Origin of the sequence: Streptomyces sp. NPDC059718 (assembly GCF_042733315.1) — a bacterium.
GTDB lineage: Bacteria > Actinomycetota > Actinomycetes > Streptomycetales > Streptomycetaceae > Actinacidiphila.
The window spans coordinates 25,430-80,743 of sequence record NZ_JBHWGA010000009.1 but is presented as its reverse complement, the minus strand read 5'-3'; the positions used below and the strand labels follow the sequence as shown (position 1 = coordinate 80,743).

Annotated in this window: 49 protein-coding genes and 1 pseudogene (1 of these 50 running past the window's edge); 21 read left to right on the top strand and 29 right to left on the bottom strand. The window is 74.0% G+C overall.

Going from position 1 to position 55,314, the window contains the following annotated elements; translation table 11 throughout:
• The 4 genes in view from ACFV3E_RS12935 to ACFV3E_RS12920 are tightly spaced (at most 11 nt apart) and all read left to right on the top strand, a layout consistent with a single transcriptional unit that may run on beyond the window.
• Positions 1–52: the 3' end of a Na(+)/H(+) antiporter subunit B gene (locus ACFV3E_RS12935; RefSeq protein ID WP_500534734.1), read on the top strand. Its footprint begins 224 nt before the window's first position; only the last 52 of its 276 coding nucleotides appear in the window; the start codon falls outside the window, past its left edge; its stop codon occupies positions 50–52.
• Entirely contained in the window at positions 49–777 is a 729-nt protein-coding gene (locus ACFV3E_RS12930) for an MnhB domain-containing protein (RefSeq protein WP_500534733.1), read from the top strand. Before ACFV3E_RS12935 ends, ACFV3E_RS12930 begins: the two co-directional genes overlap by 4 nt.
• Positions 774–1,118: a sodium:proton antiporter gene (locus ACFV3E_RS12925; protein WP_500534732.1), complete on the top strand. Its 345-nt coding sequence runs from the start codon at positions 774–776 to the stop codon at positions 1,116–1,118. Before ACFV3E_RS12930 ends, ACFV3E_RS12925 begins: the two co-directional genes overlap by 4 nt.
• A gap of 11 nt (positions 1,119–1,129) precedes the next feature.
• The gene (locus ACFV3E_RS12920) at positions 1,130–3,007 is read left to right on the top strand and encodes a complex I subunit 5 family protein (RefSeq protein ID WP_500534731.1); all 1,878 of its coding nucleotides are present in this window, start codon (positions 1,130–1,132) and stop codon (positions 3,005–3,007) included.
• Between the two features lie 1,213 nt (positions 3,008–4,220).
• Here ACFV3E_RS12920 and ACFV3E_RS12915 read toward each other — a convergent pair.
• Positions 4,221–6,542 (bottom strand): annotated as a pseudogene (locus tag ACFV3E_RS12915) (phosphoketolase family protein); the annotation flags it as partial.
• A gap of 294 nt (positions 6,543–6,836) precedes the next feature.
• Between ACFV3E_RS12915 and ACFV3E_RS12910 the strand changes: the two are divergent.
• Complete coding sequence (locus tag ACFV3E_RS12910; RefSeq protein WP_500534730.1) at positions 6,837–8,750, top strand: PAS domain S-box protein; 1,914 nt, start codon at positions 6,837–6,839, stop codon at positions 8,748–8,750.
• Here ACFV3E_RS12910 and ACFV3E_RS12905 read toward each other — a convergent pair.
• Positions 8,725–9,147 (bottom strand): VOC family protein, encoded by a 423-nt coding sequence (locus ACFV3E_RS12905; RefSeq protein WP_500534729.1) that lies wholly within the window; start codon positions 9,145–9,147, stop codon positions 8,725–8,727. The genes ACFV3E_RS12910 and ACFV3E_RS12905 overlap by 26 nt on opposite strands.
• Positions 9,148–9,280: 133 nt before the next feature.
• Between ACFV3E_RS12905 and ACFV3E_RS12900 the strand changes: the two genes are divergently transcribed.
• Complete coding sequence (locus ACFV3E_RS12900; protein WP_500534728.1) at positions 9,281–9,991, top strand: class I SAM-dependent methyltransferase; 711 nt, start codon at positions 9,281–9,283, stop codon at positions 9,989–9,991.
• Between the two features lie 260 nt (positions 9,992–10,251).
• Here ACFV3E_RS12900 and ACFV3E_RS12895 read toward each other — a convergent pair whose 3' ends face one another.
• The 6 genes from ACFV3E_RS12895 to ACFV3E_RS12870 all read right to left on the bottom strand — a co-directional run bounded on the left by ACFV3E_RS12895 (position 10,252) and on the right by ACFV3E_RS12870 (position 16,300).
• Positions 10,252–12,048 (bottom strand): hydroxysqualene dehydroxylase, encoded by a 1,797-nt coding sequence (locus ACFV3E_RS12895; protein WP_500534727.1) that lies wholly within the window; start codon positions 12,046–12,048, stop codon positions 10,252–10,254.
• 131 nt (positions 12,049–12,179) lie between these two features.
• The gene (locus ACFV3E_RS12890) at positions 12,180–13,346 is read right to left on the bottom strand and encodes a lactate 2-monooxygenase (RefSeq protein WP_500534726.1); all 1,167 of its coding nucleotides are present in this window, start codon (positions 13,344–13,346) and stop codon (positions 12,180–12,182) included.
• A 68-nt stretch (positions 13,347–13,414) separates the two neighbouring features.
• Complete coding sequence (locus tag ACFV3E_RS12885) at positions 13,415–13,951, bottom strand: DoxX family protein (RefSeq protein ID WP_500534725.1); 537 nt, start codon at positions 13,949–13,951, stop codon at positions 13,415–13,417.
• Positions 13,952–14,041: 90 nt separating this feature from the next.
• Positions 14,042–14,653 carry an NAD(P)-dependent oxidoreductase gene (locus tag ACFV3E_RS12880; RefSeq protein ID WP_500534724.1) on the bottom strand — a complete coding sequence of 204 codons (612 nt, stop codon included), beginning with the start codon at positions 14,651–14,653 and terminating at the stop codon, positions 14,042–14,044.
• 1 nt (position 14,654) lies between these two features.
• Complete coding sequence (locus ACFV3E_RS12875) at positions 14,655–15,374, bottom strand: flavodoxin family protein (protein WP_500534723.1); 720 nt, start codon at positions 15,372–15,374, stop codon at positions 14,655–14,657.
• A 50-nt stretch (positions 15,375–15,424) separates the two neighbouring features.
• The gene (locus tag ACFV3E_RS12870) at positions 15,425–16,300 is read right to left on the bottom strand and encodes an Fpg/Nei family DNA glycosylase (RefSeq protein ID WP_500534722.1); all 876 of its coding nucleotides are present in this window, start codon (positions 16,298–16,300) and stop codon (positions 15,425–15,427) included.
• A 147-nt stretch (positions 16,301–16,447) separates the two neighbouring features.
• On the opposite strand from ACFV3E_RS12870, the gene ACFV3E_RS12865 reads away from it, so the two are divergent.
• Complete coding sequence (locus tag ACFV3E_RS12865; protein ID WP_500534721.1) at positions 16,448–17,131, top strand: hypothetical protein; 684 nt, start codon at positions 16,448–16,450, stop codon at positions 17,129–17,131.
• A gap of 49 nt (positions 17,132–17,180) precedes the next feature.
• Here ACFV3E_RS12865 and ACFV3E_RS12860 read toward each other — a convergent pair whose 3' ends face one another.
• The gene (locus ACFV3E_RS12860) at positions 17,181–19,598 is read right to left on the bottom strand and encodes a SpoIIE family protein phosphatase (protein ID WP_500534720.1); all 2,418 of its coding nucleotides are present in this window, start codon (positions 19,596–19,598) and stop codon (positions 17,181–17,183) included.
• A 188-nt stretch (positions 19,599–19,786) separates the two neighbouring features.
• On the opposite strand from ACFV3E_RS12860, the gene lnt reads away from it, so the two are divergent.
• A complete protein-coding gene (gene lnt, locus ACFV3E_RS12855) occupies positions 19,787–21,313 on the top strand; it encodes an apolipoprotein N-acyltransferase (protein WP_500534719.1) in 1,527 nt (508 codons plus the stop codon).
• Here the strand turns inward: lnt and ACFV3E_RS12850 are convergent.
• Both ACFV3E_RS12850 and ACFV3E_RS12845 read right to left on the bottom strand, forming a co-directional pair.
• Positions 21,285–22,199 (bottom strand): Gfo/Idh/MocA family protein, encoded by a 915-nt coding sequence (locus ACFV3E_RS12850; protein ID WP_500534718.1) that lies wholly within the window; start codon positions 22,197–22,199, stop codon positions 21,285–21,287. The two genes, lnt and ACFV3E_RS12850, sit on opposite strands and share 29 nt — an antisense overlap.
• Before the next feature lie 13 nt (positions 22,200–22,212).
• Positions 22,213–23,418, bottom strand: a complete 1,206-nt coding sequence (locus tag ACFV3E_RS12845) for an FAD-dependent monooxygenase (RefSeq protein ID WP_500534717.1) — start codon at positions 23,416–23,418, stop codon at positions 22,213–22,215.
• Between the two features lie 589 nt (positions 23,419–24,007).
• On the opposite strand from ACFV3E_RS12845, the gene ACFV3E_RS12840 reads away from it, so the two are divergent.
• A complete protein-coding gene (locus tag ACFV3E_RS12840; protein ID WP_500534716.1) occupies positions 24,008–24,604 on the top strand; it encodes a TetR/AcrR family transcriptional regulator in 597 nt (198 codons plus the stop codon).
• Positions 24,605–24,644: 40 nt separating this feature from the next.
• Positions 24,645–25,154 carry a DinB family protein gene (locus ACFV3E_RS12835; protein ID WP_500534715.1) on the top strand — a complete coding sequence of 170 codons (510 nt, stop codon included), beginning with the start codon at positions 24,645–24,647 and terminating at the stop codon, positions 25,152–25,154.
• Between the two features lie 4 nt (positions 25,155–25,158).
• Here the strand turns inward: ACFV3E_RS12835 and ACFV3E_RS12830 are convergent, their stop codons facing one another.
• The 6 genes from ACFV3E_RS12830 to ACFV3E_RS12805 form a co-directional block, all read right to left on the bottom strand.
• Entirely contained in the window at positions 25,159–25,614 is a 456-nt protein-coding gene (locus tag ACFV3E_RS12830; protein WP_500534714.1) for a hypothetical protein, read from the bottom strand.
• 66 nt (positions 25,615–25,680) lie between these two features.
• Positions 25,681–26,361 carry a uracil-DNA glycosylase gene (locus tag ACFV3E_RS12825; RefSeq protein WP_500534713.1) on the bottom strand — a complete coding sequence of 227 codons (681 nt, stop codon included), beginning with the start codon at positions 26,359–26,361 and terminating at the stop codon, positions 25,681–25,683.
• A gap of 360 nt (positions 26,362–26,721) precedes the next feature.
• Positions 26,722–27,483: an SDR family oxidoreductase gene (locus ACFV3E_RS12820; RefSeq protein ID WP_500534712.1), complete on the bottom strand. Its 762-nt coding sequence runs from the start codon at positions 27,481–27,483 to the stop codon at positions 26,722–26,724.
• Positions 27,484–27,505: 22 nt separating this feature from the next.
• Entirely contained in the window at positions 27,506–28,267 is a 762-nt protein-coding gene (fabG, locus tag ACFV3E_RS12815) for a 3-oxoacyl-ACP reductase FabG (protein ID WP_500370856.1), read from the bottom strand.
• Between the two features lie 119 nt (positions 28,268–28,386).
• Positions 28,387–28,728: a DUF3037 domain-containing protein gene (locus ACFV3E_RS12810; RefSeq protein WP_499516753.1), complete on the bottom strand. Its 342-nt coding sequence runs from the start codon at positions 28,726–28,728 to the stop codon at positions 28,387–28,389.
• Positions 28,729–28,826: 98 nt separating this feature from the next.
• Positions 28,827–29,594 carry a HipA family kinase gene (locus ACFV3E_RS12805; RefSeq protein ID WP_500534711.1) on the bottom strand — a complete coding sequence of 256 codons (768 nt, stop codon included), beginning with the start codon at positions 29,592–29,594 and terminating at the stop codon, positions 28,827–28,829.
• Positions 29,595–29,906: 312 nt separating this feature from the next.
• Here ACFV3E_RS12805 and ACFV3E_RS12800 point away from each other — a divergent pair, with 312 nt between their 5' ends.
• Complete coding sequence (locus tag ACFV3E_RS12800) at positions 29,907–30,389, top strand: Rieske (2Fe-2S) protein (RefSeq protein WP_499510498.1); 483 nt, start codon at positions 29,907–29,909, stop codon at positions 30,387–30,389.
• Here the strand turns inward: ACFV3E_RS12800 and ACFV3E_RS12795 are convergent.
• Positions 30,372–31,046, bottom strand: a complete 675-nt coding sequence (locus ACFV3E_RS12795; protein ID WP_500534710.1) for an isochorismatase family protein — start codon at positions 31,044–31,046, stop codon at positions 30,372–30,374. The two genes, ACFV3E_RS12800 and ACFV3E_RS12795, sit on opposite strands and share 18 nt — an antisense overlap.
• An 85-nt stretch (positions 31,047–31,131) precedes the next feature.
• Between ACFV3E_RS12795 and ACFV3E_RS12790 the strand changes: the two genes are divergently transcribed.
• Positions 31,132–31,602, top strand: a complete 471-nt coding sequence (locus ACFV3E_RS12790) for a pyridoxamine 5'-phosphate oxidase family protein (protein WP_500370847.1) — start codon at positions 31,132–31,134, stop codon at positions 31,600–31,602.
• A gap of 26 nt (positions 31,603–31,628) precedes the next feature.
• Here ACFV3E_RS12790 and ACFV3E_RS12785 read toward each other — a convergent pair whose 3' ends face one another.
• The gene (locus tag ACFV3E_RS12785) at positions 31,629–32,543 is read right to left on the bottom strand and encodes a LysR family transcriptional regulator (protein ID WP_500534709.1); all 915 of its coding nucleotides are present in this window, start codon (positions 32,541–32,543) and stop codon (positions 31,629–31,631) included.
• 68 nt (positions 32,544–32,611) lie between these two features.
• Here ACFV3E_RS12785 and ACFV3E_RS12780 point away from each other — a divergent pair, with 68 nt between their 5' ends.
• Positions 32,612–33,595 carry a DMT family transporter gene (locus ACFV3E_RS12780; RefSeq protein ID WP_500534856.1) on the top strand — a complete coding sequence of 328 codons (984 nt, stop codon included), beginning with the start codon at positions 32,612–32,614 and terminating at the stop codon, positions 33,593–33,595.
• Positions 33,596–33,609: 14 nt separating this feature from the next.
• Here ACFV3E_RS12780 and ACFV3E_RS12775 read toward each other — a convergent pair whose 3' ends face one another.
• Positions 33,610–34,941, bottom strand: a complete 1,332-nt coding sequence (locus ACFV3E_RS12775; RefSeq protein ID WP_500534708.1) for an aminotransferase class I/II-fold pyridoxal phosphate-dependent enzyme — start codon at positions 34,939–34,941, stop codon at positions 33,610–33,612.
• Between the two features lie 35 nt (positions 34,942–34,976).
• Between ACFV3E_RS12775 and ACFV3E_RS12770 the strand changes: the two genes are divergently transcribed.
• Entirely contained in the window at positions 34,977–35,648 is a 672-nt protein-coding gene (locus ACFV3E_RS12770; protein ID WP_500534707.1) for a pyridoxamine 5'-phosphate oxidase family protein, read from the top strand.
• A 14-nt stretch (positions 35,649–35,662) separates the two neighbouring features.
• A complete protein-coding gene (locus tag ACFV3E_RS12765; RefSeq protein ID WP_500534706.1) occupies positions 35,663–36,301 on the top strand; it encodes an FMN-binding negative transcriptional regulator in 639 nt (212 codons plus the stop codon).
• Here the strand turns inward: ACFV3E_RS12765 and ACFV3E_RS12760 are convergent.
• The 4 genes from ACFV3E_RS12760 to ACFV3E_RS12745 all read right to left on the bottom strand — a co-directional run bounded on the left by ACFV3E_RS12760 (position 36,298) and on the right by ACFV3E_RS12745 (position 41,197).
• Positions 36,298–37,818 (bottom strand): FG-GAP repeat protein, encoded by a 1,521-nt coding sequence (locus ACFV3E_RS12760; protein ID WP_500534705.1) that lies wholly within the window; start codon positions 37,816–37,818, stop codon positions 36,298–36,300. The two genes, ACFV3E_RS12765 and ACFV3E_RS12760, sit on opposite strands and share 4 nt — an antisense overlap.
• 582 nt (positions 37,819–38,400) lie before the next feature.
• Positions 38,401–39,381: an EamA family transporter gene (locus tag ACFV3E_RS12755; protein WP_500534704.1), complete on the bottom strand. Its 981-nt coding sequence runs from the start codon at positions 39,379–39,381 to the stop codon at positions 38,401–38,403.
• A 12-nt stretch (positions 39,382–39,393) separates the two neighbouring features.
• Positions 39,394–39,951, bottom strand: coding sequence for a peptidase (locus tag ACFV3E_RS12750; protein WP_500534703.1), 558 nt, complete (start codon positions 39,949–39,951; stop codon positions 39,394–39,396).
• Between the two features lie 163 nt (positions 39,952–40,114).
• Positions 40,115–41,197 (bottom strand): aldo/keto reductase, encoded by a 1,083-nt coding sequence (locus ACFV3E_RS12745; RefSeq protein WP_500534702.1) that lies wholly within the window; start codon positions 41,195–41,197, stop codon positions 40,115–40,117.
• A 153-nt stretch (positions 41,198–41,350) separates the two neighbouring features.
• Between ACFV3E_RS12745 and ACFV3E_RS12740 the strand changes: the two genes are divergently transcribed.
• The gene (locus tag ACFV3E_RS12740; RefSeq protein ID WP_500534701.1) at positions 41,351–42,268 is read left to right on the top strand and encodes an AraC family transcriptional regulator; all 918 of its coding nucleotides are present in this window, start codon (positions 41,351–41,353) and stop codon (positions 42,266–42,268) included.
• Positions 42,269–42,272: 4 nt separating this feature from the next.
• On the opposite strand, the gene ACFV3E_RS12735 is transcribed toward ACFV3E_RS12740, so the two are convergent.
• The 3 genes from ACFV3E_RS12735 to ACFV3E_RS12725 form a co-directional block, all read right to left on the bottom strand.
• Positions 42,273–42,968 carry a pyridoxine/pyridoxamine 5'-phosphate oxidase gene (locus ACFV3E_RS12735; protein WP_500534700.1) on the bottom strand — a complete coding sequence of 232 codons (696 nt, stop codon included), beginning with the start codon at positions 42,966–42,968 and terminating at the stop codon, positions 42,273–42,275.
• Positions 42,969–43,040: 72 nt separating this feature from the next.
• Entirely contained in the window at positions 43,041–44,468 is a 1,428-nt protein-coding gene (locus ACFV3E_RS12730; protein WP_500534699.1) for an RICIN domain-containing protein, read from the bottom strand.
• 302 nt (positions 44,469–44,770) lie between these two features.
• Entirely contained in the window at positions 44,771–46,999 is a 2,229-nt protein-coding gene (locus tag ACFV3E_RS12725; RefSeq protein WP_500534698.1) for a pectate lyase-like domain-containing protein, read from the bottom strand.
• A 597-nt stretch (positions 47,000–47,596) separates the two neighbouring features.
• Here ACFV3E_RS12725 and ACFV3E_RS12720 point away from each other — a divergent pair.
• Positions 47,597–48,892, top strand: coding sequence for a ThuA domain-containing protein (locus ACFV3E_RS12720; protein WP_500357791.1), 1,296 nt, complete (start codon positions 47,597–47,599; stop codon positions 48,890–48,892).
• Positions 48,893–48,953: 61 nt separating this feature from the next.
• Here the strand turns inward: ACFV3E_RS12720 and ACFV3E_RS12715 are convergent, their stop codons facing one another.
• A complete protein-coding gene (locus ACFV3E_RS12715; protein WP_500534697.1) occupies positions 48,954–49,802 on the bottom strand; it encodes an NAD(P)H-binding protein in 849 nt (282 codons plus the stop codon).
• A 119-nt stretch (positions 49,803–49,921) separates the two neighbouring features.
• Between ACFV3E_RS12715 and ACFV3E_RS12710 the strand changes: the two genes are divergently transcribed.
• Positions 49,922–50,344: a winged helix-turn-helix transcriptional regulator gene (locus ACFV3E_RS12710; protein WP_500534696.1), complete on the top strand. Its 423-nt coding sequence runs from the start codon at positions 49,922–49,924 to the stop codon at positions 50,342–50,344.
• Between the two features lie 106 nt (positions 50,345–50,450).
• A complete protein-coding gene (locus ACFV3E_RS12705; protein ID WP_499510516.1) occupies positions 50,451–50,879 on the top strand; it encodes a type II toxin-antitoxin system Rv0910 family toxin in 429 nt (142 codons plus the stop codon).
• A 66-nt stretch (positions 50,880–50,945) separates the two neighbouring features.
• Here ACFV3E_RS12705 and ACFV3E_RS12700 read toward each other — a convergent pair whose 3' ends face one another.
• Positions 50,946–53,237, bottom strand: coding sequence for a glycoside hydrolase family 3 N-terminal domain-containing protein (locus ACFV3E_RS12700; RefSeq protein ID WP_500534695.1), 2,292 nt, complete (start codon positions 53,235–53,237; stop codon positions 50,946–50,948).
• A gap of 107 nt (positions 53,238–53,344) precedes the next feature.
• Between ACFV3E_RS12700 and ACFV3E_RS12695 the strand changes: the two genes are divergently transcribed.
• Together ACFV3E_RS12695 and ACFV3E_RS12690 are read left to right on the top strand one after the other, a co-directional pair.
• Entirely contained in the window at positions 53,345–54,445 is a 1,101-nt protein-coding gene (locus ACFV3E_RS12695) for a LacI family DNA-binding transcriptional regulator (protein ID WP_500534694.1), read from the top strand.
• A gap of 114 nt (positions 54,446–54,559) precedes the next feature.
• The gene (locus ACFV3E_RS12690; protein ID WP_500534693.1) at positions 54,560–55,171 is read left to right on the top strand and encodes a hypothetical protein; all 612 of its coding nucleotides are present in this window, start codon (positions 54,560–54,562) and stop codon (positions 55,169–55,171) included.
• Positions 55,172–55,314 lie beyond the last annotated feature (143 nt).

The window sequence follows — 55,314 nt, the reverse complement described above, 5'->3', positions numbered from 1 at the left end:
CCGGGTCCGGCGCGGGCCCGCGGCCAAGCGGACCGGGCGGGACGGCCGGTGAGGCGCGGCACGCGGATCCGGCTGTTCGCCGTCGCCGCCGCGGTGCTGTTCGCGGGCTGGACGCTCGCCTGCGCCGGCCTGCCGCCGTTCGGCGGTGACGTCCATCCCTACGGCGAGCGGGCGGTCGCCGCGGCGCTGACCCGGCACACGGCGAACGCGGTCTCCTCGGTCAACTTCGACCAGCGGGCCTTCGACACCCTCGGCGAGGAGTCCGTGCTGTTCGCGGCGGTCCTGGGGGCCACCGTGCTGCTGCGGCTGGCCCGTGACGAGCGCAAGGTCGGCCCGGCGCCGCTGTCGGTGCTGCCGGCCACCCGGCTGTTCGGCGCGCTGCTGCTGCCGGTGACGCTGCTGACCGGCTGGTACGTCGTCGCGCACGGCCAGCTGAGCCCCGGCGGCGGCTTCCAGGGCGGCGTGGTGCTGGCCGCGGGCCTGCACCTGGCGTACGTGGCCGCCGACTACCGGGTGCTGGGCCGGGTGCGCCCGCTGGCCGTCCTGGACGTGACGGACGCCCTCGCGGCGGCCGCGTTCACGGCGCTGGGCCTGGTGGGGCTCGCGGTGGCCGGCGCGTACCTGGCCAACACGCTGCCGCTGGGGACTTTCCGCGACCTGGCCTCCGGCGGGCTCGTGCCGCTGATCAACGCCGCCGTCGGGGTGGAGGTGGGCTCGGGCGTCGTCGTCCTGCTCGCGGCCTTCCTCGACCAGGCCGTGGAGGTGACCGACAGGTGAGCGTGCTGCCCTACCTCGTGGCCGGCTGGGTCTTCCTGGCCGGGATGTACGGGCTGGTGACCAGCCGTGACCTGATCCAGGCCGTGGGCTGCCTGAGCGTCACCCAGTCGGGGACGTACGTGCTGCTGCTGGCCGTCGGCTACCGGCACGGCGGCACCGCCCCCGTCTTCTCCGACACCTCCGTGCGCACCCCGGTCGTCGACCCGGTCGTACAGGCGATGACCCTGACCGACGTCGTGGTGGGGGCGGTGGTCACCGCGCTGCTGCTCAGCCTGGTCATCCAGTTGCGCAAGCGGCACGGCACCCTGGACCCGGAGTCGCTGACCGGGCTGAAGGGCTGAGGGCGCCGACCGTGGGGCCGGACGCCCTGCTGCCGCTGGCCGTCGCCGTTCCGCTGCTCGGCGCGGTGCTGCTCGCCGTGTGCGGCAGACGGCTGCCGCGGCTGGGATGCGATGTGCTGGCCACGGTCTGCGCGGCGGCGGAGGTCGTGGTCGTGGCGGCGCTGTGGGCGGGCACGGGCGACGGGCTGTCCGTGGTGTGGCTCGGCGGCTGGCGGCCGGAGGCCCTGAGCGGCCACGGCGTCGGCGTCGTCCTGGCCGCGGACCGGGTCGGCGGCGGGATGGCGCTGCTCGCCGCGGTGCTGGTGCTGGCGGTGGTGGTCTACTCGTGGCGCTACTACGCCGAGCCGGGCGGCGACCACGCGGGGAACTTCCCCGCGCTGCTGCTGCTCTTCGAGGCGGGCATGTGCGGCTTCGCCCTGACCGGTGACCTCTTCGACGCCTTCGTCTTCTTCGAGCTGATGGGCGTGGTCGCGTACGCCCTCACCGGGTACCGCATCGAGGACCCCCGCCCGCTGCAGGGCGCGCTGACCTTCGGCTTCGTCAACTCGCTCGGCGCGTACGCCTCCTTGATGGGCATCGGCCTGCTGTACGCGCGCACCGGCGAGCTGGGCTACGCCGCGATCGGACGTGAACTGGCGCGGCACGGCGGGCCGGACGCCCTCGTGGTGTGCGGCTTCGTGCTGGTCGTGACGGGGCTGCTGGTGAAGGCCGCGATGGTCCCCTTCCACCTGTGGCTGCCCGACGCGCACGCTGTCGCGCCGACCCCGGTGTGCATGCTGCTGTCGGGGGTGATGGTCGAGCTGGGCGTCTACGGGGTCACGCGCGTCTACTGGGCGGTCTTCTCCGGTCCCGGCGGCATCCCGCCGCACGCGCTGCGGGACACCCTGACGGCGTTCGGGGTGCTGACCGCACTGGTGGGGGCGGTGATGTGCTGGCAACAGCGGCACCTGAAACGTCTGCTGGCCTTCTCCACCATCTCGCACGTGGGCCTGTTCCTGGTGGGCGTGGCCACGCTCACGCCGCTGGGCACCGCGGGCACCGCCGTGTACGTCGCGGGGCACGCCGGGGCCAAGGCCGCCCTGTTCGGACTGACCGGCGTGCTGCTGGACCGGTACGGCTCGGTCGACGAGCACGGGCTGCACGGCAGGGCCCGGGAACTGGTGCTGCCCGGCGCGCTGTTCCTGCTGGCCGGGCTGGTGCTCGCCGGGCTGCCGCCGTTCGGCACCGGGCTGGGGAAGGCGCTGGCGGAGGACGCGGCGGCACACTGGCTGGGATGGCTGCCCGCCGCGTACTTCGTGGCCTCGGCGGTGACCGGTGGCGCCGTACTGCGCGCCGCGCTGCGGGTCTTCCACGGTGCAGGTCCCCGTCCTGCCTCCCACCCCTGGGAGCCGGAGACCAGCGGGGAGGGCGAGGAACCCGAGATCCGCGGGCCGCGCCGTGTGCTGCCGGTGATGATGGTCACCGTCCCGGCGCTGCTGCTGCTCGGCTGTCTGGCGGTCGGCACGGTCCCCACCGTGGGCGCCTCCCTCGCCCGTTCCGCCACGGTGTTCACCGACCAAGCGGGCTACGCCGCCGCGACGCTCGGCTCGTCGCGCCCGGCCGGTCCTGCCGACGTGCCGCCCGCGGCCGGGTGGACGTCGGAGGGCGTGCTGCTGGGCCTGCTCTCCACGGCCGCCGCCGCGGCCCTGGCCGCGGCCGCCGTATGGGGCCCGGGTGCCTCCGGCGCCCTCGCGCGGCGTACCCGTACCGCCGCCGGTGCGGTGACCCGGACGGCTGTGGTGCCGCTGCGCCGGCTGCACTCGGGGCTGCCCGGGGACTCCGTCGCCTGGCTGACGGTCGGCGTCGCCGTGCTGCTCGTCGCCTTCGGCGCGCAGGCGGGCGGGGGATGACACGTGGCGGTCGTACCACCGCATGCACCAGCCCCCGCCCCGCCCGCGACCACCAGCCCGCCCGGGTCTCAGGCCCCCGACCGTGCGCGGTGCCGCTCCACGCCTTCGGCGCGGAGCCGGACAGCCGGACAACCCACCCCCATCCGCACCACCGCGAACCCCGGCAGCCCGCACCCGCGACCACCGGGCGACCGCGCGGGCTCCGGCACGCCGGGCGGGGGATGACGCGTGGCGGTCGCACCGGCCGCCCGCCTCCGGCCGTTACGGTCCGTGCATGGAACCGGGTATCGCCTTCGCTCTGTGTGCCGCCGTCCTGATGGGGACGGCGACGGTGATACAGGCCATGGGCGCGCGCCGGGCCGCCGCGGGCTCGCCCGGGGCGCCGTGCTCGGGCGCGCGGACGCTGCTGGCGGCACTGCGGTGCTGGCCGTTCGTCGCGGGCGTCGGGATGGACGCGCTGGGCTTCGCGGCGGAGCTGGTCGCGCTGCGGTCCCTGGCGCTGTTCGTGGTCGAGGCGGCGCTGGCGTCCTCGCTCGCGGTCACCGCGGTCGTGGCGGCGGTGCTGCTGAAGGTGCGGTTGCGTGCGGCGGAGTGGACGGCGGTCGGCGCGGTGTGCGTCGGGCTCGCGGTGCTGGCGGTCTCCGCGGGCCGGGACGGCGGGGGCGAGGGGGACCTGCGGCTGCGGCTGGCGATCCTCGTCACGGCGGTCGTGCTGGCGGTCGCCGGCCGGATCGTGGACCGCCGTGTGACGCGGAGCAGGGCGGCGGTGCTCGGCGCCGTGGCGGGGCTCGGCTTCGGCGTCGTGGCGGTCGCGGTACGGATGCTGATCGGGTTCGAGGTGGGCGAACTGCTCGCGGACCCGGCGACGTACGCCGTCGTCATCTCGGGGATCACCGGCTTCGTCTTCCTCGTCGACGCCCTCCAGGCGGGCTCGGTGACCGCCGCGACGGCGGCGATGGTCATCACCGAGTCCCTGTGGCCCGCGCTGTTCGGGGTGGTGTGGCTGGGGGACTCCACTCGGCACGACCGGGCCCCGCTCGCCGTGCTCGGCTTCGTGCTGTCGATCGCGGGGGCACTGGTCCTGGCGCGGTTCGGAGAGGCGGAGCAGGGCGCGCCGCCCCCGTCGGCCGCGGGGGGCCGCCCCGGAACGACGGCTGAACGTAGCCCCCCCGGCAGCCCGGCACCCGGCCCGGCACGGCCCAACAGTGAACCCGGGCACGGGCCACCCGTGCGGGCGGGTCCACGCGTGGTGCCGCAGCCGGGCGTCCTCCATCAGCTGGCGTACCGGCGCGGCCCGCACCGCGAGTCCCGGCACGCGGTCGATGACGTCCATGACCAGCCGGAAGCGGTCGAGGTCGTTGCGGACGACCATGTCGAAGGGCGTGGTCGTGGTGCCGATCTCCTTGTAGCCGCGCACGTGCAGGTGGGCGTGGCCGGTGCGGCGGTAGGCGAGCCGGTGGATGAGCCACGGGTAGCCGTGGTAGGCGAAGATCACCGGCTTGTCGCGGGTGAAGAGCGCATCGTACTCCGGGTCCGCCATGCCGTGCGGATGCTCGTCCTTGGGCACCAGCCGCGCGAGGTCGACCACGTTGACCACCCGTACGGCCAGCTCGGGCAGATGACGGCGGATCAGTGAGGCGGCGGCCAGCACCTCCTGGGTGGGCACGTCCCCCGCGCAGGCGAGGACGACGTCCGGTTCGCGGGTGCCGTCCTCGGTGCCCGCCCACTGCCAGACTCCGGCGCCGCGGGCGCAGTGGGCGCGGGCGGCGTCGAGGTCGAGCCAGTCGAAGCAGGGCTGCTTGCCGGCGACGACCACGTTGACGTAGTCGCGGCTGTGCAGCACGTGCTCGGCGGTCGACAGCAGGGTGTTGGCGTCCGGCGGCAGGTAGACCCGCACGACCTCGGGCGCCTTGTTGAGGATGTGGTCGATGAAGCCGGGGTCCTGGTGGGAGAAGCCGTTGTGGTCCTGCCGCCACACGTGCGAGGTCAGCAGGTAGTTCAGGGAGGCGATGGGGCGGCGCCAGGGCAGCGCCCGCGTGGTGCGCAGCCACTTGACGTGCTGGTTCACCATGGAGTCGACGATGTGGACGAAGGCCTCGTAGCAGGAGAACAGCCCGTGCCTGCCGGTGAGGAGGTAGCCCTCCAGCCAGCCCTGGCAGGTGTGCTCGGACAGGATCTCCATGACGCGGCCGTGCCGGTCGAGGTTCTCGTCGACCGGGAGCACCTCGGCCTGCCAGGCCTTGCCGCTGGCCTCGTAGACCGCCTGGAGCCGGTTGGAGGCGGTCTCGTCGGGGCCGACGAGCCGGAAGTCGCGGCGCTCGGCGGTGTCGGCCATGACGCGTTCCAGCAGGTCGCCGAGGATCCGGGTGGGCTCGTGCAGGGTCACTCCCGGCTTGTCGACCTCGACGGCGAACCGCTCCAGGGGCGGCACGGGCAGGTCGCGCAGCAGCAGCCCGCCGTTGGCGTACGGGGTGGCGCCGAGCCGCAGGTCGCCCTCGGGGACGCAGGCCAGCACCGCGGCGGTGGGCGCGCCGTGCTCGTCGAACAGCTCCTGCGGCCGGTACGAGCGCATCCACTGCTCGAGCTGCCGCAGGTGCTGGGGGTTGTCGCGGACCGCGGCCAACGGCACCTGATGGGCGCGCCACGTGCCCTCCACGGGCAGGCCGTCGACCTCGGCCGGACCGGTCCACCCCTTGGGCGTGCGCAGCACGATCACGGGCCAGCGCGGGCGCCCGCTCTCCCCGCCCTCGCGGGCGGCGGCCTGGATCTGCGCGATGCGGTCCAGGGCGGTGTCCATCGCCTCGGCCATCGCGGCGTGCACGGCCATCGGGTCGTCCCCGCTGACGTGCAGCGGCTCGTGTCCGTAGCCGCGCAGCAGTTCGTCGAGCTCGCCCTCGGGGATGCGGGCCAGTACGGTCGGGTTGGCGATCTTGTAGCCGTTCAGGTGCAGCACGGGCAGGACGGCCCCGTCGTGGACGGGGTCGAGGAACTTGTTGGAGTGCCAGGACGCGGCGAGCGGCCCGGTCTCGGCCTCGCCGTCGCCGATGACGCAGGTGACGACGAGTTCGGGGTGGTCGAAGGCGGCACCGTAGGCGTGCGAGAGCGAGTAGCCCAGCTCACCGCCCTCGTGGATCGAGCCGGGGGTCTCCGGCGCGACGTGGCTCGGCACGCCCCCGGGGAAGGAGAACTGCCGGAACAGCCGGTCCATGCCCGCGGCGTCACGGGGGACGTCCGGGTAGGTCTGCGAGTACGTGCCCTCCAGCCACGCGTTCGCCAGGACGGCCGGGCCGCCGTGCCCCGGGCCCCAGACGGCGAGCTCCCGCTGCCCGCGGGCCTTGATCACCCGGTTGAGGTGGGTGTACACGAGGTTCAGGCCGGGCGAGGTGCCCCAGTGGCCGAGCAGCCGTGGTTTCACGTGTTCGGGGCGGAGCGGTTCGGCCAGGAGCGGATTGCCCATCAGGTAGATCTGGCCGACGGCCAGGTAGTTCGCGGCGCGCCAATGGGCGTCGAGGGCACGAAGCTCCTCGTCGTGCATGGCTTCCTCCGAAACGTCGGGTACGGGAGACCTCTCCTTCCCAGACTCGGCACTCCCGATGACGGTCCGCTAGGGCCGGATGGGGCCTCTTCCGGTGGTCCGGACGCCGACGGGATGTCCGACACGGGCCGTGATCTGGAGTGCGCGTGCCGCAGGAGGGGGCAGGGAAGATCGCGGATTGAGCGGATTCGGGCGAACCGGACCGGTTTCGGCGCATCCCCGGCACGGCCCGCCGCCAGGCCCTACGGTCCCGGAATCGGCCCCGAACGGACCCGGATGGACAGGCGGACCACGATGCACGAGACCAGGACCGACACGCCGGCCCCGGCGGTCGGCGACCCGGCCGCCGAGGAGATGTTCCGCGCACTGCTGGACGCGGCCCCGGACGCGATGGTCATCGTGGACGGCACCGGTGTCATCAGACTGGTCAACGCCCAGACCGAGTCCCTGTTCGGCCACACCCGGCAGGAACTGCTGGGCCGCCCCGTCGAGGTGCTGGTCCCCGATCGCTTCCGCGGCCACCACCCCGCCTACCGGCACGGCTACGCGCACAACCAGCAGGTACGGCCGATGGGCGCCGGGCTGGAGCTGTACGGGCTGCGCAAGGACGGCCGGGAGTTCCCCGTCGAGATCAGCCTGAGTCCGCTGCAGACCGCCGACGGCCTGCTGATCTCCGCGGCGGTGCGCGACGTCAGCGAGCGCAAGGCCGCCGAGGAGCGCATCAACGAGCTGGCGGTGCTCGTCGAGTCGTCCCAGGACGCGATCCTCGCCAAGACCCTCGACGGCCGCATCACCTACTGGAACGCCGCGGCACAGCGGCTGTACGGGTACGCGGCGGAGGAGGCCATCGGCCGGCACGTGTCCATGCTGGCCCCGGCGCACCTGAAGGAGGAGATCGCGAACCTGCTGGAGCGGCTCGGCCGGGGCGAGCGGGTGGAGCACTTCGAGACGCTGCGGGTGACGAGCACCGGGCGGCTGCTGGACGTGGACGTGACCCTCTGGCCGATCCGCGACCGCGACGGGGCCATCGTGGGCGCCTGCTCCATCGTGCGCGACATCGCCGACCTCAAGCGTGCCGAGGAGGAGCTGACGGAGCTGTACCGGCAGCAGCGGCACATCGCGCTGACCTTGCAGCGCAGCCTCATGGGGTCACCGGACGAGCCGCCCGGCATGCGAACCGCCAGCCGCTACTTCCCCGCCACGCAGGGCGCGGGCGTCGGCGGTGACTGGTTCGACCTCATCCCGCTGGGCGGCGGTCAGGTGGGTGTGCTCATCGGCGACGTGATGGGGCGTGGCCTGGAGGCCGCCGCGGTGATGGGGCAGTTGCGGTCTGCGGCCCGCGCGCTGGCCAAGACCGGGATACCCCCGCGGCAGTTGATGCAGGCGCTCGACGCCTTCGTCACCGACCTGCCCGACCAGCTCGTCACCTGCTGCTACCTGGTGGTGGACCCGGACGCGGGCGAGGTGACGGTCTGCTCGGCGGGCCATCTGCCGGTGCTGCTGGTGGACCCCGGCCCCGACGCCGCCGTGCGCGAGCTGCCCGCGCCGATCAGCGTGCCGCTCGGCGTGGGCGACGTGCCGCACCAGCAGGTGTGCCTGCCCGTCCCCGCCGGGTCGACGCTCGTGCTGTACACCGACGGGCTGGTCGAGACGCCGCGCTCCGACATCGACGCACAGCTCCGCCGGCTCGGCACGCAGCTGCGCACCGCCTTCGCCCGCTCCCCCGGGCTGGAGGAGGCCGCCGACACGGTGCTGGCCTCGCTCCGCCCCGACGCCGACGGCCACGCCGACGACGTCACCCTGCTGCTCGCCCGGCTGCCCGAGGCCCCGCTCGCCGCGACCGCCATGGAGGTCACGGCCGTCCCCTCGGCGGTCGCCGACGCGCGCGGCTTCGTCCGCGAGACCCTGGCGCAGTGGGGCTGCGAGGAGGTGTCGGACGCCGCCTGCCTGCTGGCCTCGGAGGTCCTCACCAACGCCGTGCGACACGCCCAGGGGCCGTTGCGGCTGCGGCTGCACCGTACCGACCGGGAGATCACCGTCGAGGTCACCGACCACAGCACGCACATCCCGCAGCGCCGTCCGGCCGAACTCGGCGACGAGTCGGGGCGCGGTCTGCTGCTGGTGGAGGCCCTGGCCACGGGCTGGGGCACCCGGCCGTCCAGCGACGGCAAGACGGTCTGGTTCACCCTCCCGCTGGCGCACCGGTGACGCTCCGGCCGGCGCCGCCGGTCACCTCGGCCACCTCCACGAAGTGCGGGTTGTACATCACGCCGAGCAGGTTGCCGAAGGGGTCGAGCGCCGCGCCGGCGACGAAGCCGTGGCCGTAGTCGCGCGGTGCCTCGTGCGGGCGGGCCCCCAGGGCGAGGAGCCGCTCCCAGACCGCCTCGAGGTCGTCGACGTGCCAGTAGGCGAGGACGCCGGCGGGCGCGGAGGCCGTGCGGGAGACGCCCAGCTCCTGGCTGTGGTCCCCGAGGCGGAACTCGATGTAGTCCGGGGTGTCGAAATAGGGCTCGATGCCGAGCAGTTCGGTGTACCAGGCCTTGGCGGCCGCGAGGTCCTGTGCGTGGTAGCGGATGGTGGCCACGCCACGGAAGGTCGTCGTCATGCCGTCATGCTCGCCTGCCTTGCGGTCGGTTCCGGTCCGCATGGCGCGGGACCGGGCCCGGACGGCGGTGCGGGCACGGCCACGGCCGCGCGCCGCTGGTCCCGGCCCGCGGCCCGTCCGTAGCATCGGGTCCATGGCAACCCTGTGGGAGCTCATGCGCGACTGCATCCCCGACGACCACGCCCGCCAGGTCACGTCGCGCTTCTACCTCGACGAGGCCATGACCTCCGCCCACGCGCCGGACCAGGTGGTGGACCTCGGCTGCGGCCGCGGCACCTCGGCCGCGCGCTTCCGCCGGCACAACCCGGAGGTGCGCTGGGTGGGCGTCGACATCGGCGACTCCCCCGAGGCACGGCAGCGCACCGCCGGCGGGGACCCGGTCGTCCACTACGACGGCGTCCGGCTGCCCTTCCGCACCGGCGCCGTCCCGCTGATCTACTCGCACCAGGTGTTCGAGCACGTCTCCCGTCCGAGGGAGCTGCTGGCCGAGATCGGCCGCGTGCTGCGGCCGGGCGCGGTCTTCATCGGCAGCACCTCGCAGTTCGAGCCGTACCACTCCTTCAGCCTCTGGAACTACACGCCCTACGGCTTCCGGGTGCTGGTCGAGGAGGCCGGGCTCGCCCTGGAGGAGATCCGGCCCTCCCTGGACGGGGTGACCCTCATCATGCGCTCGTACCACGGCCGGCCGGCCGAGTACGGCCGGTACTGGGACGAGGCGTCGCCCCTGAACGCCGAGATCGACACCTGGGCGCAGCGGACGAAGCGGGGCGCCGCCCTGGCGAACCTCCGCAAGCTCACCTACTGCGGGCAGTTCGCCTTCCGCGTCCGCAAGCCGGCGGGCTGAGGCTCGTCCCGTAAAGATCTTCGCGTCAGCGGCCGTCGCGGAGGATCTTCCATGTCTTCATGCGGGCGAGGACCGACCACGGCTCGGAAGGCGCCTCGTTCTCCACCCGGGAGACCTCTCTCAGGGGCATGAACACGTGATCGGGGTACCGCACTGATCCACGTCGACCTGGTTTCGCCGCTCGGCACTCGCTCGCTCTCGACGGCATCGGCTGAACTTCACCGAGCCGGGACACCACCACGTGCGGGACGGCCCCACGGTCAGCCCAGGTCGAAGGTGTTGGGCAGGCCGAGGCGGTAGCGCAGCTCGTCCACCTTCTTGAGCGCCTCCATCTCCGGCGGCCTGTAGAGGGGGATGACGCGGCAACGGTCGGCGTCCGAACCGTCCGCGTCGAGGAGGGCGTTCACGGCGCGGCGGGCGGACTCGTTGGCGCCCTCCATGGTGGCGAGGTCGACGTCGGTACGGACGTAGTCCCCGGCGAGGAAGAAGTTGGGGACGGCCGTCGCCGCCGAGGGGCGGTGGTGAAGCGTGCCGGCCGGGTGGATGAGGAGCTGCTCCCGGTTGCGGGGGTCGGGACCGCCGAGACCGGTGACGGCCGGGTCCATGAACCACGACAGCAGGTCGGCGTCGTCCAGGACCCGGTCCCCGGCCGTGCCGACCGCGTCCTTCAGCTGCGCCCACGTCTCGGCGACGATCTCCTCGCGGGTGCACCGCCGGGCCGGTTTGCCGTAGAGGATCCCCGGCTTGTCCCATTCCGAGACGATGGCCGACACGCAGTCCGCCGCACGGCCGTCACCGTAGTCGGCGGCGAAGTCGTGTCCGTCCCAGAACTGCGCCTGCCCGATCGCGGTGACCGACCACGGCGAGTCGAGGCAGTTCACGTGCCCGTTGACCAGCGGGGTGGGCCCGGCCATGTAGAACTGCACGCCGACCATCCAGTCCGTGCGCAGCCGGTCGCACCGCCCGAGTTGCGGATCCGCAGCGCGCAGGCCTGGCCCCCAGGTCAGCCGGGCGTGCTCGACGGGCAGCGCGCTCACGTAGTGGTCGGCGGTGACGGTCCGGGTGGCCGTGCCGTCCGGTGCGCCGACGCGTACGCCCGTGATCCGGCCGCCCGCGTACAGCACCTCCCGCACCTCGGTGCCGAGGACGAACTCGACGCCGAGCGAGCGCAGGTGGGCCTCCCACGGGTCGATCCACGCCTCGCTGGTGGGCGCGTTGAGCACCCGGTCGACGTCGGCGTCGCCGTCCTGGCCGCGGCCGAGCAGACCCCAGAGCAGCAGCGCCTCGATGATGACCCGGGCCACGGTCCGGGTGGAGGCCTCCTCGGCACGGGTCGCCACGAGGTTGCGGGTCTGGCCGATGCCGAAGAAGAGCCGGTACTCCTCGCTCATTTCCCCGGCACGGATGAAGTCCCACCAAGGGACGTTCTCCCACTGGCCCTCGCGTCGCGCATCGCAGCTGGTGAGGTGGACCAGCACACGGTCGGCGAAGTACGCGGCCTCGTGTGCCGGCAGCCGCGTCACCAGGCCGAGCGCGGACAGCACCTGGTCACGGATCCACGCGGGCGTGACGTCGCCCGCGCGCGGCGGCGTGGTCACCCGGCGGAGCGGGAAGTGCAGATCGGCCCGGCCACCCGCACGGGCGAACAGCGCCTCCGTGCCGGAGCGCAGGTTGTCGTGGACGCCACCGGGGCTGCCGGGGAAGGGGATGCGGCGGAGCGTGTCCGGCAGGTTGCGGTAGAACCCGGGGAAGAACCGGAAGCCGTGCTCCCCGGGCAGCGCACCGCGTCCACCGCCGCCCGTGCCAGGTACGTCCATGCTGCGCGCCTTGCCGCCCAGCGCGGTGTGGTACTCGTACACGGTCACGGCGTAGCCGCGCTCGGCCAGTTCGTGCGCGGCACTCAGCCCCGACACCCCTCCGCCGAGCACGGCCACTCGCTTCGCCCCCGTGGCCGCCCGCGCGACTCCGGACACACCGGTCCGGACCGCCACCGCCCCCGCCGCCACCCCACCGGCCCCGGCGAGGAACCGCCTGCGTGTCCGCCCGTCCACCGCCATGCGTGCCTCCCGACCTGACGGATCATCATGTCCACGCCAGGTTATGCACTGCCGCCCCCGCCCACGACGGCCCGGCCGTGGCCGCACAGGACCCTCACAGCGTGTTCGGGCCGCCGCTGTCGGGCGGCCGGTCACGCGCCGACGTGCTGCAGCACCTCCGGGCCCAGGTCCCCCGGGCGGGAGTGCCCCGACAGGGCGAGGGTGAGGTCGAACTCGGCGAGCAGGCAGCGGATGACGTGCTCGACGCCCGCCTGGCCGTCGAGGCCGAGGCCGTAGGCGTAGGGGCGGCCGACGAGGACGGCGTCGGCACCGAGGGCGAGCGCCTTGAGGACGTCGTCGCCGGTGCGGATGCCGCTGTCGAAGAGGACGGCGAGCCGGTCGCCGACGGCGCGGGCCACGGCGGGCAGGGTCTCGGCGGCGCCGATCGCGCCGCCCACTTGGCGGCCGCCGTGGTTGGAGACGACGACGCCGTCCATGCCGGCGTCGGCGGCCAGACGGGCGTCGTCGGGGTGCTGCACTCCCTTGAGGACGATGGGGCCGTCCCAGTTCTCGCGCAGGAAGGCGAGGTCGGGCCAGGTCTTGCCGGGGTCGGCGAACATGCCGACGAAGTGCAGGACGGCCGCGTTCAGGTCCTCCTCGACGGGCTTGGCGAGGCCCGCGAGGAAGGCCGGGTCGCTGAAGTAGTTGGCGGTGCCGATGCCCTTGAGGAAGGGCAGGTACGCCTGGTCCAGGTCGCGGGGGCGCCAGGCGAGCAACGGGGTGTCGAGGGTGACGAGCAGCGCGGTGTAGCCGGCGGCCCTGGCACGGCCCAGGAAGCTCCGCGTGACCTCGCGGTCCTTGGCCCAGTACAGCTGGAACCAGCGTTCCGCGTCGCCCATCGCCTCGGCGACCTCCTCCATGGGCGTGCTGGACGCCGAGGAGAGCACGAAGGGCACCTCTTGCGCGGCGGCGGCACGGGCGGCCGCGCGCTCGGCGTCGGGGTGCACGATCGACAGCACGCCGACCGGGCCCAGCGCGAGCGGGGCGCTCAGCGTGCGGCCGAGGACCTCCACCGTCAGGTCGCGCGCGGACACGTCGCGCAGCATGCGCGGCACGATCCGCAGCCGGTCCAGGGCCTCCCTGTTGGCGCGTTCCGTGCGGCCGCTGCCCGCGCTGCCGGCGACGTAGCCGAAGGGGCCGGGCGCCAGGCGCTCGGCGGCCAGTTCCTCCAGCCGCGTCAGGTCGGTGGGGAGCGCGGGCAGCACGCCCGCGAGCCCGTTGAGGTAGATCTCGTACTGGTGGTCAGCCCGGTCGCCCATCCCTGTCCCGTCTCTCGGTGCCGAGAGCAGGACTGTGTCAGGACCGGACCGCCGCGTCCACCGTCCGGTCAGGGCTGCGGCAGTTCGGCCGCCATGTCGGCGCGTACGGCGGCGTTGCGGCGGGAGATCACCACCGCCGCGGCGACGGCACTGGCCGCGAAGCAGGCCACGACCGTCCAGGAGCAGTCCAGTACGTCGCCGGTCAGATGGTCCAGGGAGTAGCGGCCGGGCCCGGCGATGCCGATCGCGGCGGCCGTGAAGCCGAGGAAGGCCGGGTGCTCGAAGCCGCCCGAGGCGGCGAAGAAGCCGGCCGGCAGGTGCACGGAGACGGCGCCGGCCATCCCGCCGGCGGCGGCCGCGCCCGCGGCCGGGGTGGCCAGGCCGAGCGCCAGCAGGGTGCCGCCGCCGGCCTCGGCGAGGCCCGAGGCGAGCGCGCTGCGCCGGCCGGGCCGGAAGCCCATGGACTCCATCGCCTCGCCCGTGCCCTCCAGGCCGTGGCCGCCGAACCAGCCGAAGAGCTTCTGGGCGCCGTGCGCGAAGAGCACCGAGCCGGTCCCGAGGCGCAGCGCGAGCAGTCCGAGGTCCTTGCGGCGGTTGGTGGGCATGGCGGGGTCCTTCCGGGGCGGTGCGGGCGCGTACGGCCAGTCTCGGCGCCCGCCGCGGCGGGCGCCGCCCGCGGTGGGCCGTCCGGGCGGTCAGGAGCTGATGGCCACGGCCCGCCGTACGCAGTCCTCGGAGCCCAGGGCACGGAGCATGAAGTCGGCGACGTCGGCCCGGCTGACCCGGGAGGCGAGACCGAGCCGCAGGTCGGATCCGGTGCGGTAGACGCCGGAGTAGCGGCCGCCGGTGACGACGGCGGGCCGCACGATCGTCCACAGGTCGCCCTCGGCGCGGATCAGCTCCTCCTGGCGGTCCTTGTCCCGCATGATGGCCGGGATGACCAGCGAGGTCGCGGCCCGGTACACACCGCGCCGGCCGGGTCCCGACCCGTAGGCGCCGACGGCCACCAGCCGCCGTACGCCGAGCGCCCGCATGGCGGGGAGGATGCGCCGCATCCCGTCGGCGCAGACCGTCCCGCCGCGCGGGGAGCGGGTGCCGAGTGCGCTGAGCACCCCGTCGGCGCCCGCGATCACGCGGCCGACGGCCTCGGGGTCCCGGACGTCGCCGGGGACGACCGTCAGCCGTTCGTGCGGGAGGAGCGCGGCGGGGTCGCGGGCCAGGGCGGTGACCTCGTGGCCCGCGTCGAGCGCCTGCGCCACGAGTTCGCGTCCCACGTGGCCGGTGGCTCCGAAGATCGCGATGCGCATGTCAGCGGTGCTCCGGGTTCGCGAAGTCGGGGCGGCAGCCGGCGTCCCAGGCGCTCCGCTGGTTGCCGTGGCCCGGGATGCCGCCGGAGCGCTTGAGCAGGGCGGCCAGGTGCATCAGGTTCCAGGTCATGAAGGAGAGGTTCCGGTTGGTGAAGTCGTTCTCCGGGCCGCCGGAGCCCGGGTCGAGGTAGGAGGGCCCGGGGCCGGCCTCGCCGATCCAGCCGGCGTCGGCCTGCGGCGGGACGGTGTAGCCCAGGTGCTGGAGGCTGTAGAGGAGGTTCATGGCGCAGTGCTTGACGCCGTCCTCGTTGCCCGTGACGAGGCAGCCGCCGACCCGGCCGTAGTAGGCGTACTGGCCGCGGTCGTTGAGCAGGCTGGAGCAGGCGTAGAGCCGCTCGACGACGCGCCGGGTGACGGAGGAGTTGTCGCCGAGCCAGATCGGACCGCACAGGACGAGGATGTCGGCGGCGAGCACCTTCTCGTACAGGGCGGGCCAGGCGTCGGTCCGCCAGCCGTGCTCGGTCATGTCGGGCCAGACGCCGGTGGCGATGTCCTCGTCGACGGCGCGGACGGCCTCGGTGCGGACCCCCTGCGCCTCCATCAGGGCGCGGCTGCGGTCGATGAGCCCCTCGGTGTTGCTGACCTCGGGGGAGCGCTTCAGCGTGCAGTTGAGGAACAGCGCACCCAGGTCGTCATAGCGGTACCCGGTGGAATCGGACATGGCGCACCCTTTCGGTCACCAGTCATCCTGGGTCACCGCCCGCCGGGCGGCTACTTCAGCAGCCGCGACATCCTCCGGTCGGCGAGCGGCTTCCCGCCGGTCTGACAGGTGGGGCAGTACTGCAGGGAGGAGTCGCTGAAGGAGACCTCGCGGATCGTGTCGCCGCAGACGGGGCACGGTTCGCCGGTGCGCCCGTGCACCCGCAGCCCGGTCTTCTTCTCGCCCTTCAGGTCTCCCGCGGCCAGGCCCCGGGAGCGTTCGACGGCGTCCCGGAGGGTGGTGAGCAGCGCTTCGTACAAGCGGCTGACCTCCTCCGCGGAGAGGTTCGCGGCGAGCGCGTACGGCGACATCCTGGCGGCGTGCAGCACCTCGTCCGAATAGGCGTTGCCGACACCGGCGATGACGCCCTGGTCGCGCAGGACGCCCTTGACGCGGCGGCGTTCGCCGGAGAGCAGGGCCGCGAAGACCTCGAGGGTGAAGGCGGCATCGAGCGGTTCGGGGCCGAGGCGGGCGATGCCGGGGACGTCCGCGAGGCCCCGGACGCAGTGGACGGCGAGCCGTTTCTGCGTCCCCGCCTCCGTCAGGTCGAAGCCGGCGCCCTCCGGTTCCGCCATCAGCAGCCGCAGCGCGAGCGGGCCCTTGCCGGGGCGGGGCGGGGTCGCGGGCAGGTCGTCCTTCCAGCGCAGCCAGCCGCCCCGGGCCAGGTGGACGGCGAGGTACGGGCCCGCGCCCTCGTCGGTGGTGAAGACCAGGAACTTGCCCCGGCGCCCGACGGAGGTCACGGTGCGCCCGTGCAGCGCGTCCAGCGGGGGGTCGTAGGTCTTCAGGACGCTCACCGCCACCGGCAGCACCCGGGCGATGGCGTGGCCGGCCATGCGGCCGGTGAGGAAACCGGCCAGGGCTTCGACTTCGGGCAGTTCCGGCATGCGACCAGTGTGCGCCCCGGGGCGGCGGGGTGCGAGCGGCGACGGGACGGTTCCGCCCGGTTTCGGCGTCAATACCGCACCATGAACAGACAGTTGGATCTTCGGGAGAACTGGACATCGGGCCGCCGGATGTGAATGATCGCAGCCATGGCCGATTCTCTCCCCCTGCCCGCCGAGGCACCGAGCCACCCCGACCCGGGTGCGCTGGACCCCACCGAGGTGATACCCCGGCCGCAGCCGGTGGAGGCGGGTGAGGCCGCGGAGGTCAAGGTCATCAGCGGAGAGGTCGTCGGCGGCCGCCACCGCGGGCAGCGCGGCGGTCCCGGCCGCGCCTCGCTGGGCACCGCCGTGCTGACGGCGACCGGCGCCATCGCGGGACTGTCCATGCTCATGCCGCACGGCGGCTCCGGCGACGTCGCGGAAGCCGCCCAGGGGCCGGCCAGGGCCGTGCCGGACGGGTCCGCCGAGGACGCCATGGTGCCGACCGCCGCGGGCGCGGCCATCTCCGCCGAGACCACGAAGGCCGACACGGCGGCGGTCACGAAGGCCGCGTCGACGGGCACGGGCACGGGTACCGCGGCGAGCACCGGAACGCGCGACACCGCGCGGCCGGACGCCCCGGGCGACGCCCCGGCCCCGGGCCGCCACGCACGCGTCAGCGGCACCTGGGACAGCGAGGACTGGCAGGAGGCCGTGGCCCGCGCCATCGCCGCGCACCGCTCGGGCGAGCAGGGTCACCTCGGCGGGCGGCACCGCACCGGCGGCGGCACCGACTGGAACGACGGCCAGTGGAACGGCGGCCGGCAGGGCGACTGGTCCCGCGGCGGCTGACGCCGCCTCAGGGCCGATCCCGCACCGGGGCTGACGCCACATCAGAGGGTCAGGCCAGTTCCTGTTCGGCCCAGATCGTCTTGCCGGTGGGCGTCTGCCGGGATCCCCAGCGCTGGGTGAGCTGGGCGACGAGCAGCAGCCCGCGGCCACCCTCGTCGAAGACCCGGGCACGGCGCAGGTGCGGGGCGGTGCTGCTGGGGTCGGAGACCTCGCAGATCAAGGTGGCGTCGCGGATCAGCCGGAGCTGGATCGGGCCGCCGCCGGCGTAGCGGATCGCGTTGGTGAGCAGTTCGCTGACGACCAGTTCCGTGATGAACACGGCCTCCCCCAGCCCCCACTCGCGCAGTTGCTCCGCGGCCGTCCTGCGCGCCTGCCCGACGACGGCCGGGTCGTCGGGCAGCTCCCAGGTGGCGACCTGGTGGGCGTCGAGGGCGCGGGTCCGGGCGACCAGCAGGGCGATGTCGTCGCGGGGCCGGTCCGGCAGCAGCCGGTACAGCACGTTGTCGCAGAGTTCGTCCAGGCTCCCGGCCGGCCGGGTGAGCGTCCGGGCGAGCAGCGCGAGCCCCGCGTCGACGTCGTGCCCGGCCGATTCGATCAGGCCGTCCGTGTACAGGGCCAGCAGGCTGCCCTCGGGCAGGTCCAGCTCCGCCGACTCGAAGGGCAGCCCGCCCAGCCCCAGCGGCGGCCCCGCGGGCAGGTCGGGGAAGTCGGCCCGGCCGCCGGGCAGCACCACGGCGGGCAGCGGGTGGCCGGCGCGTGCCATGGTGCAGCGCCGGGTGACGGGGTCGTAGACCGCGTACAGGCAGGTGGCGCCGACCTCCCCGGAGAACTGGTCCGAGCCGCCCTCGATGCCCTGCCCCTCCTCCATGTCGAGGCGTACCACCAGGTCGTCGAGCTGGGTGAGGAGTTCGTCGGGCGCCAGGTCGACGTCGGCGAGGGTCCGCACGGCGGTGCGCAGCCGTCCCATCGTCGCCGAGGCGTGCACCCCGTGGCCGACGACGTCGCCCACCACGAGCGCCACCCGGGCGCCGCTGAGCGGGATCACGTCGAACCAGTCGCCGCCCACGCCCGCCCGGGAGCCGGCCGGCAGGTAACGGGAGGCGACCTCGACGGCGGCCTGCCGCGGGGAGTGCCGCGGGAGCATGCTGCGCTGCAGGGTGAGGGCGGTGGCCCGTTCCCTGGAGTAGCGACGGGCGTTGTCCACGCAGACGGCGGCCCGGGCGGCGATCTCCTCGGCGAGCAGCAGGTCGTCGGCGTGGAAGGGGTCGAGGGTGCGGTGCCGGATGAAGATCGCCAGTCCGAGGGTCGCGCCCCGGGCGCGCAGCGGCACGACCATCAGCGAGTGCACGCCGTAGTCGACGACGCTCCTGCCGCGGGCGCGGTCGTACTCCGTCCAGCGCCGGATCTCCGGCTCGTGGGTGCGGTGCAGCGACCCCCGCCCGGTGGCCAGGGCGCAGGCGGCCGGTGAGTGCTCGGGCACCGTGTCCAGCTCCCCGACCTGGGCCGCGGCCTCGGGGCAGCCGGGCAGCACGGACTGCTGGGCGACGCGGCGGAAGGCGAGGGCGCCCGCGGCCGGCAACGGGCCGGGTTCCTCGCCGCGGACGACGGAGTCCAGCAGGTCGACGCTGACCATGTCGGCGAACCGCCGTACGGAGACGTCGGCGAGTTCCTGCGCAGTGCGGGTGATGTCGAGGGTGGTGCCGATGCAGGTGCTCGCCTCGTTGACGATGTCCAGCCGGCGCCGGGCGTGGAACTGCTCGGTCGTGTCGTAGACCGCGGCGGACACCCCGGTGACCTGTCCCGACCCGTCCCTGAGCGGGAAGACCAGCATCGCGTACGCGTGGTCGCGGTCGTCGCCGGGCGGGCGGCCGAGGCTCTCCAGGCGCGCGGTCGCGCCGGTCTGCATCACCTCCTCCTGGACGCGGTCGAACTCCTCGAAGGCCGGGCCGGCCATGAACTCGCGCAGCCGCTGTCCGCGCACCTCCTCCACGCTCCTGCCGACCAGGCGCTCCATCGCCGCGTTGGCGGTGCTGAGCCGCACCTCGCGGTCGTAGACGGCGACGGCGACCGGGAGCTGGGCGAGGACCCCGGCGTCCGGTTCCGGTCGCCCGGGGGCGGTCGCGGTGACGGCCCAGTGCGCGGTGCCCGACGCGTCGCTGAGGAGGCGCAGCCCCAGCCGGACCGGCACGTCCCCGCCGTCGCGGTGGCGCAGGACGACGGGGCCCGCCCAGGCGCGTCCGGCGGCGATGCGGCGCAGTGCGGCGAAGGGCAGCGGGGCGGCGAGCAGGGTGCCGGCGGGCCGGCCGAGCACCTCGGCGGACGACCAGCCGAGCAGCCGGCAGGCGTCCTCGCCCCAGGCGGTCAGCACCCCCGTGTCACCGGCAGCGACGGCAGCCGCCGCGGGCGGCCTCAGCCCGTGGCGCTCCTTCCCTCCCCCGTGCTCCCCGTGGCCGGTACGCCTTCCCATGGGTACGTCCTCGTCCTCACGGCCGTTCCCCCTCAGCATGGTCCCCCGCCGGGGCACTCTCAACCGGCGTGCGCGGCGGGGGCGGGGCGCGCACGGCACGGGGCCGCCGGTTCACGCGCCGTGGCCCTCTGGGCAAGGCCGTCCGGACGAACGAGACTGAGGCCAGGCGAGTGTGAGGAGTGGCGCAGGTGACGCTGAAGGTCGACGGGCCGCGGACGGCTTCCCCCCGGCTCGCCTCGCCCTGGACGCGCGGCGCGGCGGCCGCGGCGGCGGGGGCGCTGCCCGCGCTGGCGTTCCCCGCGCCGTCGCTGTGGTGGCTGGCGTACGTCGCCCTCGTGCCGTGGATGCTGCTGGCGCGCGCCGCGCCGACGGGGCGGCGGGCCGCCTTGGACGGCTGGCTGGGCGGGGCCGGCTTCATGGTGGCCGTGCACCACTGGCTGATCCCGAGCCTGCACGTCTTCATCGTGCTCATCGCCCTGCTGCTGGGGGCCCTGTGGGCGCCGTGGGGGTGGCTGGTGCGGCGGCTGCTCGGGGGCACACCGGGCCGCCGCACGGTCCTGGCGGCGACGGTGCTGGTGCCGTCCGCCTGGCTGCTGGTCGAGCTGGTGCGGTCGTGGGAGTACCTGGGCGGGCCGTGGGGGCTGCTGGGGGCGAGCCAGTGGCAGGTGGCGCCGGCGCTGCGGCTGGCCTCGATCGGGGGCGTGTGGCTGGTCAGCTTCCTGGTGGTGGCGGTGAACACGGCGCTGGCCGCACTGCTCGCGGTGCCCTCCTGCCGGGCGGCCGCGGGGTCCGTGCTGGCCGCCGCGGCGGTGGGCACGACGGCGGTGTGGGCCTGGGCGCCGGTCCCGGCCCGCAGCGGGGAGTCCGTAAGGGTGGCGGTCGTGCAGCCCGGGGTGATCACCGGGCCGCAGCCGCGCTTCGACCAGGGGGAGCGGCTGACCCGTGCGCTCGCGGGCGAGGGCGTGGACCTGGTGGTGTGGGGGGAGAGCAGCGTCGGCTTCGACCTGTCCTCCCGTCCCGACCTGGCGAACCGGCTGGCCGCGCTGTCCCGGGACGTCGGCGCCGACATCCTGGTCAACGTCGACGCCCGGCGGGCGGACGGCCTCGGGATATCCAAGACCTCGGTCCTGATGGGCCCGGACGGGCCGGTCGGCCCGAGCTACGACAAGATGCGGCTGGTGCCGTTCGGCGAGTACGTCCCGGCCCGTACGGTGCTGGGCTGGGCCACGTCGGTGGGCAGGGCGGCGGGTGAGGACCGCATCCGGGGCGACCACCAGGTGGTCATGGACGCGGGCTCGGTGCGGCTGGGGCCCCTGGTGTGCTTCGAGTCGGCGTTCCCCGACATGAGCCGGCACCTCGCGGACGACGGGGCGCAGCTGCTCGTGGCGCAGTCCTCCACGTCCTCGTTCCAGGGGAGCTGGGCGCCCGCGCAGCACGCCTCGCTGGCGGCACTGCGCTCGGCCGAGTCCTGGCGGCCGATGGTGCACGCGACGCTGACCGGGATCAGCGCGGTCCACGACGCCCGCGGCGAGCGGATCGGCCCGTCGCTGGGCACGTCGCGCAGCGCGGCGCAGATCTACGACGTGCCGCTGAGTTCCGGGCGCAGCCCGTACGACCGGCTCGGCGACTGGGTGCCCCGGCTGGCGGTGCTGCTGCTGGCCGGGGCGGGCGCGTACGAGGCGGCGCTCAGGAGGTCTGCTCGGTCACGGCGGTGACGACGCGCTCGCACAGTTCATGGGTCCGCAGCGCGTCGCGGGCGTCGAGGGGCCTGCCGTGCCGTACGGCGTCGAGGAAAGCGAGGGCGATCCCCTCTATTCCGCGCTGGCGGGCGACGGGGACCCAGTCGCCGCGGCGGCGGACGGTGGGCTGGCCCTTGTGGTCCACGACCTCGGCCAGGTTGAACACCTGGCGCTTGCTGTCCTGGCCCATGACCTCCAGGACCTCCTCGTTGGAGCCGCTCATGCGGTTCATCACGCCGATCGCGGTGAAGCCGTCGCCGGACAGCTGGAGCGTGACGTGGTGGAGCAGCCCGCCGCGGACCCGTGCCCGGACGTCGGTGTGCTGGACGGGGCCGGGGAGGAGGAAGCGCAGGGTGTCGACGACGTGGATGAAGTCGTCGAAGACGACGGTGCGCGCGGTCTCCGGGTGCCCGATGCGGTTCTTCTGCAGGAGGATCAGGTCGCGCGGGTGGTCGGCGCACTGCACGTAGCCCGGCGCGTGGCGGCGGTTGAAGCCGACCGTCAGCCCGACCCCGCGTTCCTCGGCGAGGCGCACCAGGTGCTCGGCCCCGGCCAGGTCGTAGGCGAGCGGTTTGTCGACGTACACGGGGACGCCCGCGGCGATGAGGCGTTCGGTGATCTCCACGTGCGTCTCGGTGGGGGCGTGCACGAACACCCCGTCGAGCCCCTGGTCGAGCAGGGCGTCGAGGGTCTCGTGGCGGTGCGGGACCGGGACCCGGTGGGTGTCGCCGACGGCGTCGAGGGTGGCGCGGGTGCGGGTGTGCAGGTGGAGTTCCACCCCCGGCTGCGCGGTCAGCACCGGCAGGTACGCCTTGCGCGCGATGTCGCCGAGTCCGATGACCCCGATCCTGAGGGGTTCCATGTGCCGCTCCCACCTACGCCTGCAGTGCCTGACCTGTGCCGTCGGCAGCATACGGGCCGGCCGGCGGCCGCCAGTCGGCGATCCCGTCGAGGCTGCGCAGCGCCAGGCGCGGGCCGACCCGGTTGACGGTGGCGAACAGGGCGTCGCGCAGCGCGACGGCGGGCGGGGAGGACCAGGTGGTGAGCCTCCCGATGCTCCAGGAGCGGCGTACGACGCCCGTCGTGCGGGGCAGCCGCTGCGCGGTGTAGGCGGCCAGGGCGCGCGCCACGGCCCCGGCGTCGGGGGCGGCGAGGTGGGCGAGGACGACGGCGTCCTCCAGGGCCTGGCAGCCGCCCTGGCCGAGGTTGGGCGTCATGGCGTGCGCCGCGTCGCCGAGCAGGGCGATGCGCCCCTGGTGGAAGGCGGGCAGCGGTCGCACGAGGTGGTGGACGTCGTTGCGGAGCACGGCGCCGGGGGCGGCGGAGTCGATCAGCTCGGGCACCGGGTGGTGCCAGTCGCCGAACAGCCGCCGCAGCTCGGTGCGTTCGTCCCCGTCGGGGGCGCGGCCGCCCGGCGGGGTCACGGCGGTGGCGTAGCAGTAGACGCGGCCGCCGGTGAGCGGGACGGTGCCCCACAGCCGGCCGCGCCCCCAGGTCTCGTGCGGGAGGTACGCGGAGGGTGCCGGCACGACCGTGCGCCAGCTGGTGAAGCCGCTGTAGACCGGCCCCGGGTGCTGCGGGAACAGCGCGGCCCGCACGGCTGAGTTGATCCCGTCGGCGGCGACCACGAGATCGGCGTCGATCGTCCCGTCCTCGGTGGTGACCTTCCCCGCGGGGGTGGCGGACAGGACCCGGGTCCCGGTGCGCAGCGCGCCGTCCGGCAGGAGGCCCGACAGCACGGCCACCAGCTCCGCCCGGTGGGCGATCACCACGGGCCCGCCGAACCGCTCGGCGGCGGCCTCACCACTGGTCCGGGAGAGCCAGCGCCCGTCGGGGCGGCGCAGCCCGCCCTCGCCCTGGAAGGCGGCCATGGCGCGCACGGCCTCACCGACCCCGAGCACGTCCAGCGCACGCAGGGCGTTGGGCGCGATGCCGATCCCGGCGCCGACGGGTTCGAGCGCCGCGGCCCGCTCCAGGACGGTCACCCGCCACCCGCGCAGACCGAGTCCCACGGCGGCGGCGAGACCGCCGATGCCGGCTCCGACGACGACGGCGTGCGGCCGATCCGGTGTGCGGCCCATGGCTTCCGCCCCTCTCCCGAGACTACAGGTGTAGTGGGAATCGTACTACACCTGTAGTGCCGGGGGGGAAGGGGCGCCCATGCCTCCGGCGCCCCTCACCGACCGGCCGCGCGGGGCGGTCGCGGACGAGCGGCGCACGCTCACGGAGCCGGGGTGCGTCGGCCCGGGATGAGGCCGCCGGCACCCTGGAGAGCCCGAGCGCCGGCATCGGTGCCCCACGACCGACGCGGGCGGAGGCAGCGCGCGAAGGGGCGCGGCCGTCGGCACCGAGCCCGCGCCGCCGACCCTCTCCCGGGCTTCGACCGCGTCCCGGGCGCCGGCGCCTCGAGCCGCGTGAGGGCGGCGGTGCGCACATCGGCCGCTCCGGCGCGACGGCAGGGACGTGCCCGGGGCGAACCGGCCCGGGACGGGGTCGTCGGCAGTGGTGGGAGCCGCGAGCGCCGGCCCCCGGGGCGGGAGCCGGGGGCCCTGTGGACCTGGGCGCGTCGCGGACACCCGGCCGCGCCGGGGGCCGGATGACGGGGACACCCCTCAGCGGTCCGCGGGCGACGGGCCGGGGCGGGCGTCGGGGGGCCGGTAAGTTGCCGTCATGAGCACCGCGCAGACGTCCCGCCCCGAGCTGATCGCCGACACCGCACTCGCCTTGCTCGCCGAGCGGGGCATGCGCGGGCTGACCCACCGTGCGGTCGACGAGGCGGCCGGTCTGCCGCAGGGCTCGACGTCCAACCACGCCCGGACCCGCGCGGCCCTCCTGGAGGCGGCGGTCCGCAGGCTGGCCTTCCGCGAGTCGCAGACGGCCCACGCCCCCACGTCCGCGCCCGGGCCGGAGGGACTGGCCGCGCTGCTCGCGTACTTCCTGCACCGCTCCGTCACCGAGGCCCGTGACCTCACGCGCGCGCGCCTGGAACTCGCCCTGGAGGCCACCCGGCGCCCCGAGTTGCGCACGGTCTACGACACCGCGGGCCGCGCCTTCCGCGAGCAGCTGGAGGCGATGCTGCGCGCCGTGGGCTCCGCCGAACCGGAGCGTCACGCGCGGTCGCTCATCGCATGGTGCGACGGCGTCCTCTTCCACTCCGTCGCGGGCGCCGGGTCCGTGTCGCCCCCGCCCGAGGCCGAGTTGCGGGCGGGCGCGGCCGACCTGCTGCGCGGGATGCTCGGTGGCGGCTCCGGCGGCTCGGCCGGTTAATGCGTCGACGCTGTCAGAGGCCCCCGCCATCATGGCGGCCATGACGACGACACCGGAGCGCACCGACCCGCCCTACATCGCCGACGAGCGCACCATGCTGGAGAGCTGGCTGGACTTCCACCGCGACACCCTCGCGATGAAGTGCGCCGGCCTGGACGACGAACAGCTGCGCACCCCCAGCGCGCCCCCCTCCGACCTCACCCTGCTCGGCCTGGTCCGGCACATGGCGCGGGTCGAACGGGGCTGGTTCCGCACCGCGCTCGCCGGAGAGGACGTACCCCCGCTCTACCTCACCGAAGAGGACCCCGACGGCGAGTTCCACGACCTCGGCCAGGCCGACACCGCCGAGGCGTTCGCCACCTGGCGCGCCGAGATCGCGCACGCCCGCGAGCTGACCCGCCACCGGTCGCTCGACGACACCGGGCTGCGCCGTGGCAGGCACGAAATCTCCCTGCGCTGGATCTACGTCCACATGATCGAGGAGTACGCCCGCCACAACGGCCACGCCGACCTGATCCGTGAACGCATCGACGGGGTGACGGGCGACTGACGCCTCACCCCGGCACCCGGTGCAGCAACTCGTCGCAGAGCACGCCCGGGTCGCCGGACTCCACGCACAGGCGGGTGTCGTCGCGCCAGTCCTCGACGATGCCCAGCCCCGAGAACCCGTCGAGCTCCACGTAGCGGTGGTGGAACGTCCAGGTGCCGCCCGTGGTCTTCACCCCGTCGACCCACCGGCCGGGGGTGAAGACCTGGGCGGGCATCCGGGAGGCGGAGAAGTGGCCGTCCGGGTCGAACCTGATGGAACCGTCCCCGTCGTCCGTCGCCCAGGTGCCGAGCACCGCGCCGCGCGACGCGACGGAGGCCGGCGCCACGTCCGCCGCCAGAAGGTGCTGGATCACCCGGACGCCGACGAACGCGCCGAGCACGAGTCCGGCCGTCCATGCCGCCGCTTCGGCCCGGCGGCGCGCCCTGCCCGTGCGCGGCCCCGTCCATCCCGTCCATTCCATCGGCATCTCCCCCCTCGGCCCGGGCCCGGCGACGACCCCCGTGCGTCGCCCGGCCCGGGCACGGACTCAGCGGCCCAGGTCCGGGATGCGCCAGTCCACCGGGTCGTGGCCCTGTGCCTTGAGCGCCTCGTCGATCTGGGTGAACGGACGGCTGCCGAGGAAGAGCTTGGCCGACAGCGGCGACGGGTGGGCGCCCTGGACGACCGCGTGCCGCTCGGTGTCGATCAGCGGCAGCTTCTTCTTGGCGTAGTTGCCCCACAGGACGAAGACCGCCGGGTCGGGCCGGGACGCGACGGCCTTGATGACCGCGTCGGTGAACTTCTCCCAGCCCTTGCCCTTGTGCGAGTTGGCCTCGGCCTCGCGCACCGTCAGCACCGCGTTGAGCAGCAGCACGCCCTGCTCCGCCCACGGCATCAGGTAGCCGTTGTCCGGGATCGGGTAGCCGTACTCCTCCTTCATCTCCTTGAAGATGTTCCGCAGGGAGGGCGGGGTCCTGACGCCCGGCTGCACGGAGAAGCACAGCCCGTGCCCCTGGCCCTCGCCGTGGTACGGGTCCTGGCCGAGGACCAGCACCTTCACCTTGTCGTAGGGAGTGGCCTCCAGGGCCGCGAAGACCTGCTCGCGCGGCGGGAAGACCTTGTGCTTCCCGCGCTCCTCCTCCACGAACTCGGTGAGCTGGGTGAAGTAGGGCTTCTCCAGCTCCTCACCGAGGACGGCCTGCCAGGACTCGGGCAGCGTGATGGGCACGTCGGGAACCTCCGGTACGCGATCCGTTACTGGGGACGAACGTACCGTTCCGCACCGACAATCCGTCCGGCCGGGTGTCAGACCGCGTCCATCCGGGCCCGCAACTCCGGTTCGGGGTCGCGCAGGACGCGCGGGTCCTCGATGCGGACCCAGTGGACGTCGGCGTGGCCGGTGCCCAGCCCGCGCAGGCTGTCCCTCAGGGCCGCCCGGGCACGGGGTGCCGACCCCCGGTCCTGCGCCGCCGGCCGATGTGCGTCACCGCGTGCACTCCCCGGATACGGGCGGGTCCCCGGTGCCGCCCGCCGTTACGGCGGCCGGCACCAGGGACCGTGCACGTGGGAGTGCGGGCGGACGCAGGCCTCAGGCGCCGACGCTGGCGTTGAGGAAGATGCCGCCGTCCACGACCAGGGTCTGGCCGGTGATCCAGGCCGCCGCGTCCGAGAGCAGGAAGGCGGCGGCGCCGCCGATGTCCTCGGGCACGCCGAGCCGCCCCAGCGGGTAGGCGGAAGCGGCCTGCTCCTCGCGGCCCTCGTAGAGGGCGGAGGCGAACCTGGTCTTGACGACCGCGGGGGCGATGGCGTTGGCGCGGACGCCGGGCGCCATCTCGGAGGCGAGCTGCAGCGTGAGGTTGACCATCGCGGCCTTGCTCATGCCGTACGCGCCGATGAAGGGGGAGGCGCTGATGCCCGCCACGGAGGCGATGTTGACGATCGCGCCGCCGTTCTCCTTCATCCACGCCTTGTACGTCTGCTGGGCGAAGCCGAGCGCGGAGATGACGTTGGTCTCGAAGACCTTGCGGGCCACGCCGAGGTCGAGCTCGGCGAGCGGGCCGAAGACCGGGTTCGTACCGGCGTTGTTGGCGAGGTAGTCGACGCGGCCGAAGGCCTCCATCGTCCGCTCGACGACCTCGGCCTGGTGCGCCTCGTCGTGGGCCTTGCCGGCCACGCCGAGGGCGCGGTCGGCGCCGAGCCGTTCGACGGCCTCCTTCAGCGCCTCCTCGTTGCGGCCGGTGACGACGACGCGGTCGCCGCGGGCGACGAGCGCCTCGGCGATGCCGTAGCCGATGCCGCGGCTGGCACCGGTGACGATCGCCACGCGTCCGCCGTCGGGCTGGTTGCTCATGATGCGGGTCTCCTGTCGCGGGTCAGTCGAGCGGTCCGCCGGCCACGTACAGCACCTGGCCGGAGACGAAGCCCGCGGCATCGCCGGTGAAGAAGGCGATGGCGTTGGCGACGTCGTCGGGGTTGCCGACGCGCTGGACGGGGATCTGGGTGGCGGCCGCGGCCTGGAACTCCTCGAAGCCCATGCCGATGCGGGCGGCGGTGGCGGCCGTCATGTCGGTGACGATGAAGCCGGGGGCGACGGCGTTGGCCGTGACGCCGAACTTGCCGAGCTCGTGCGCGAGGGTCTTGGTGAAGCCCTGCAGGCCGGCCTTGGCGGCGGAGTAGTTGGCCTGGCCGCGGTTGCCGAGGGCGGAGGACGAGGACAGGTTGACCACGCGGCCGAAGTTCGCGTCCACCATGTGCTTCTGGACGGCGCGGGTCATCAGGAAGGCGCCGCGCAGGTGCACGTTCATGACCGTGTCCCAGTCGGACGCGCTCATCTTGAACAGCAGGTTGTCGCGGAGCACGCCCGCGTTGTTGACGAGGATCGTCGGCGCCCCGAGCTCCGCGGCGACGCGCGCGACCGCGGCCGCGACCTGCTCCTCGTCGGAGACGTCGGCGCCGATGGCGACGGCCCGGCCGCCCGCCTTGGTGATCTGCTCGACGGTGTCCTTGCACGCGGTCTCGTCGAGGTCCAGCACGGCCACGGCGCGGCCCTCCGCGGCCAGGCGCACGGCGGTGGCGGCGCCGATGCCGCGCGCCGCCCCTGTCACGATCGCTACGCGCTGCTCGGTGGTCGACATCTGCTCTCCTCAGCCCTGTGGGGAGCGGTCGCGCAGGTGAGCGACCGCTTAGTACGCCCCGTAGCCGAAACCGTAGGAGCGCAGTGACCCTGTGTCAACGCCCACCGCGCCGATGTGGCTCAGCGCACCAGAAGATCCAGCAGACGGTCCACCTCGGCCTGCGGGTCCTCGGTCAGCCCGGTGTGGATCGGGCCCGGCTGCACGATGGTGCTGCGCGGCGCCGTCAGCCACCGGAAGCGGCGCCCCGGATCGTCCTCCGCGGCCTGACCGGCCCGCTCGCCGCCCGCGCAGATGCCCTCGTAGCCGCGCAGCGCCGCCCGTACGCCGGCGACGTCCACGTCGGGGTCGAGGCAGCGCAGCCGGGTCTCGTCCAGGTGGACCCGGGCACCCACGAAGGACTTGGCACGGCAGTAGACCAGCACACCCGCGTTGATCAGCTCGCCGCGCTCGATCCGCGGCATCACGCGCACCAGGGCGTACTCGAACACATCGCGCCCGCTCGCCGTGCTCACTTGGCGGCCTTCCCCTCGACCCAGGTACGCAGCCACTCCGGCGGCGCCTACTTCTCCTGCTGCTTCGGGGCGAGGGTGATCCGCTCCCCCACGGTGCCGGCGCGCGCCAGCAGCACCCGCTCGTACGCGCGCCGCACCTCGTCCGGGCCGGCGAAACCGGGCTCGTCCACCAGCCACTCGTCGGGGACCTGGGCGGTGACCTCGCGCAGCAGCGCCTCGTCCACCCGCGGGGCGAGGTCGCGGGCGGCGGCCTCGATGTCCGGCGCGAAGCGGGCGAGGGCGTGGTCGGCGGCGTCGTACGGCTTGTCCGCGGCCTGGTCGGCGCCCTTCCAGTTGTGGTGGAAGATCAGCGAGGCGCCGTGGTCGATCAGCCAGACGTCCTGGTGCCAGACCAGCATGTTCGGGTTGCGCCACGAGCGGTCGACGTTGCCCACGAGGGCGTCGAACCACACGATCCGGCCCGCCTCGCCGGACTCCACCTCGAAGACCAGCGGGTCGAAGCCGAGCGCGCCGGGGAGGAAGTCCATGCCGAGGTTGAGGCCGCCGCTGGCCTTCAGCAGGTCCTGGATCTCCTGGTCCGGCTCGCCGAGCCCGATCACCGGGTCGAACTGGAACCGCACCAGCACCGGCACCCGCATGCCCAGCCGCCGGGCCAGCTCCCCCGCGATCACCTCCGCGACCAGCGCCTTGCGCCCCTGTGCGGCACCCACGAACTTCACCACGTAGGTCCCCAGGTCGTCGGCCTCGACGACCCCGGGAACCGATCCGCCCTCACGCAACGGCGTGACGTAGCGGATCCCGGTCACTTCCTCCATGGACGCATCCTAATGATCGGTCTCCCATGGCCGCGCCGCGCCGTGGTTCCGGCGCGGAACGTGTGCCGTGAACCAATTTCTGGTGGGCGGATCAGTGGTGGGCCACCTTGAGAACATCGATCGATCAACATCTTCGTCAGCACGCACTACCAGCCTCGGCGCTTCGCGCGAGTATGAGGCCGCCACGCGAGATTTCCCTGGGATGGTTGAACGGCCCACCCATCTCGTCCGTACGACAGGGCAGGGCGTGACCGACGCTCCCGGGCCCCGGCTGGCGGTCCGGAACGGACGAGGCAACAGGATGTGTGACGCATGGCCGAGACGACTGGCACCGCAGGAGCTCCGACCCGCCGCGCCGTGGTCGCCGGGGTGGGTGCGGCGGGGCTCGCGGCCGCGCTGGCCGCGTGCGGTGACTCCAACGACTCCGCGGGCGCCTACAGCCCTGCCGCGCCCCCGCAGGGCGGCGACCAGGGGACCGGGGGGTCGGCGCCCGCCGGCGGCGGGGCCGAGGCGGCGCTCGCCAAGACCTCGGACATCCCGGTCGGCGGCGGCAAGATCTTCGCGGACAAGAAGGTCGTCGTCTGCCAGCCCGAGGCGGGCTCGTTCAAGGCCTTCTCGGCGATCTGCACCCATCAGGGCTGCGCCGTCAACGAGATCGCGGGCGGCACGATCAACTGCCCCTGTCACGGCAGCAAGTTCAGCATCAAGGACGGCAGCGTGGCCAACGGCCCGGCGACCCAGCCGCTGCCGGCGGCGAACATCAAGGTGGAGGGGGACTCAGTGGCCCTGGCCTGAGCCCCCCGGGCCCGGCCCGGACCGTTTCCAGCTGCCGATGACCTCGTCGGCGGTGGTGACCGTGGCGACGAGCGCGAGGGTGTGCCGGACCATGTCCGCGGTGTACGACTCCGGCACCCCGGCGATGGCGTCCGCGGGCACGACCGCCTGGTAGCCGAGGTTGACCGCGTCGAAGACGGCGTTGGGAACGGCCACGTTGGCCGACACCCCGGTGACGACGACCGTGCGCACGCCCAGGTTGCGCAGCACGGCGTCGAGGCCGGTGCCGGCGACCGGCGACAGCCCGTGCAGCCGTCGCACGACGAAGTCGCCGGCACCGACCGCTATCTCCTCGGCGACCTCGACCGCCGGTGTGCCCGCCACCTGCAGGACGGGCAGCCGCTCGGCGGCGCGGAAGATCCGCGCGTTGCGGCTGGACCCGCGGCCGTCGGCGCGGCGTTCGGCGACGGCGTGCACCACGGTGGCGCCCGCCGCGTGGGCCGCGGTGACCAGCCGTGCGGTGGCATCCAGCGCCCCGGAGGCCCGTACGGCGGCCGCGAGTTCCGGCAGCGCGCCGCCCGGACCGACCACCCCGCGCTGGCACTCGACGGTGAGCACGGCGGTGGACCGGGGGGTCAGGAGCGCGTCGAGCCTGCGGTGCCGGTTGCCGTCCGTCATGCTTGCCCCCTCACGCGCGGCTGCCCTACCGTCGTCCCAAGTGACCGTATCTGACGAACCGTCAGGCAGGGAAGTGGGGGCGCACATGGCCGTCGCACAGCGGCGCGGACGCCGGATCATGATGACCCCGCAGGAGGCCGACGCCTTCCTCGGCGCGCAGCGCACCTGCCGCGTCGCGACCGTCTCGCCCGACGGCCGCCCGCACGTGGGCGCGCTGTGGTTCGTCTGGGACGGGACGTCCCTGTGGCTGTACTCGATCGTCCGCAGCCGCCGCTGGGCCGACCTGCGGCGTGACCCGCGGGTCGCGGTCGTCGTCGACGACGGCACGGAGTACGGCGAACTGCGCGGCGTCGAACTCTCCGGCACCGTCGAGTTCGTCGGCGAGGCGCCCCGCACCGGTGAGCCCCACCCGGACCTGGAGGTCGTCGAGCGGCTGTTCGCCGCCAAGAACTTCGGCCTGGAGTCCATGCCCCACGACGGCCGCCACGCGTGGCTGCGCCTGACCCCGGACTCCGTCGTCTCCTGGGACTTCCGCAAGATGCCGGGGCTCGGCTAGCGCACGCGCGGCGGCCCCGGGCGCGATCAGCCCTCGGCGGCCGCCATGTCCTCCCCTGCCCGGCGCAGGGCCTCGACTGCGGCGCGGATGGCGGGGCGGCGGTCGGCGTCGGAGCGCCAGACGGCGTAGATGTGGCGCTTCATGGTGTGGCGCACACGGATGGCGCGCACCCCGGCCGGGAGGGGGCCGCGGCCGAGGCGCGGGACGACGGCGACGCCCAGGCCGGCGGCGACGAGGGCGAGGACGGTGGGGTGCTCCTCGGCATGATGGGCGATGCGCGGTTCCACGCCCTTGCCGCGCAGGGTGAACAGCAGCCACTCGTGGCAGAAGCCGCCGTCCGGCCAGGCGATCCAGTCGTCGTCGGCGAGTTCGCCCAGGTCGACCTCGTCGCGGCCCGCAAGGGGGTGACCCTCGGGGACGACCACGTCGGCGAGGTCGTCGAGCAGCGGCTCCTTGGCCAGGCCCCCGGGCAGCGACAGCGGCTTGTTGTACCAGTCGAGGACGACCGCGAGGTCGATGTCACCGCGGACGAGCCGGGCCAGCGCGTCCTGGGGCTCCATCTCGTGGACCATCGCGCGCAGCTTGGGGTGGTCGCGCCGCGTCGCCGCGAGCGCCTGCGGGAACAGGCCGCGCACCGCGGTGGGGAAGGCCCCCATGCGCAGCTCGCCGACCGCGGCGCCGCGGTGCGCCTCCAGGTCGGAGTGGGCGAGCTCGACGAGGGAGAGGATGCGGCCGGCGTGCCCGGACAGCAGCCGGCCGGCGTCGGTGAGGCGGACCCCGCGGCCGTTCTTGGCCAGCAGCGTCTGCCCGGTCTCGCGTTCGAGCTTGCCCATCTGCTGGGAGACGGCCGAGGTCGTCACGTGCAGGACGTCCGCCGCGGCGCTCACCGAGCCGTAGGTGGAGATCGCATGCAGGATGCGCAGGCGCTCGAGGTTCAACATGTAAGCAACACTACGGGATCACCGGCAGGTTTTCTCGCTTGTCCTAAGAGGTTCAATCCGTCATGGTGATGGCCATGAGCGCACCCAGCACCCGCCCCCCGGCCGCCGTGGCCGCCCCCACCCCCGCCGACACCACACCCGCCTCCGCCGCCCCCTCGGCCACCACGCGCCGCCGTCCCGTCGTGGACTGGCGCGTCAGCTGGGCCGTGCTCGCGCTCATCTGGGGCTTCAGCTTCCTGTTCATCAAGGTGGGCACCGAGGCGTACGCCCCGCTGCAGGTCGCACTCGGCCGCATGGTCTTCGGCACCGCCGTGCTGGCCGCCGCCTTCGCCGTGAAGCGGGAACGGATGCCGCGCGGCGCCCGTACCTGGGGGCACATGGCGGTCGCCGCGCTGCTGCTGAACACGCTGCCGTTCACGCTCTTCGCGTACGCGGAGCTCACCATCCCCTCCACGCTCGCGGGGATCTGCAACGCCACGACCCCGCTGTGGAGCATGGTGCTGTCGGTGGTGGCGCTCTCGGACGACAAGCCGACCCGGCAGCGGGTCGCGGGGGTCGGCATCGGCTTCGTCGGGGTGCTGACCGTGCTCGGCGCCTGGCAGGGCTTCTCCGGGACCGACCCGGCGGGCACCGCGATGGCGCTGGGCGCCTCCGCGAGCTACGCGGTGGGCTGGATCTACGTGCGCCGCACCCTGAGCGGCAGTGGGAACTCGGCGCTGTCGATGTCCTCCGCGCAGCTGCTGCTCGGCACCGTCCAACTGGCCGTGCTGACACCGCTGTTCACCTCCACGCCCGGCTCGTTCCCGCTCTGGCCGACGCTGTCGGTCGTGGCGCTGGGCGCGCTGGGCACCGGGATCGCCTTCCTCCTGCAGTACGGGATCGTCGCGGAGAAGGGCCCGACCATCGCCACGATGGTCACCTACCTGATCCCGGTCATCGCGACCGCGGCCGGTGTCGCCCTGCTGGACGAGCACCTGACGTGGAACGAGCCGGTCGGCGCCCTCGTCGTGCTCGCCGGCGCGGCGCTGACCCAGCGCCGTCCGGCGGCTTGAACCACCTTCGCCCGTCAGCCGAAGCGCCCGGCGCGGTGCAGCCGGACGGCGGCGGCGACGGCGTCGGCCAGGGCCGGGACCTCGTCCGCCGCGACCGGGGAGACGGTGATGCGGATGCCCGGCGGGGAGTCCAGGCGGAAGCGCGCGCCGGGCGCGACCGCCCAGCCCGCTTGCAGGAGCCGGGCGACCGCCCCTGTCTCGTCGGGCACCGGGACCCAGACGTTCATGCCGCTGCGGCCGTGCGCCGGGACGCCCCGGTCGGCCAGCGCCCGCACCAGCGCGTCGCGGCGCGCGGCGTAGGCGGCGGAGACGGCCGGGACGTCGACCGCTCCGGTGCGCCAGAGGTGGGCGACGGCGTGCTGCAGCAGATGGCTGACCCAGCCGGGCCCGAGCCGGTAGCGGCCGCGGACCCGGTCGACGGTGACCGGGTCGCCGGTGAGGACGGCCAGGCGCAGGTCGGGGCCGTAGGCCTTGGCGGTCGAGCGGACCAGCATCCAGCGCGGGGTGCTCCCGGCGAGCGGGTGCAGCGGCAGCTCGGTCAGGCCGCTCACGTGGTCGTCGTCGATGACGAGCACCTGCGGGTGGCCGCCCAGGACGGCACGGAGTTCGCCGGCGCGCGCCGCGGAGAGCGTGGCGCCGGTCGGGTTCTGGCCGCGGTCGGTGACGATCAGCGCCCGCGCGCCCTGCCGCAGGGCGGCGTCCACGTCGTGCGGCAGCGGGCCGTCGTCGTCCACGCCGACCGGGACCGCGCGCAGTCCGAGGGCCGGGACGAGGTCGAAGACGCTGCCCCAGCCGGGGTCCTCCACCGCCACCGCGTCCCCCGGCCGCAGGTGGGCGGTGAGCGCGCGCTCCACGGCGTCGAGCGAACCGGAGGTGAGGCCGACCGGGCCGGGCGGCACCCCGTCGGCGTCGAAGGCGGCACGCGCGAGCGCGGCGAGCTCCTCCCCGACCGGGGACCGCCCGTACAGCATGGGCCGCCGCGCGTTGCGGGCGGCCGCCTCGGCCAGTGCCTCCCCGAGCGGGGGCAGCAGGGCGGAGTCCGGGTTGCCGGTGGACAGGTCCCGCACCCCGGGCGGCACCTCCAGGCGGATCTCGTCCCGCGCGGTGGTCGCCGGACGCCGGCGCACGCGGCTGCCGCGCCGGCCCGCCGTCTCGATGACGCCGCGGTCGCGCAGCAGGCGGTAGGCGGCGGCGACGGTGTTGGGGTTGACGCCGAGCCCGGCGGCGAGCTCCCGCAGCGGCGGCAGCGCGGCGCCGGGGGCGAGCGCGCCCTCCCCGATGGCCCGTTCGACGCTCGCCGCGATGTCCGCTGCGCCCCGGCCGGTGAACGTGTACTCTCCTAGCACAAAAAGCATTATGCACTAGTGCAAAGGATCGCGCCATGTCCGCCACGCCCTCCGCTGCCGATGCGTACGCTCCCACCGACCGCACGGTCCCGACCCGCAGCCGCGAGCGCGCCTCGTACGACCGCGACCTGGTGCACGCGATCCTCGACGCGGACTACCTCTGCCACCTCGGCTTCGTCCGCGACGGGGCGCCGGTCGTGCTGCCGACCCTCTACGCCCGCGTCGGCGAGCGGCTCTACGTGCACGGCTCCACCGGCTCCCGTCCGCTGCGCGGCGCCGGCGAGGACACCGGGCTCCCGGTCTGCCTGACCGTGACGCACCTGGACGGACTCGTGCTGGCCCGGTCCGCCTTCCACCACTCGATCAACTACCGCTCCGTGGTGGTGCACGGCGTGGCCCGCCAGGTCACCGACCCCGCCGAGCGCTCCGCGGCCCTGGACGCCCTCGTCGACCACATCGTGCCCGGCCGCGCCGCCGACTCCCGACCCGCCAACGCCAGGGAACTGGCCGCCACCGCCGTCATCGCCCTCGACCTGCACGAGGTCTCGGCCAAGGTGCGCACCGGCGGCCCCGGCGACGACCCCGAGGACCTGACGCTCCCCCACTGGACGGGCGTGCTGCCGGTGACCCGCTCCTACGGGACGCCCGAACCCGCCGACGACCTCGACCCGTCGATCGCCGTCCCCGGCTACCTCACCGCGCGCTGAAAGGAGCCCCGCGCATGCTCATCCACCCCTGGGACGCCGCCCTCGACGAGGCCGAGTGGCAGGACTGGCTGGCCGCGCACGACTTCGGCCAGCTCGCGGTCAACGGACTCGACGGCGAGCCCCCGTTCGTCCAGCCGCTGCACTTCGCCTACGACGCCCGACGGCACGAGGCGGTCACCCACCTCGCCCGGCCGAACCCGCTGTGGACCGCGATCGAGGCCCACCCCCGGGTGACGCTCAGCGTCGTCGACGACTACACCTTCATCCCCGGCCCCTGGCACGCCCCCGAGGGCACCCCGCCCGAGCACGGGACGCCGACCAGCTACTACGCCGCCGTGCAACTGCTGTGCGTGGCCCACCTCGTGGACGACCCCCAGGAGAAGGCGGACCTGCTGCACCGGCAGCTCGCCCACTTCCAGCCGCGCGGCGACCACGCCCCCGTCGTCCCCGGCCAGACGCCGTTCGGCCGGATGCTGCCGGGCATCCGCGGGCTGCGGCTGGAGGTCACCGACGTGCGCGCCAAGTTCAAGTTCGGCGGGAACCGCCCGCGCGAGACCCAGTGGCGGGTGAGCGGGCTGCTGGCCGAGCGCAACGGTCCGGGCGACGAGGCCGCCCGGACCCGGCAGTTGCGCCGCCTCGGGCAGCGCGGTTAGTCGTCGATCGCCGCGCCGAACCGGGCGTTCTGGGACGGGGCGCCGAGCGAGCCGCCGCCGTACGTCCAGCTCCCCGGCAGCTTGAGCCCACCGGAGCCGGCCGAGAACACCCACACCACGCCGTCGTTGGTGTTCTCTCCCGGGGCCGCGACGAGCAGACCGAAGTAGCCGTCGCGGTTGGGGTCGGTGAAGGAGACCTGGGCGCCGAACTTGTCGGCCTTCTCGGCGCCGCCCGGGACGCCCGCCGTGTTCTGGCTGACGTCCAGGACACCGGCGGTGGTCAGGCCCCTGGCCGAACCGCGCAGCACCCACACGGCTCCGGCATCGGCGACGCGGCCGATGTCCTCTCCGGAGGCACCGATCGCGACGTCCGCGTACCCGTCGCGGTTGACGTCCCCGACGGAGAGGTCCGAGCCGAAGCCGTCACCGCGCTCCGAGACACCCGGCACGCCGGCGTTGTCCTGGGTCCACCACACGGGCGGGCTCCCCGGACCCTCCTGCCCGACCGGCCCGTCCGGGCTGCCGTAGTAGACGCCGACCATGCCGCCGGTCATCGACGCGCCGCCGTCGTCGGGGCTGTGCGGTTCCCCGGTGACCAGGTCGTCGAAGCCGTCGCCGTTGACGTCGCCGGAGGCGACGACGGGGCCGCCGCGCAGGGCGGTGACGGGCAGCGGATCGATGTCGTCGCTGAGGAGGACGTACGACCAGCCGTAGCCCGGCTCGTCGCCCACGCTGAGGCCGGAGACCACGAGGTCGGCCAGGCCGTTGTCGTCGTAGTCGCCGGTCGTCAGCGAGGTGGGCGCGATGCCGGGCCCCTCCGCCTGCCGGGCGAGCGGCGTGCGCCGCCGGTCCTTGAAGGGCGTGAAGGTCCCCGCGTCCCCGCCCTTGCGGGCGGCGGCCTGCGGCACGGACTCGTACTGGAAGATCGACAGCCCCACCTTGTCGATCACGGCGAGCAGGTCACCCGGGACGTAGGTGGTGAAGTGCCCGGCGGCCAGGGCGCTGCCGAACCGGTCGCCCTTCATGGCGCTGACGGACTGCAGCCAGTCGCTCGCGGTGCCGGACAGCCCCCTAGCCGAGCCCCACAGGACCACGATGCCTCCCGCGTCGGCGCCGACGCCGCCCAGGTCCTCGCCGGGGATGCCGACGACGGCGTCGTCGTACCCGTCCCCGTCGAGGTCCCCGCTGGCCACGGCCTGGCCGAAGGCGTCGCCGGTCTCGGCGGCGCCGGGCACGCCGGAGGTGTTCTGGCTGAACACCTTGGCGCTGGTGGTGACCCCCTTGGGCCCGCCGTACTGCACGGTGACGGCACCGGCGCCGGAACGCCCGCCCACGGTGGCGCCGGGCGCGCCGGTCAGCACGTCCTCGTACCCGTCGCCGTTGAAGTCCCGGTTGCGGTCACTTGCATGGGTGCCGCCGGGGGTCCCGGCGACGGAGGCGGGCGCGGTGGCGATGGCCGCGCCCGTGATGAGGAGAAATGACGCCGCGGTGACCGCAGCCGAGCGGTTCTTGCGCATGAGCGGCTCCTTCGCTCAAGAACGACCGGGCGGTGCGGGGGTGTCCGGAAAGAGCCCGTTTTCCTTCTCCGGCACCGTCTTTGACACGCCGTGGGGAGGAATGGTTGTAGGAGCGGTTGCGGAAGCGCGGACGGAGATGCGCCGACGGAGGAGCGCCGTCAGCGCACGGCACCGGGGGCACCACGACCGCCGCGGCCCGACCTGGCGGGTCGGCCGGCAGGGCGGGGCGGTGACCCTGGCGCGGAACGCCGGAGACGACGCTCTCCACGGCCCGCGGGCGATACCCGGGGACGAACCGACGAGCGCGACCGCCGCACCAGCGGGGCCGCGCCACCGACACCACCGCCCGGCACGCGGACCAGCGCCATCGCCGGTGCCGGACCCGGCGGCCCGGCGGGTGGAACACCCCGGGCCCCACGGGACGTGGCCGGGCCAAGGGGCCGGCGCGCGTAGCGACCCGGGCGGGGGCGGCACAGGCCGCGCAGGTGTCCCGGACGGGCGTGTTGGTCCTCCGCAGCGGCGCGTGGCCGCGACGACGAGCGACAACTACCTGCCGAGACCCCCGCAGGGCCGACGGGAGCGTTACGCGGGTTGCGTCGCGGACGCGGCGGCCTCCGTGTCGGCCGGGGCACCGGAGGCGACGACCGTGGTCGTGCCCTGCTTCTTGGCGGTCTGGGCGACGAAGGCCCCCGCCAGTACGAGCGTTCCCCCGATGATCTGCGGCAGGGCGAGGTGCTCGCCCAGCAGCACCCACGCGAAGACGGTGCCGACCACCGCCTCCAGGCAGGCCACGACGCCGGCCACCTGCGGCGACAGCCGTCGTACGGCGACCACACCGGTCAGGTAGGCGAGGACGGTGGCCACCAGCACGACCCAGCCGACGAGCAGGACCGCGGGCACGTCGGTCTCGCCGAGGGCCGCCTGCCGGGTGAGCACCGACCAGTCCATCGACCAGGGACGGGAGACCGCGGTGAGCACGACGGCGCCGATGGCCAGGCCGTAGGCGATGACGGCGACCGGGTCCGGCGCGTCGTCGCCGTCGCTGCCGTGGTCGGCCAGGACGAAGTAGCTGACCTGGCAGCAGGCGGCACCGAAGGCGAGCGCCAGGCCCAGCGGGTCGAAGGCGAGCCCGGACCACACCTCGACCACGGCGGCCATGCCGCCGACGGCGAGCACGACACCGATCGCCGCGGCCTTGCTGACCGCCTTGCGCTGGACGAAGCGCACCCAGCCGAGCAGCAGCGCGGGGCCGAGGAACTCCACGAGGATCGCGACGCCGACCGGGATGCGGGAGATCGCCGCGAAGTAGAGCGTCTGGACGCCGGCGACGCCGAGCAGGCCGAAGCCGAGCAGCAGACCGGGGCGCCGCAGCAGGAGCGCCCGGTGCCGCAGCACCACGGGGAGCATGACGAGTGTGGCGCCGGTGACGCGCAACCACACCACGTGCAGCGGGTCGAGCCCCGCCTCGATCAGCGGCTTGGCCGCCACCCCCGAACCACCGAACGCGAACGCGGACACCAGCGCGAGCCAGAGCCCGGCGTTCCTCCCCTGAGACACATGCATCGGGCCATGATGTCAGCTCGCGACAGGACCGTCATCCCTGTGGCGACTGTCGCCCTCGGCACGCGGCGGGCGCGGGCGCCCGGCCAGGACCTCCGGTTCGACCCCCGCCGACCTCAGCACCTGCGCCGCCCGGCTCCCCCGGTCGGCGACGAGCGCGGCGAGCAGGTCGGTGCCCTCGGCCCGCGGCGCGCCCCGGTCCCCGGCGCGGACGGCGGCCGCACGCAGGGCCGTGGCGGCGGCCGGGCTCCAGCCGGGCGCGTCGACGGCGGTGAGCACGCTTCCGGCGCCGGGGTCCTCGACCGCGTCCCGCCAGGCGATGCCGTAGCCGATGGTGCGCTGCGCGAGGTAGCCGAGGACGCGCGCCACCCGCCCGCCGCCGGCGGCGCCCGTCGTACCGGCCGCGCCCGCCGCACCGTCCACGGCTTCCCGCGCCCGCGGGTCGGCCTCGAGGAGGGAGTGCAGGAGGTGCGCGGTGTCGACCTGCCGGTCCCCGTCCCTCGTGGCGCGCCGCCGGGCGGCGGCGGTCACCGTGCGCAGCTCGGCGCCGAGCCGCGAGTCGTTCCAGTGCACGCGGTCCACCCCATCAGACGGCACGCCCCGGCGGCATCACCGCACGGTCCCATTCCGCCGTCCTGCGCTGGACGGGCACCCCCGTGCGCCGCGTCCTCCTCAGGGATGACGGCGGCCCCAGGACCAGCCCCGGGCCGGACCCGGGCCGGGCGCCGCGGGCGGTTCAGTAGCGGACGTCGCTCTGCAGCAGCGGCGGGTACACCGAGGACGTCCGGCCGTCGACCGTGGTGCCCGCGAACTGCAGCATCGCCTGCAACTCGCCGTGCAGGGGCGCGGGGTAGCCCAGCACCGGGGCCGACACCTCGTCCAGCCGCCGCAGGTGCTCCGGGGCGAGGACCGTCTCGAGGCCCGCGAGGTTGTCCTCCAGGTGCCCCAGACGCCGTGCGCCGACGATCGGCACGACGGTGCCCTCGCGGGCGCGCAGCCACGCCAGGGACACCGCCGCCGAGGTGGTCCCCAGCTCGTCGGCGACGGCGGCGACCTCCTCGATCACCGGGTACTCGTCCTCCGCCGGACCGCCCACGAACGAGGTGCGGGCGGAGTCGGCGACCGCGCCGCCGCGCCGGTACTTGCCGGACAGGAAGCCGTTCTTCAGCGGGCTCCACGGCACGAGCGCCATGCCCTGGTCGAGGGCGAGCGGGGCGAGTTCGCCCTCCACGGTGCGGGCCAGCAGCGAGTACTCGACCTGCAGCGCGATCAGCGGGGTCCAGCCCTTGACCAGCGCGGTGGTCTGGGCCTGCGCGGTCAGCCAGGCGGGGGTGTTGGAGAAGCCGATGTAGCGGATCTTGCCCGCGCGCACCAGGTCGTCGAGGGTGCGCAGCGTCTCCTCGATCGGGGTGTGCCGGTCCCAGTTGTGCAGCCAGTACAGGTCCAGGTGGTCGGTGCGAAGGCGGCGCAGGGTCGCGTCGAGCTGGGCGACGATCGAACCGCGGCCCGCGCCGCCGCCGTTGGGGTCGCCGGGGAAGAGGTTGGTGAAGAACTTCGACGCCAGGACGACGTGCTCGCGCCGCCCGGGGTGGGCGGCGAACCAGTCGCCGAGGATCCGCTCCGAATGGCCGTTGGTGTAGAAGTTCGCGGTGTCGATGAAGTTCCCGCCGCGGTCCAGGTAGGTCTCCAGGATCTTCTCCGACTCCTCGACGCTGCACCCGGCGCCGCCCGGGTCCTCGCCGAAGGTCATCGCGCCGAGCGCGAACGGGCTGACCCGCAGCCCGGACCGGCCGAGGGTGACGTAGTGGTCGAGCGGCATGGACGTGCTCCCTTGTGCGTCGGAATCTGTCCACTCCATGCAACGGGAGACGGCTCCGGCGGGGTAGACCGATCCTCGCGGGCTCTTGCCCGATCCTGCCGACTTCGCCCCGATCGGGCTTGCCGGACCCGGGAGGGGATGCTTCGGTGAGGTGTGCGCACCCCTCCCGACCTCCTGGACGAGGTCCGCGGCCTCATCGCGACCCACGCCGGGCCCGACCTGCGGACGCCCATCGACGGTCTGCTGCTGTCACGGGTGGCGACGGCGCCGCCGGACTACTCGCTGACCGAACCGCTGCTGGTCGTCATGGCCCGGGGCGGCAAGCGCCTGCTGCTCGGCGACGAGGTGCACGACTACCGGGCGGGGCAGTACCTGGTGGTCACCGCGGTCCTGCCGGTCACCGGCCACTACGTGGACATGAGCCCGCGGCACCCCGCGCTGGGCATGGGGCTGGTCCTGCGCGCGGCCGCCATCGCCCCGCTGCTGCTGGAGGCACCGCCCGGGCGCCGGGCCCGAGCCGCGGCCGCCCCGCCCGCGATCGCGACCGGTGAGGCCGGACCCGACCTCCTCGACGCCGTCGTGCGGCTGCTGCGGCTGCTCGACCACCCCGCGGACGCCCCCGTGCTCGCCCCGATGATCGAGCGGGAGATCCTCTGGCGGCTGCTCACCGGCCCCCACGGCGCCATGGTCCGTCAGATCGGCCTGGCCGACAGCGGCCTGTCCCACGTCAGCCGGGCCATCCACTGGATCCGTGACCACTACGCCGAGCCCCTGCGGATCGAGGACCTCGCCCGTCTCGCCGGCATGAGCCCCTCCGCCTTCCACCGGCACTTCCGCGCCGTGACGACCATGAGCCCCCTGCAGTTCCAGAAACGCATCCGCCTCCAGGAGGCCCGCTCGCTCCTCGTGGCCCGGCCCGAGGACGTCGCGGGCGTCGGCCACGTCGTCGGCTACGCCAGCCCCACCCAGTTCAACCGCGAGTACCGCCGCCTGTTCGGCGCCCCGCCGGGCCGGGACGCCGCCCGCGTCCGCACCGCTTCCGGCCCGCCGGGGGTGCGGCACCTGCCGTGAGGTCTCAGGGCCAGAGCAGTCCCCGTCTCCAGCCGCCGGGGGCGGCGGGGTCGCGGGTGTAGCGGAGGCGGACGTGGCCCTGGGCGGGGGCGGCCTGCCAGAACTCGGCCTCGTCGGCGACGAGCCGGTAGACGGTGTGGCCCTCGGGAACGTCGTCGGGGTGGGCGGCGACGTGCTCGGCGGCTTGGCGGCGGGCCTCCTCGTACGCGGCGCGCCCCTGCATCGGGGCGCTCATCACGCCCGTGAAGCCGGCGATCCGGGAGGCCTCGCGGCGGCCGAGGAAGTCGCGGCGGGCGGTGGCGCGGTCCAGGGTCTCGACCGCTCCGGTCACCCGGATCTGCCGGCCGTGCCGCGGCCAGTACCAGGTGAGCGCGGCGTGGGGGCGGTCCGCCAGGTCGCGGCCCTTGCGGCTGGCCGCGTCCGAGGCGAAGTCGAAGGCGGGACGGTCGAGGTCGACGCCGCGCAGCATGAGCACCCGTGCCGAGGGCCGGCCGGCGGCGTCCGCCGTGCCGAGGGTCATGACGTGCGGCTCCGGGACGCCGTCGTCGAGGGCGTACGCCAGCCAGCGGGCGAACAGCGGCCCGGGTTCGGGTCCGGCGGTCGCGGGGTCGAAGGACGGGAGGGGCCCGCCGAGGACGGGCGCGGAGCGCATGCGCTCCCGGAGGGCGTCGGCGGTCACGGGGGCCTGGTCGTCGGTCACGCACCGATCCTGGCATGCGGCCGCCCGGCGCACCGCGGTTGCGCGGGGCGCCGGGCGGCGGCGGTGGGGCCGTCAGGCCGGGAGGTGGAACTGCTGGTTGGTGCCGCCGGCGCAGGTCCAGATCTGCAGCCGGGCGCCGTTGGCGGTGGACTTGTCGGTGACGTCCAGGCACTTGCCGGACGCGGGGTTGACCAGGGTGTCCCCGCTGCCGCGCTGCCAGACCTGGGCCCCGGTGCCGTTGCAGTCGTACAGCTGGACCTTGGTGCCGTTGGCGGTGCCGGCGGCGGTGAGGTCCATGCACTTGCCGAGCGCGCGCAGCGTGCCGTCGGTGCCCACCGTCCACTGCTGCGCGGTGGTGCCGTTGCAGTCGTACATCTGGACGGCGGTGCCGTTGGCGCTGCTCGCGGCGGCGATGTCGACGCACTTGCCGCCGAGGCCGGTGATCTGGCCGGTGGATCCGGTGGGCGGCGGGGTCGTGCCGCCGCCGGTCACGGTGTTGAAGACGGAGGAGAACTGCCAGGCGCTCTGCGGGGTGCCGCTGCAGCTGTCGGAGAGCTGCCCGTTGGTGGCGCAGGCCTTGTCGCGGCCGAGCGCCCAGAAGGCGAGCTCCTGGATGCCCTTGGACTTGGCGAAGTTGGCGAGGGTGGTGGCGTTGCCGGTGGTGAAGATCTCGCTGGTGTCGTCGTTGACCCCGATCATCGGGGTGTTGCCCTCCATCGCCCACAGCTGGGCGTCGGACTTCTCCGGCCAGATGGCACCGAGCTGGCCGCGCAGGGCGGTGGCGGCGTCGGTGGCCGCCTTGCCCATGTCGCGGGTCCCGTCGTAGTAGTCCATCGTCATGATGTTGACGAGGTTGACGTTCAGCCCGTTGCTCTTGGCGTTGGAGAGCAGCTTCGTCCCGTTGTCGTCCAGGCCGTTCGGCATGGACGGCAGGGTGTACTGGACGTCGAGCTTGCGCCCGGCGGCCGCGTACTCCTGCTGGAGCTGGGCGAGCGCCTTGTTGCGGCGGTCGTTCGCCGCGGTGTTGGCGATCGCGCTGCCCTCGACGTCCAGGTCGACGCGGGTGAGGTTGAGGGCGTCGACGACCTTCTTGTACTGGGCCTTGAGCGCGGACACGGTCGTACAGGAGAGCCCGACCTCGGTGCCGGAGGCGCCGCCGAAGGAGACGATGACGTCGCCGCCGGCGGCCCGCAGGGAGTTGATCGCGGAGGTCCAGCCGGCGTCGGTGACGGGCGTGTCGCCGTTGAACATGGCGTTGCAGCCGCCGCCGTCGATGACGAAGGCGAGGGTGAAGTACTTCAGGCCCGTCGCGTTGCGGACGTTCGTCATCGCCGAGGGCGAGTTCCAGGTCTCGACGTAGGGCGCGGCGTAGTGGGCGGGGAAGCCGGGGCCGGGGTTGGCGGCGGCGCTCGCGGAGCCGCCGGTGGCGACGACGGCGGTGGCGGCCATCGCGAGGACGGCGGGGGCCGCGGCGAGGGCTCTGACGGCGGATTTCAGCACGGGACGGCTCCTTCGTGTGCGCACCCGGGGTGCACGTCGTGGGGGGCAAGCCGTTGGGGGTGGGACAGCGGGGTGGGGGGATCTGGACAGCTGTTCATGTAGGTGAACATCGCCTCACTACATGAACAGCTGATGGCCGATGACGGTATGGACTAGACCAGCTCTGCGTCAAGCCCCCCGCGCCACCGGTTCGTTGGGCGCCGCGATGACCGCGGGAGGGCTCGCGGGCATGCCCGGGGGCGGGGTCGCCGCCGCCCGCCGTGCGGACGGCGGCGGCCCCGCCGGTCGTCGTCCGGCCGGGGTCAGGGACCGGAGACGAGGTTGGCCACGTTGTTCGCGGAGTTGGACGGGCCTCCGCTGTTGTTGATGACGTGGCTGATCGTGCCCGTGCCGCCGAGGGAGACCGTCACCATGTCGTGGAAGCGGACCCCGGACACCGCGGGGACCTCGAAGGCCCGGTCGGCGACGACGGACGGGTTGACGTTGAAGTAGCAGTAACTGCCCAGGCCCCAGGCCTCGTGGCTGGTCACCGAGGGGCTGACCTTGTAGGCGTCGTAGCCGCGGGTGGAGCCGTTCATCCAGGCGGCCTGGTTGGGCGGGTCGTACGGCATCTCGTTCTGGAAGAAGTACGTGCGGCCGCCGTTGCCGTTCCAGATCACCTGGTGCTGCTGGTAGTGCTCGACGAACAGCCCGTACATCGTCACGTTCGTGCCGTTGACGATCAGGCCGTTGGCGGCGGTGTTGCTGTTCCAGCCCACCCCGCTGCCGTGGTCGGCGCGCCACAGCCACATGTGGTCGCCGATGACGTCCGAGCTGTTGACCACCAGGCTCTGGGTGGCCTTGCCGACGCCCGCACCGCCGATGCGGAAGAAGACGTCGTGCAGCGAGATCGGGTCGGCGGTGTGCCGCGCGGACGAGCCGGCGGGGCCGACCTGCATCAGCGTCTGCGAGTTGGTGGTACCCGCGTCGATGAGCAGTCCGGCGATCTTGACGCCGTCGACGTCGGCGACGTTCACCGCGGTGATGCCGTTGTCCGGGATGACGGTGGCCAGGCCCAGGCCCAGGACGACGGTGTCGGCACGGTTGATGTTGAGCGTCTGGTTGAGGTGGTAGACGCCGGGCGTGAACAGCAGGTTCTTGCCCTGGGCGAGCGCGCCGTTGATGTCGGTGGCGGTGGCGCCGGGCTTGACGATGAAGAACTGGTCGATCGGCAGCGAACTGCCGGCCGGGCTGCCGCCCGCCCAGGTCGTGCCCTGGGTGTTGGTGCGCAGCGCCGGGACGAAGACCTTGTAGGCGCCGGCCGAGTCCACGTACAGGAACGGCTTCTCACGCGTCACCGGCGACTGGGCGACCGTGGTGTACGGCGGGCTCGGGAAGGTGTTCGCGGGGGCGTTGACGTCACCGACGAAGACCATGTTCCAGTTGGAGCCCGTCCAGCTGCCCCACTGGCTGTTGCGCGACAGCCACTGCTGCTGGGAGCCGGAGCGCACCTGGCCGTCGATCTTGGAGTCGGCGATCAGGCCGCCGCTGGACCACCCGCCGTCGTCCAGCTGCAGGTTGCCGCGGACGTGCATGCGCCGGTACGGGGCCGCCTGCGAGACCGCCCAGCGGTCGGTGCCGCCGGTCGGGTTGACGGAGAGGTTCTCCGCGGAGCGCCAGAAGTTCTGGGTGGCATTGCCCTGGAACCAGTCGGCCTCGGCGTGGACCGCGCCGTTGATCGTCACGTCGTCCGGGGACAGGCCGAGGCCCGCGACCTGGGTGTAGAAGCCGACGTTGGCGTCGACGCTGTAGCTGCCGGGCTTGAAGAGCAGGGCGTAGCGCTGGGAGCCGAACTGGTTGGACTCCTGCTGGCCGAAGACCTGGCTGAGCCGGCTCTGGATGGCGGCCGAGGACATCGACGGGTCGAAGACCGAGACGTTGGGGCCGAGGTCGGGGGTGCCCGGCGGGTTCTGCGGGGCGTCGGTGGAGCCGAGGCTGAAGGACTGCGCGGCGGTGCCGTTGCAGGTGTACTGCTGGATGCGCGCGCCGTCGGCGGTGGAGGCGGCGGGCACGTCGAGGCACTTGCCGCTGTTGCGGTTCACGAAGTGGTACGTCCCGCCGGTCTCCTCGACCGGCAGCCACTGCTGGTTGGCCCCGCCCGAGTACGACCAGAGCTGGACCGGGGCGCCGTCCGCCGTGGAGACGTCGGTGACGTCCCAGGACTTGGCCGCGTCGTTGCGGTTGTTGACCCGCACGTAGCCGTCGCTCGTCGCCTGGAACTGCCACTGCTGCGCGGTGGTGCCGTTGCACGCGTACTGCTGGACCGCGGTGCCGTCGGCGGTGCCCGCGGCGGCGGCGTCGACGCACTTGCCGCTGTGCTTGGCGGCGACGGTCACCCAGCCGGTGGGGACGGCGGCCTGGGCCTGCGGGGCGGTCAGCACGACGGCCGACAGTCCCGAGGCGAACAGCGCGCCGAGCGCGAGCGGTGCGACGCGGCGCCGGACCCGGCCGCGTCCGGGGACGCCGCGGGACGGCGCTCCGAGGGTTCTCATGGAGGACTCCTGTGCCGCGCGGGGCGCGGCGCCGTGGGGGGTGTGAGCGGGCATGCCGAAGCGGGCGACGGCATGACGTGGCATGACGGAGGTGGGGGGGTGGGGTGGGCGGGCGCACGCGCCCGGCCATGCGACAGCAGCTCAAAGGTCGGATCGACCTTTCTTCACGGCGTGAAGTTAGGCTTCCGCAGCGGACACGTCAAGAGGTCGCGCTACGGATTTCGAACACCGCCGGATGCGTGGTAGTGCCTCAACTCGGCGCCGGAGCATGGCATTTGCGCAGTTGGCAGCCGATGCGACACGGTGCGGCACGGTGGGGTCGGCAGGCTCCGCCGCATCCGGGCCGGACAACACTTGAAGGCGCCGTGCCGGCCGGGCCGCCCCTCGGGACCCCCGCCGCCGGACCCCCCGCCCGGACCTGCTGATCAACGGCGGCCACCTGGGCGGACGGTACTGGTCTGTACCAAAGTCTTGACTGCACCCTTCCTTCACTCCTTAAATCACGAGTTGAACAAGGCCTCCCCACCGCCTCCCCCCACCCCGCTCCCCCACCGGCGCCCCCCACACGCGCCCGCCGACCGGGAAGGACCTCCCCCCATGACCCGTGCCACGAGCGCCGCGAGGCGCGCCGCCGCCCGCCTGTTACTGCTGCTCGCCGTCCTCCTGGGCGCCGTCGCCGCCCCGGCCACGTCCGCCCCCGCCGCCGCCCCCTTCAAGGTGCTGGCGTTCTACAACGGCACCTGGGACGCGGCCCACATCAACTTCGTCAAGGAAGCCAACCAGTGGTTCCCGCAGGCGGGCGCCGCCAACGGCTTCACGTACACCTCGACGACCAACTGGAACCTGCTGACCGACGCGAACGCGCTGAAGCAGTACCAGGTCGTCCTCTTCCTCGACGACGCCCCGCAGAGCGCCGCCCAGCGCTCCGGCTTCGAGACCTACATGCGCGGCGGCGGCGCCTGGATGGGCTTCCACGTCTCGGCCTGGACCGACAACGCGCAGAGCTGGCCCTGGTACTACAACCAGTTCCTCGGCAGCGGGAACTTCCGCTCCAACACCTGGGGCCCCACCACCGCCGTGCTGCGCGTCGAGGACCGCACCCACCCCTCCACCACGCACCTGCCCGCGACGTTCACCTCGTCGGTGAGCGAGTGGTACAGCTGGAGCAACGACCTGCGCAACAACCCGGACATCGACGTCCTGGCGTCCGTCGACCCGGTCAGCTTCCCCCTGGGCACCGACCCGAACCAGTCGTGGTACAGCGGTTACTACCCGATCCTGTGGACCAACACCAAGTACCGCATGCTGTACGCCAACTTCGGCCACAACGCGATGAACTACGACACCAACACCCCCCTGTCGTCGACCTTCGCCAGCGCCACCCAGAACACCTTCCTCCTCGACGGCCTCAAGTGGCTGGGCACCGGCTCCACGGGTGACCCCGCCCCCACCGACCCGATCTCCGAGACCTCCTGGTACTCCCTGGTCAACGCCGGCAGCGGCCGCTGCGTGGACGCCCGCGCCGCCGCCACGGCCAACGGCACCGCGATCCAGCAGTACACCTGCAACTCCACCACCGCCCAGGACTTCCGCGTGCTGTCCACCGACAGCGGCTACACGCGCCTGGCCGCCCGCAACGACACCACGAAGGCCGTGGACGTCACGGACGTCTCCACCGCCGACAACGCCGCGCTCCAGCTCTGGACGTACGGCGGCGGCGCCAACCAGCAGTGGAAGCCCGTCGCCGAGTCCGGCGGCCGCTACCACTTCACCGCCCGGCACAGCGGCAAGTGCCTCACCGCCCCCACCGGCGACCCGAGCGGCACCCAGCTGGTCCAGCGCCCCTGCGACGGCTCCGCCGCGCAGTCCTTCCAGCTCGTCGTCCGTCCCTGACCCGGGCGACGGGATCACGGTGCCGCCCCGCCCCCACGAGGGCCGGGGCGGCACCTCCGCGTCAGCGGAAGGCCGCCGCGTGGCGGGCGGCCCAGACGGCGAAGGGCCGCGCCGGACGCCCGAGCAGCGCCTCGACGTCGGGGCCGACCCTCTGTTCGGCGGGCAGCGGCTCGCCCAGGATGTCCAGCGTGCCGTCCGCCACGGGCTCCGGCATGAAGCGCAGCATCCCCTCACGGGCCTGCTCGCGGCTGAGTTCGACGAAACGCAGCGGGACCGCGAGTTCCCCGCCGAGCACGTCCGCCTGCCGGCGCGGGGAGACCGCTTCGGGCCCGGTCAGCACGTAGGTCCGGCCCGCGTGGGACCCCTCACGGAGGACGACCGCTGCGGCGTCGGCGACGTCCGCGGGATCGACGACCGGCAGCGCCACGTCCGCGAAGGGCGCGGCCACCGTGCGCGCGGTGCGCACCGCGTCCGCCCACGCCAGGGTGTTGGAGGCGAAGCCGCCCGAACGCAGGACCGTCCAGTCCACGCCGGAGTCGCGGACCGCGGCCTCGAAGGCCCGCAGCGGCTCGTGGGAGACCGCGTCCGGCCGGGTCCCCGCCGCCTGCGAGGAGAGCAGGACGATGCGCCGCACCCCGCTGTCCCGGGCGGCCGCCACTAGGTCGTGCGGCCTCGCCCGCGGCCCCAGCAGCTCCCCCGCCACCAGCAGGAACAGCGCCTTCGCGCCGGCGAGGGCGGGCCGCAGCCCCTCCGGCGACGCGAGGTCGACGGTCACGTGACGTACACCGGCGGGCAGCCGGTCGTCCGCGGGGGCCCGGCGTGAGAGGGCCGTCACGGGTTCGCCCGCCGCCGCCAGTGCCCGTACGAGAGGGCGTCCGACGTTCCCGGTGGCCCCTGTCACTGCGATCATTTCCGGCTCCGTTCCGGTCCGTTGGTCAACGACCCGGCGAAGCTAACACCGTGGATATAGTAGGTACCTACAGGATAGTGACTATCCCTCAAGCCTCAGGAAGCCACCCGGGAGCCGCCATGAACGCCGAGACCGCGCACCGCGACGCCGCCCCCGGCCCGACCCCTCGCGAAGGCCCCTCGCGCACCGCCGACCCGGCGCTCGCCTGCCCCATCGGCCCGGTCGTGGACCTCGTCTTCAGCCGCTGGACGACACCGGTGCTCTGGAGCCTGCACGCCCACGGCCGGCAGCGGTTCGTCGAACTGCAGCGCCGGGTCGGCGGGATCACCCCGAAGGTGCTGACGCAGCGCCTGCGCCAACTGGAGCGCGACGGACTGGTGATCCGCACCTACCACCCGGAGGTCCCGCCACGGGTCGAGTACGAGATCAGCGAGCTGGGGCGCAGCCTGGCGCCCCTGTTCGCGACGCTCGCACGCTGGTCGGACGCCCACCTGGACGAGGTGGAACAGGCGCGCGCGGCGTACGACGGCCCGATGCCCTGAGGAGCGGCCGACCTCCCACAACAGTTCTGACGGTTCATCAGTATTGAAAGTTCCGGTCCCGGCCGTTACGTTCCGCTCACTCGCCGACACAAGGGAGTGTGGTCGTATGGCCGAGGTCTCCGCACAGGCCCGCATCGCGGCTCCGGCCGAGAAGGTCTGGCGCACCCTCACCGACTTCAGCTCGCACACACAGTGGAGCACCACGCACACCGGCTTCCCCGACGGCGGTCCGGAGCCGCTGGAGACGGGCGCGACCTACCGGGAGAACATGAAGCTGATGGGCTTCCCGGCCGAGGTGAACTGGGAGGTCACGTCCGTGGACCCCGGGCGGGGGTTCGAGATCGCCGGCAAGGGCCCGATGGCCGTGGACCTGCTGACCCGCTACAGCCTCACGCCGGACGGCGACCAGACCGACGTCCGCATCGACGGCGCCTTCAACGGCGCGGCCGTCGCCCTCATGGCGGGCAAGCTCAAGGACACCGCCACCGCCGCGCTCAACGAGTCGCTGCGCAAGCTCGCCGGTCTCGTCGAGTAGCCCGGGACGGCCCGGAAACCGGGGACCGCAGGCCGCGTGGTCGCCGCGGTCCCCGGCACCCGCCGCCTAACGCAGCACCGCGTCGGCGCTCTTGTCCCCCACCGTGAAGGTGTACGTCCCGCGCTCGACCCGCCGTGTCCCCGCGCCGTCGATGTCGCCCGGCGTCACGGCGAGCGCGCCGCGCGCGAAGTCGAGCCGCACGGTCCGCTTCTCGCCCGCCTTCAGGTGCACCTTGGTGAAGACGACCAGCTTGCGCGCCGGCCACAGCACCTCGCTGACCGCCCGTGACGCGTAGACCGGGACCACCAGGTCGCCGTCCCGCGCGCCGGTGTTGGAGACGGTCACCTTGACGCCCTTGGCGTCGGCGGTGAGGGCGTCGTAGGCGTACGTCGTGTAGGACAGGCCCGACCCGAAGGGGTAGAGCGCGTCGTACGACGACTCCAGGCCGCCGTTCGTGCCCGGCAGCTGCTGGTAGTACATGGGCTCGTTGCCGATGTCCTTCGGCCAGGAGACCGGCAGCCGCCCGCTCGGGTTGACCTTGCCGAACAGCACGTCGGCGACGGCACCGCCGCCCTCGGTGCCGGGCAGCCAGGACATCACCAGGCCGTCGGTGCCGGCCGCGTCGCCCAGGACCAGCGGACGGCCCGCGACGACCACGGTGACGACCGGCTTGCCGCTCGCCTTCAGCGCCTTGACCAGCGCCTGCTGGTCGGCCGACAGTTCGGGCCGCGGGCTGTCCGCGGCGCCCTCGGCGGCGGCCTTCTCGCCGACCACGACGACGGTCAGGTCCGCGTCCTTGGCCTGCGCCACCGCGTCGTCCGCGGTCGCGGCCCGTACGACCTCGGTGCCGGAGGGGGCCGCCGCGCGGATGCCCTCCAGGATGGTCGTCCCGGGCAGTTCGACGCCCTCGGGCACGCCCTGCCAGCCGATCGTCCATCCGCCGGCCTGGTCGTTGATGTCGTCCGCGTACGAGCCCGCCACCACGATGCGCCTGGCGTCCGCGCGCACCGGCAGCACGCCGCCCTCGTTGCGGAGCATCACCTGCGACTCGGCCGCGGCCTGCCGCGCGAGGGCGGCGTCCGCACCGAGCACCGCCTTGTCGGCCTTGGCGGGGTCGACGTAGGGGTGCTCGAAGAGGCCGAGCTCGAACTTCATGCGCAGGATGCGCCCGACGGCCTCGTCGATGCGCCGCGTCGGGACCAGCCCGCGGTCGACGGCCGTCTTCAGGCCGGTGCTCCACTCCTTGGCGAAGTACGGCTCCATCGCCATGTCGAGGCCCGCGTTGACGGCGAGGGCGATCGCCGCCGGGTAGTCCGCGGCGATCTTGTACCGGGTCTGGAGGGCGCGTACGTCCTCCCAGTCGCTGACGGTGACGCCCTTGAAGCCCCACTGCTGCCGGAGCACCTTCGTGAGCAGGTACGTCGACGCGGTGGCCGGTACGCCGTTGACAGCACCGGAGTTGACCATCACGGTCTTGGCGCCGGCCTGGACCGCCTGCCGGTAGGAGGGCAGGAGGGTGTCCTGGAGGTAGCGGACGGAGACGTCGGCGGGGACGCGGTCGTGGCCGTTGGAGGGCTCGGAGTAGCCGCCGTAGTGCTTGACGCTGGCGGCGACGCGCTTGGAGCCGCCGGCGTGCTCGATGCCCGTCACGGCGGAGGCGGCCAGGGTGCCGGCGAGCAACGGGTCCTCGCCGTAGGTCTCGTAGTAGCGGCCCCACCGCTGGTCGCGGGCGAGGTCGGCGACGGGGGCGAAGTTCCAGTCGATGCCGGTGGCGGCGACGGCCCGCGCGGTGGCCGCGGCGGAGTCCTTCACCGTGCCCGGGTCCCAGGTGGCGCCGAGGCCGATCTGGTGCGGGAAGACGGTGGCGCCGAGCACGTTGTTGTGCCCGTGGACCGCGTCCACGCCGTACAGGACGGGGATGTGCAGGCGCGTGTTGGTGACCGCGTACTTCTGGACGGCGTTGACCATCTTCGCCCAGTCCTGGGGCGTGTTCCTGGCCGGGGTCATGCCGCCGCCGGAGATCACCGAGCCGACGGGGTAGTCGGCGAGCACGGTCTTCATGCAGCTCTCGTTGAGCTCACCGCCGCTCCACTCGCAGTCGCCCTGGATGCGGGCGACCGCGACCTGGTCCATCTGACCGATCTTCTCCTGCAGGGTCATGCGCCCCAGCAGGTCCTTGACGCGCAGTTCGACGGGCGCGCCGGCCCGGGTGTAGACGGGCCCGTCGGCGCGGGCGGGGACGGAGGCGACCGCGGCGGCGCAGGCGGCCGCGGTCGAGAGGACGAGGAGGTTCCGCCACCGGTTGCGGTTTCTCCACCGGTCGCGGGTGAGGCGTGCGCGCGGTTCGTTCGTTGGCATAGCAGGCATCCCGTTCCTGTCCGGGCCCTTCCGGGCACTGGCCGTAAACGTTTCCGGCTGCTGTCGCACCCGACAGACTGACGCTGACATGACATATCGTCAAGACTGTGACCGTGCTGCGAACCCATGAGGACCCCTCGTCCGCACCCCCGCCCGGGACCGGCCCCGCGATCACCCTCCGGGAGCTCGCCCGGCGCAGCGGGGTGTCCACCGCGACCGTCTCGCGCGCGCTCAACGACCGGGCCGAGGTCAGCCAGGCCACCCGTGAGCGCATCCGGCGGCTGGCCGGCGAACTGGGCTACGCGCCCAACGAGCCCGCCCGCACCCTGGTGCGGCGCCGTTCCGACACCATCGGCCTGCTGTGGGACACCGGACACGAGTCGCGCGGCCTCCACCACCCCTTCCTGCAGGGCCTGCTGAGCTCGGTGCGCACCGCCCTGTCCGACGCGGGCTACCACCTCATGCTGCTCACCACGGCCGGGCCCGAGGACCCGCAGACGACGTACGTCCAGGCCGTGCGACGGCACAGCCTGGAGGGCGTGATCGCGATGGGCCGGCCCGCCGACGACCGCGCCCTGCGCGCCCTGGCGGCCTCGGGCGTCCCCTGCGCCGGTCTCGACGTCGCCCTGGACGGCCCGCGCACGGTCGGCGTCGCCTCCGACAACCCCGGCGGAGCGGAGGCGGCCGTCGCCCACCTGCACTCCCTCGGGCACCGCCGGATCGCCACCGTCACCGGCCCGCCGGAACTCACCCCCGCCGCCGAGCGGCTGGCCGGTTACCGCACCGCCTGCGCACGCCTCGGGCTGGCGGTGCCGGAGGAGTACGTCGTCGCGGGGGACTTCTTCCTGGACAGCGGGCGCCGGGCGGTCCGGCGGCTGCTCGCCCTGCCCGAGCCGCCGACGGCGCTGTTCGCCGCGGGCGACATGATGGCGATCGGCGCCCTGCACGCAGTCGCCGACGCGGGGCTGTCCGTCCCCGGGGACCTGGCGGTCGTCGGCTTCGACGACATCGACGCGGCCACCCTCGTGCGCCCCGCGCTCACCACGGTCGCCCAGGACCACCGCGCCCTCGGCACCGCGGCCGTCGCGGCACTGTGCGAGCTGCTCGACCCGCAGGCCGTCCGCCCGCTCCCGCCGCGCGTCCTGCCGACGCGGCTGGTCGTCCGCGGGACCTGCGGGGCCGGGCCCGGGGCGGGCACGGGCTCCTGACCGGACGTCACTCATAGGTGGACAGTGCGGCATTGATCCGTTGTGCCCGGGTACGGTACCGCTTGCCCCGGCCAGGCCGGGCCGGGCCGACGGACCGACAGGGGAGCCCCGCCCATGCAGATCGCCCGTACCGCCGCAGCGCTCGCGCTCACCGTCCTCGCCGCCGCCACCGCGACGGCCTGCGATCCCGCCGACGGTGGCACCGTCGGCGATGGCCGGCCCCCCGCGAGCGCTGCGGCCACGGCCGGACCGGCCGACCTTCCCTCGTTCGCCGGCATGGGCCTGCAGGCCGCCCAGGACAAGGCCCAGACGCTGGGCTTCTACCACTTGGACTCGCACGACGCGCTGGGCCGCGGCCGCGAGCAGATCTGGGACCGCGACTGGAAGGTGTGCTTCCAGCGCCCGGCCCCGGGAAGCCGGACCACCACCGTCACCGTCGACTTCGGCGCCGTGAAGCTCGAGGAGTCCTGCCCCGCCCGGGACGCTCCCCCGCCCGCCTCGGCGGGCGCCACGATGCCCGACCTCACCGGCACGTCCCTGAAGGTGGCCCGCACGACGCTCACCGCCTCGACCGGCATCACGGCGGAGGACGCCTCCGGGCAGGACCGTTTCATCCTCATGGAGAGCAACTGGAAGGTGTGCTCGCAGTCGCCCGTCGCCGGCACCGGGCTCACGGGGCAGCCGGTGGTCTTCAAGGCCGTCAAGTTCGGCGAGGCCTGCCCGTAACCCGCAGGCACGGCACGGGACACGCCGCCGGCCCGGGACGCACACGTCCCCCGGCGCCGGGGCCGGCAGGGGGAGTACAAAGGGGGGGGGGGACAGGTGTGGGTGGTTGGGGGCGCGGTGTAACCCGGAAGCGCCGGGTAAAC

Coding starts and splice junctions, on each gene's coding strand:
- ACFV3E_RS12805 (WP_500534711.1), bottom strand. CDS start 29,594: ATGGAGGAAGTGACCGGGATCCGCTACGTCACGCCGTTGCGTGAGGGC.
- ACFV3E_RS12715 (WP_500534697.1), bottom strand. CDS start 49,802: ATGATCGCAGTGACAGGGGCCACCGGGAACGTCGGACGCCCTCTCGTA.
- ACFV3E_RS12905 (WP_500534729.1), bottom strand. CDS start 9,147: ATGACGACGACCTTCCGTGGCGTGGCCACCATCCGCTACCACGCACAG.
- ACFV3E_RS12780 (WP_500534856.1), top strand. CDS start 32,612: ATGGCCATGAGCGCACCCAGCACCCGCCCCCCGGCCGCCGTGGCCGCC.
- ACFV3E_RS12800 (WP_499510498.1), top strand. CDS start 29,907: ATGGCCGAGACGACTGGCACCGCAGGAGCTCCGACCCGCCGCGCCGTG.
- ACFV3E_RS12850 (WP_500534718.1), bottom strand. CDS start 22,199: ATGGAACCCCTCAGGATCGGGGTCATCGGACTCGGCGACATCGCGCGC.
- ACFV3E_RS12705 (WP_499510516.1), top strand. CDS start 50,451: ATGGCCGAGGTCTCCGCACAGGCCCGCATCGCGGCTCCGGCCGAGAAG.
- ACFV3E_RS12895 (WP_500534727.1), bottom strand. CDS start 12,048: ATGGCGGTGGACGGGCGGACACGCAGGCGGTTCCTCGCCGGGGCCGGT.
- ACFV3E_RS12890 (WP_500534726.1), bottom strand. CDS start 13,346: ATGGGCGACCGGGCTGACCACCAGTACGAGATCTACCTCAACGGGCTC.
- fabG (WP_500370856.1), bottom strand. CDS start 28,267: ATGTCGACCACCGAGCAGCGCGTAGCGATCGTGACAGGGGCGGCGCGC.
- ACFV3E_RS12875 (WP_500534723.1), bottom strand. CDS start 15,374: ATGTCCGATTCCACCGGGTACCGCTATGACGACCTGGGTGCGCTGTTC.
- ACFV3E_RS12700 (WP_500534695.1), bottom strand. CDS start 53,237: ATGCCAACGAACGAACCGCGCGCACGCCTCACCCGCGACCGGTGGAGA.
- ACFV3E_RS12900 (WP_500534728.1), top strand. CDS start 9,281: ATGGCAACCCTGTGGGAGCTCATGCGCGACTGCATCCCCGACGACCAC.
- ACFV3E_RS12790 (WP_500370847.1), top strand. CDS start 31,132: ATGGCCGTCGCACAGCGGCGCGGACGCCGGATCATGATGACCCCGCAG.
- ACFV3E_RS12860 (WP_500534720.1), bottom strand. CDS start 19,598: ATGGGAAGGCGTACCGGCCACGGGGAGCACGGGGGAGGGAAGGAGCGC.
- ACFV3E_RS12690 (WP_500534693.1), top strand. CDS start 54,560: ATGCAGATCGCCCGTACCGCCGCAGCGCTCGCGCTCACCGTCCTCGCC.
- ACFV3E_RS12765 (WP_500534706.1), top strand. CDS start 35,663: ATGCTCATCCACCCCTGGGACGCCGCCCTCGACGAGGCCGAGTGGCAG.
- ACFV3E_RS12710 (WP_500534696.1), top strand. CDS start 49,922: ATGAACGCCGAGACCGCGCACCGCGACGCCGCCCCCGGCCCGACCCCT.
- ACFV3E_RS12785 (WP_500534709.1), bottom strand. CDS start 32,543: ATGTTGAACCTCGAGCGCCTGCGCATCCTGCATGCGATCTCCACCTAC.
- ACFV3E_RS12885 (WP_500534725.1), bottom strand. CDS start 13,951: ATGCCCACCAACCGCCGCAAGGACCTCGGACTGCTCGCGCTGCGCCTC.
- ACFV3E_RS12830 (WP_500534714.1), bottom strand. CDS start 25,614: ATGGAATGGACGGGATGGACGGGGCCGCGCACGGGCAGGGCGCGCCGC.
- ACFV3E_RS12870 (WP_500534722.1), bottom strand. CDS start 16,300: ATGCCGGAACTGCCCGAAGTCGAAGCCCTGGCCGGTTTCCTCACCGGC.
- ACFV3E_RS12840 (WP_500534716.1), top strand. CDS start 24,008: ATGAGCACCGCGCAGACGTCCCGCCCCGAGCTGATCGCCGACACCGCA.
- ACFV3E_RS12845 (WP_500534717.1), bottom strand. CDS start 23,418: ATGGGCCGCACACCGGATCGGCCGCACGCCGTCGTCGTCGGAGCCGGC.
- ACFV3E_RS12760 (WP_500534705.1), bottom strand. CDS start 37,818: ATGCGCAAGAACCGCTCGGCTGCGGTCACCGCGGCGTCATTTCTCCTC.
- ACFV3E_RS12720 (WP_500357791.1), top strand. CDS start 47,597: ATGACCCGTGCCACGAGCGCCGCGAGGCGCGCCGCCGCCCGCCTGTTA.
- ACFV3E_RS12745 (WP_500534702.1), bottom strand. CDS start 41,197: ATGCCGCTCGACCACTACGTCACCCTCGGCCGGTCCGGGCTGCGGGTC.
- ACFV3E_RS12810 (WP_499516753.1), bottom strand. CDS start 28,728: ATGCCGCGGATCGAGCGCGGCGAGCTGATCAACGCGGGTGTGCTGGTC.
- ACFV3E_RS12910 (WP_500534730.1), top strand. CDS start 6,837: ATGCACGAGACCAGGACCGACACGCCGGCCCCGGCGGTCGGCGACCCG.
- ACFV3E_RS12770 (WP_500534707.1), top strand. CDS start 34,977: ATGTCCGCCACGCCCTCCGCTGCCGATGCGTACGCTCCCACCGACCGC.
- ACFV3E_RS12880 (WP_500534724.1), bottom strand. CDS start 14,653: ATGCGCATCGCGATCTTCGGAGCCACCGGCCACGTGGGACGCGAACTC.
- ACFV3E_RS12795 (WP_500534710.1), bottom strand. CDS start 31,046: ATGACGGACGGCAACCGGCACCGCAGGCTCGACGCGCTCCTGACCCCC.
- ACFV3E_RS12755 (WP_500534704.1), bottom strand. CDS start 39,381: ATGCATGTGTCTCAGGGGAGGAACGCCGGGCTCTGGCTCGCGCTGGTG.
- ACFV3E_RS12835 (WP_500534715.1), top strand. CDS start 24,645: ATGACGACGACACCGGAGCGCACCGACCCGCCCTACATCGCCGACGAG.
- ACFV3E_RS12820 (WP_500534712.1), bottom strand. CDS start 27,483: ATGAGCAACCAGCCCGACGGCGGACGCGTGGCGATCGTCACCGGTGCC.
- ACFV3E_RS12725 (WP_500534698.1), bottom strand. CDS start 46,999: ATGAGAACCCTCGGAGCGCCGTCCCGCGGCGTCCCCGGACGCGGCCGG.
- ACFV3E_RS12865 (WP_500534721.1), top strand. CDS start 16,448: ATGGCCGATTCTCTCCCCCTGCCCGCCGAGGCACCGAGCCACCCCGAC.